51 protein-coding genes (1 of these 51 running past the window's edge) are annotated in these 55314 nt (G+C 66.1%); 25 read left to right on the top strand and 26 right to left on the bottom strand.

The features are described from left to right. The 11 genes in view from FBT96_RS07020 to FBT96_RS06970 are tightly spaced (at most 10 nt apart) and all read left to right on the top strand, a layout consistent with a single transcriptional unit that may run on beyond the window. Positions 1-141, top strand: partial view of a gene transfer agent family protein gene (locus FBT96_RS07020; RefSeq protein WP_136905594.1) — the 3' portion only. Its footprint begins 186 nt before the window's first position; only the last 141 of its 327 coding nucleotides appear in the window; its start codon lies beyond the left edge, outside the window; its stop codon occupies positions 139-141. Further along, positions 138-365 (top strand): rcc01693 family protein, encoded by a 228-nt coding sequence (locus FBT96_RS07015; protein ID WP_136905593.1) that lies wholly within the window; start codon positions 138-140, stop codon positions 363-365. The genes FBT96_RS07020 and FBT96_RS07015 overlap by 4 nt, the downstream gene beginning before the upstream one ends. Continuing rightward, positions 352-1011 carry a phage tail tape measure protein gene (locus tag FBT96_RS07010; protein WP_136905592.1) on the top strand — a complete coding sequence of 220 codons (660 nt, stop codon included), beginning with the start codon at positions 352-354 and terminating at the stop codon, positions 1009-1011. Before FBT96_RS07015 ends, FBT96_RS07010 begins: the two co-directional genes overlap by 14 nt. A gap of 10 nt (positions 1012-1021) precedes the next feature. Beyond that, the gene (locus FBT96_RS07005; protein ID WP_136905591.1) at positions 1022-1654 is read left to right on the top strand and encodes a DUF2460 domain-containing protein; all 633 of its coding nucleotides are present in this window, start codon (positions 1022-1024) and stop codon (positions 1652-1654) included. Continuing rightward, a complete protein-coding gene (locus FBT96_RS07000; RefSeq protein WP_136905590.1) occupies positions 1654-2544 on the top strand; it encodes a DUF2163 domain-containing protein in 891 nt (296 codons plus the stop codon). The genes FBT96_RS07005 and FBT96_RS07000 overlap by 1 nt, the downstream gene beginning before the upstream one ends. After that, positions 2541-2993 (top strand): C40 family peptidase, encoded by a 453-nt coding sequence (locus FBT96_RS06995; protein ID WP_136905589.1) that lies wholly within the window; start codon positions 2541-2543, stop codon positions 2991-2993. The genes FBT96_RS07000 and FBT96_RS06995 overlap by 4 nt, the downstream gene beginning before the upstream one ends. Further along, a complete protein-coding gene (locus FBT96_RS06990; protein WP_136905588.1) occupies positions 2994-6908 on the top strand; it encodes a baseplate multidomain protein megatron in 3915 nt (1304 codons plus the stop codon). Positions 6909-6911: 3 nt separating this feature from the next. Beyond that, on the top strand, positions 6912-7340 hold the full coding sequence (locus tag FBT96_RS06985; RefSeq protein WP_136905587.1) for a DUF7742 family protein: 429 nt from the start codon (positions 6912-6914) through the stop codon (positions 7338-7340). Continuing rightward, positions 7270-8088 carry a serine O-acetyltransferase gene (gene cysE / locus FBT96_RS06980; protein ID WP_136905586.1) on the top strand — a complete coding sequence of 273 codons (819 nt, stop codon included), beginning with the start codon at positions 7270-7272 and terminating at the stop codon, positions 8086-8088. Before FBT96_RS06985 ends, cysE begins: the two co-directional genes overlap by 71 nt. Positions 8089-8095: 7 nt before the next feature. Then, on the top strand, positions 8096-8755 hold the full coding sequence (locus FBT96_RS06975; RefSeq protein WP_169583273.1) for a lysophospholipid acyltransferase family protein: 660 nt from the start codon (positions 8096-8098) through the stop codon (positions 8753-8755). Continuing rightward, entirely contained in the window at positions 8752-9690 is a 939-nt protein-coding gene (locus tag FBT96_RS06970) for a phosphatidate cytidylyltransferase (protein WP_136905585.1), read from the top strand. The genes FBT96_RS06975 and FBT96_RS06970 overlap by 4 nt, the downstream gene beginning before the upstream one ends. A 53-nt stretch (positions 9691-9743) precedes the next feature. Here FBT96_RS06970 and FBT96_RS06965 read toward each other — a convergent pair whose 3' ends face one another. The 6 genes from FBT96_RS06965 to FBT96_RS06940 all read right to left on the bottom strand — a co-directional run bounded on the left by FBT96_RS06965 (position 9744) and on the right by FBT96_RS06940 (position 16195). After that, entirely contained in the window at positions 9744-11003 is a 1260-nt protein-coding gene (locus FBT96_RS06965; protein WP_136905584.1) for a 2-oxo acid dehydrogenase subunit E2, read from the bottom strand. Positions 11004-11010: 7 nt separating this feature from the next. Next, complete coding sequence (locus FBT96_RS06960; RefSeq protein ID WP_136905583.1) at positions 11011-12360, bottom strand: pyruvate dehydrogenase complex E1 component subunit beta; 1350 nt, start codon at positions 12358-12360, stop codon at positions 11011-11013. 12 nt (positions 12361-12372) lie between these two features. Then, positions 12373-13377, bottom strand: a complete 1005-nt coding sequence (gene pdhA, locus FBT96_RS06955; RefSeq protein WP_136905582.1) for a pyruvate dehydrogenase (acetyl-transferring) E1 component subunit alpha — start codon at positions 13375-13377, stop codon at positions 12373-12375. Positions 13378-13509: 132 nt separating this feature from the next. Next, complete coding sequence (locus FBT96_RS06950; RefSeq protein WP_136905581.1) at positions 13510-13809, bottom strand: FtsB family cell division protein; 300 nt, start codon at positions 13807-13809, stop codon at positions 13510-13512. 138 nt (positions 13810-13947) lie between these two features. Further along, complete coding sequence (locus FBT96_RS06945; protein WP_136905580.1) at positions 13948-14832, bottom strand: fructose bisphosphate aldolase; 885 nt, start codon at positions 14830-14832, stop codon at positions 13948-13950. A 172-nt stretch (positions 14833-15004) separates the two neighbouring features. Then, complete coding sequence (locus FBT96_RS06940; RefSeq protein ID WP_136905579.1) at positions 15005-16195, bottom strand: phosphoglycerate kinase; 1191 nt, start codon at positions 16193-16195, stop codon at positions 15005-15007. A 209-nt stretch (positions 16196-16404) separates the two neighbouring features. On the opposite strand from FBT96_RS06940, the gene FBT96_RS06935 reads away from it, so the two are divergent. Both FBT96_RS06935 and FBT96_RS06930 read left to right on the top strand, forming a co-directional pair. Continuing rightward, complete coding sequence (locus FBT96_RS06935) at positions 16405-16911, top strand: peptidylprolyl isomerase (RefSeq protein ID WP_136905578.1); 507 nt, start codon at positions 16405-16407, stop codon at positions 16909-16911. Further along, entirely contained in the window at positions 16904-17485 is a 582-nt protein-coding gene (locus FBT96_RS06930) for a peptidylprolyl isomerase (protein ID WP_136905577.1), read from the top strand. The genes FBT96_RS06935 and FBT96_RS06930 overlap by 8 nt, the downstream gene beginning before the upstream one ends. Positions 17486-17625: 140 nt before the next feature. On the opposite strand, the gene tyrS is transcribed toward FBT96_RS06930, so the two are convergent. After that, the gene (gene tyrS, locus FBT96_RS06925) at positions 17626-18876 is read right to left on the bottom strand and encodes a tyrosine--tRNA ligase (protein ID WP_136905576.1); all 1251 of its coding nucleotides are present in this window, start codon (positions 18874-18876) and stop codon (positions 17626-17628) included. Positions 18877-18935: 59 nt separating this feature from the next. Here tyrS and FBT96_RS06920 point away from each other — a divergent pair, with 59 nt between their 5' ends. Together FBT96_RS06920 and FBT96_RS06915 are read left to right on the top strand one after the other, a co-directional pair. Then, positions 18936-20078, top strand: coding sequence for an anhydro-N-acetylmuramic acid kinase (locus FBT96_RS06920; protein WP_136905575.1), 1143 nt, complete (start codon positions 18936-18938; stop codon positions 20076-20078). 169 nt (positions 20079-20247) lie between these two features. Further along, positions 20248-20502, top strand: a complete 255-nt coding sequence (locus tag FBT96_RS06915; protein WP_136905574.1) for a DUF2798 domain-containing protein — start codon at positions 20248-20250, stop codon at positions 20500-20502. On the opposite strand, the gene FBT96_RS06910 is transcribed toward FBT96_RS06915, so the two are convergent. The 6 genes from FBT96_RS06910 to FBT96_RS06885 all read right to left on the bottom strand — a co-directional run bounded on the left by FBT96_RS06910 (position 20503) and on the right by FBT96_RS06885 (position 27755). Then, positions 20503-20931: a cupin domain-containing protein gene (locus FBT96_RS06910; protein WP_136905573.1), complete on the bottom strand. Its 429-nt coding sequence runs from the start codon at positions 20929-20931 to the stop codon at positions 20503-20505. Positions 20932-21071: 140 nt separating this feature from the next. Next, entirely contained in the window at positions 21072-22346 is a 1275-nt protein-coding gene (eno, locus tag FBT96_RS06905; protein WP_013067439.1) for a phosphopyruvate hydratase, read from the bottom strand. 115 nt (positions 22347-22461) lie between these two features. Then, on the bottom strand, positions 22462-23352 hold the full coding sequence (locus FBT96_RS06900) for a DMT family transporter (protein ID WP_136905572.1): 891 nt from the start codon (positions 23350-23352) through the stop codon (positions 22462-22464). Between the two features lie 59 nt (positions 23353-23411). Next, positions 23412-24833, bottom strand: a complete 1422-nt coding sequence (locus FBT96_RS06895) for a protein adenylyltransferase SelO (RefSeq protein WP_136905571.1) — start codon at positions 24831-24833, stop codon at positions 23412-23414. Between the two features lie 99 nt (positions 24834-24932). Further along, entirely contained in the window at positions 24933-25868 is a 936-nt protein-coding gene (locus FBT96_RS06890) for a nucleoside hydrolase (RefSeq protein WP_136905570.1), read from the bottom strand. A gap of 30 nt (positions 25869-25898) precedes the next feature. Further along, complete coding sequence (locus FBT96_RS06885) at positions 25899-27755, bottom strand: ABC-F family ATP-binding cassette domain-containing protein (RefSeq protein WP_136905569.1); 1857 nt, start codon at positions 27753-27755, stop codon at positions 25899-25901. Between the two features lie 208 nt (positions 27756-27963). Between FBT96_RS06885 and ndk the strand changes: the two genes are divergently transcribed. Next, positions 27964-28386 carry a nucleoside-diphosphate kinase gene (gene ndk, locus FBT96_RS06880; RefSeq protein WP_136905568.1) on the top strand — a complete coding sequence of 141 codons (423 nt, stop codon included), beginning with the start codon at positions 27964-27966 and terminating at the stop codon, positions 28384-28386. A gap of 23 nt (positions 28387-28409) precedes the next feature. Here ndk and FBT96_RS06875 read toward each other — a convergent pair whose 3' ends face one another. From FBT96_RS06875 to FBT96_RS06865, 4 genes are all read right to left on the bottom strand, one after another. Further along, positions 28410-28757, bottom strand: coding sequence for a TfoX/Sxy family DNA transformation protein (locus FBT96_RS06875; protein ID WP_136905567.1), 348 nt, complete (start codon positions 28755-28757; stop codon positions 28410-28412). Positions 28758-28865: 108 nt separating this feature from the next. After that, positions 28866-28997, bottom strand: a complete 132-nt coding sequence (locus tag FBT96_RS21425) for a hypothetical protein (RefSeq protein WP_283234918.1) — start codon at positions 28995-28997, stop codon at positions 28866-28868. 242 nt (positions 28998-29239) lie between these two features. Beyond that, positions 29240-29746 carry an RrF2 family transcriptional regulator gene (locus FBT96_RS06870; RefSeq protein WP_136905566.1) on the bottom strand — a complete coding sequence of 169 codons (507 nt, stop codon included), beginning with the start codon at positions 29744-29746 and terminating at the stop codon, positions 29240-29242. 228 nt (positions 29747-29974) lie between these two features. Further along, positions 29975-31024: a cytochrome-c peroxidase gene (locus FBT96_RS06865; protein WP_136905565.1), complete on the bottom strand. Its 1050-nt coding sequence runs from the start codon at positions 31022-31024 to the stop codon at positions 29975-29977. Positions 31025-31192: 168 nt separating this feature from the next. Between FBT96_RS06865 and speB the strand changes: the two genes are divergently transcribed. Continuing rightward, the gene (speB, locus tag FBT96_RS06860) at positions 31193-32170 is read left to right on the top strand and encodes an agmatinase (protein WP_136905564.1); all 978 of its coding nucleotides are present in this window, start codon (positions 31193-31195) and stop codon (positions 32168-32170) included. Between the two features lie 87 nt (positions 32171-32257). Then, complete coding sequence (locus FBT96_RS06855) at positions 32258-33292, top strand: DUF475 domain-containing protein (protein ID WP_136905563.1); 1035 nt, start codon at positions 32258-32260, stop codon at positions 33290-33292. A gap of 62 nt (positions 33293-33354) precedes the next feature. Here the strand turns inward: FBT96_RS06855 and FBT96_RS06850 are convergent, their stop codons facing one another. The 7 genes from FBT96_RS06850 to ubiT all read right to left on the bottom strand — a co-directional run bounded on the left by FBT96_RS06850 (position 33355) and on the right by ubiT (position 44568). Then, positions 33355-35415, bottom strand: a complete 2061-nt coding sequence (locus FBT96_RS06850) for a methyl-accepting chemotaxis protein (protein ID WP_136905562.1) — start codon at positions 35413-35415, stop codon at positions 33355-33357. A 77-nt stretch (positions 35416-35492) separates the two neighbouring features. Beyond that, positions 35493-36500: a dihydroorotate dehydrogenase-like protein gene (locus FBT96_RS06845; RefSeq protein ID WP_136905561.1), complete on the bottom strand. Its 1008-nt coding sequence runs from the start codon at positions 36498-36500 to the stop codon at positions 35493-35495. A gap of 10 nt (positions 36501-36510) precedes the next feature. After that, positions 36511-40140 carry a pyruvate:ferredoxin (flavodoxin) oxidoreductase gene (gene nifJ, locus FBT96_RS06840; RefSeq protein WP_136905560.1) on the bottom strand — a complete coding sequence of 1210 codons (3630 nt, stop codon included), beginning with the start codon at positions 40138-40140 and terminating at the stop codon, positions 36511-36513. Beyond that, on the bottom strand, positions 40133-41776 hold the full coding sequence (locus FBT96_RS06835) for an NAD(P)-binding protein (protein WP_136905559.1): 1644 nt from the start codon (positions 41774-41776) through the stop codon (positions 40133-40135). The genes nifJ and FBT96_RS06835 overlap by 8 nt, the downstream gene beginning before the upstream one ends. A gap of 347 nt (positions 41777-42123) precedes the next feature. Further along, a complete protein-coding gene (ubiV, locus tag FBT96_RS06830; protein ID WP_136905614.1) occupies positions 42124-43026 on the bottom strand; it encodes a ubiquinone anaerobic biosynthesis protein UbiV in 903 nt (300 codons plus the stop codon). Positions 43027-43042: 16 nt separating this feature from the next. After that, positions 43043-44020 (bottom strand): ubiquinone anaerobic biosynthesis protein UbiU, encoded by a 978-nt coding sequence (ubiU, locus tag FBT96_RS06825; RefSeq protein ID WP_136905613.1) that lies wholly within the window; start codon positions 44018-44020, stop codon positions 43043-43045. Then, complete coding sequence (gene ubiT, locus FBT96_RS06820; protein ID WP_055209422.1) at positions 44020-44568, bottom strand: ubiquinone anaerobic biosynthesis accessory factor UbiT; 549 nt, start codon at positions 44566-44568, stop codon at positions 44020-44022. The genes ubiU and ubiT overlap by 1 nt, the downstream gene beginning before the upstream one ends. A 138-nt stretch (positions 44569-44706) precedes the next feature. Between ubiT and FBT96_RS06815 the strand changes: the two genes are divergently transcribed. Beyond that, a complete protein-coding gene (locus tag FBT96_RS06815; RefSeq protein WP_136905558.1) occupies positions 44707-46218 on the top strand; it encodes a UbiD family decarboxylase in 1512 nt (503 codons plus the stop codon). Continuing rightward, the gene (locus tag FBT96_RS06810) at positions 46215-46778 is read left to right on the top strand and encodes a UbiX family flavin prenyltransferase (protein ID WP_136905557.1); all 564 of its coding nucleotides are present in this window, start codon (positions 46215-46217) and stop codon (positions 46776-46778) included. The genes FBT96_RS06815 and FBT96_RS06810 overlap by 4 nt, the downstream gene beginning before the upstream one ends. Here the strand turns inward: FBT96_RS06810 and FBT96_RS06805 are convergent. Continuing rightward, positions 46760-47965, bottom strand: a complete 1206-nt coding sequence (locus FBT96_RS06805; RefSeq protein WP_136905556.1) for an NnrS family protein — start codon at positions 47963-47965, stop codon at positions 46760-46762. The two genes, FBT96_RS06810 and FBT96_RS06805, sit on opposite strands and share 19 nt — an antisense overlap. Positions 47966-48135: 170 nt before the next feature. Between FBT96_RS06805 and FBT96_RS06800 the strand changes: the two genes are divergently transcribed. Then, positions 48136-49089, top strand: coding sequence for an acyltransferase (locus FBT96_RS06800; RefSeq protein ID WP_136905555.1), 954 nt, complete (start codon positions 48136-48138; stop codon positions 49087-49089). A gap of 226 nt (positions 49090-49315) precedes the next feature. Here the strand turns inward: FBT96_RS06800 and FBT96_RS06795 are convergent, their stop codons facing one another. Further along, positions 49316-50230: a hydrogen peroxide-inducible genes activator gene (locus FBT96_RS06795; protein ID WP_136905554.1), complete on the bottom strand. Its 915-nt coding sequence runs from the start codon at positions 50228-50230 to the stop codon at positions 49316-49318. Between the two features lie 102 nt (positions 50231-50332). Here FBT96_RS06795 and katG point away from each other — a divergent pair, with 102 nt between their 5' ends. From katG to FBT96_RS06775, 4 genes are all read left to right on the top strand, one after another. Continuing rightward, positions 50333-52501 carry a catalase/peroxidase HPI gene (gene katG, locus FBT96_RS06790; protein WP_136905553.1) on the top strand — a complete coding sequence of 723 codons (2169 nt, stop codon included), beginning with the start codon at positions 50333-50335 and terminating at the stop codon, positions 52499-52501. Positions 52502-52676: 175 nt separating this feature from the next. Beyond that, complete coding sequence (locus tag FBT96_RS06785; RefSeq protein WP_136905552.1) at positions 52677-52883, top strand: DUF3329 domain-containing protein; 207 nt, start codon at positions 52677-52679, stop codon at positions 52881-52883. A gap of 285 nt (positions 52884-53168) precedes the next feature. Continuing rightward, positions 53169-54455, top strand: a complete 1287-nt coding sequence (locus FBT96_RS06780) for a tyrosine-type recombinase/integrase (protein ID WP_136905551.1) — start codon at positions 53169-53171, stop codon at positions 54453-54455. A 376-nt stretch (positions 54456-54831) separates the two neighbouring features. Next, entirely contained in the window at positions 54832-55197 is a 366-nt protein-coding gene (locus tag FBT96_RS06775; RefSeq protein WP_136905550.1) for a hypothetical protein, read from the top strand. The last annotated feature ends 117 nt before the right edge of the window (positions 55198-55314 follow it).

Raw genomic sequence — 55314 nt, 5'->3', positions numbered from 1 at the left:
GGGCTGCGCGGCGGCGGCTGGGAGGGGCGGGCAGAGGATCTGCGCACGGTCGAGATCGGCGGCGGGCCGGTGGCGGCGGCGCGGATCGCGGCGGAGTTGCTGGCCCGCGCCTTCACCGTGCCGGGGCAGGGCGGATCGTGAGGGGCGGTCTGGATTGGCCGGGGCTTTTGCGGGTCGGGCTGAAGGGACTGGGGCTGACGCCCCGCGAGTTCTGGCGGCTGACACCTGCGGAGCTGGCGGTGATGCTGGGCGAGGCGGCGGGGGCGCCGCCCCTCACGCGCACGCGGTTGGCGGAACTGGCGGCGCGGTTTCCCGATACGCCCCGCGCGGGCGATCTGAAAGGAGGAGGCGATGGTCGAAGTTGACGGGCTGGATGCGCTGAGCCGGCAGGCGGCGGAGCTGGAGCAGGCGCTGGGCGGCGCCGAGGGGGTGGCGGCAAGTTTCAACGACGAGCTGGGGCGGATGCGGGAGAGCCTGACCTACACGGGCCGCGAGGTGGGGAGCCTGTCGCAAAGCTTCGGGCGCTCGGTCCGGCGGGCCTTCGATGGCGTGATCTTTGACGGCATGAAGCTGTCGGACGCGCTGAGTTCGGTGGCCGAGGGGATGACGCAGGCGGCCTATTCGGTGGCGATGCGACCGGTGCAGGATGCGATCGGCGGGGCGATTGCAAGCTCGATCAGCGGGATGCTGGGCGGGGTCTTCGGCTTCGCGCAGGGCGGCGCGTTTTCGCAAGGCCGGGTGATGCCCTTTGCCAAGGGGGGCGTCGTGTCTTCGCCCACGACCTTCCCGATGCGGGGGGCGACGGGGCTGATGGGCGAGGCCGGGCCCGAGGCGATCTTGCCCTTGGCGCGGGGCGCGGACGGGCGGCTGGGCGTGCAGGCCGGGGGCGGGCGGGTGATCAATGTGGTGATGAACGTGACGACGCCCGATGCGGCGGGCTTTGCCCGCAGTCAGAGCCAGATCGCGGCGCAGGTGAACCGGGCGCTGGCGCGCGGATCGCGCAACGCCTGAGGAGGAAAGCATGGCATTTCATGAAGTTCGGTTTCCGGCCAATCTGAGTTTCGGCTCGGTCGGCGGGCCGGAGCGGCGCACCGAGATCGTCACGCTGTCGAGCGGGCACGAGGAGCGCAACAGCCCCTGGGCGCATTCGCGGCGGCATTACGATGCCGGGGTGGGGCTGCGCAGTCTGGACGATGTCGAGCGGCTGATCGCGTTTTTCGAGGCGCGCGGCGGGCAGTTGCACGGGTTTCGCTGGAAGGATTGGGCGGATTACAAGAGCTGCCCGGCCTCGAAGACGGTGGCGCATGAGGATCAGCTGATCGGCATCGGCGATGGCGTCACGCAGGCGTTTCAGCTGCTCAAGACCTATGCTTCGGGCGGGCAAAGCTATGTGCGGCCGATCACCAAGCCGGTCGAGGGCACGGTCAGGGTCGGGATCGCAGGGGATCATCGCGCCGAGGCGGTGAATTTCGACGTCGATCCGACGACCGGGATCGTCACCTTTCATGAGCCGCCGCCGCAGGGGGCGCGGATCACGGCGGGGTTCGAGTTCGACGTGCCGGTGCGGTTCGACACCGACCGGATCGCGGTGTCGGTGCAATCGTTTCAGGCGGGGGATCTGCCGCAGGTCCCGGTGCTGGAGGTGCGGGTCTGATGGCGTATCCGGAGGGTTTGAAGGCGCATCTGCGGGGGGCCGTGACGACGCTGGCGCGGGCCTGGGCCTTGGCGCGCGCGGACGGGCGGGTGCTTGGGTTCACCGATCACGACGCGGCATTGGCGTTCGAGGGCATCGCCTTCGAGCCGGGCAGCGGCATGACGGCGCAGGCGCTGATGCAGGGCACCGGGCTGTCGGTCGACAATACCGAAAGCTATGGCGCGCTGAGGTCCGAGGCGATCACCGAGGCCGATATTCTGGCCGGGCGGTATGACGGGGCCGAGGTCACGGTCTGGCTGGTGAACTGGGCCGAGCCGGGGATGCGGGCGGTGATCTTTCGCGGCAATCTGGGCGAGCTGTCGCGCGGCGCGGGGGGCTTTCGGGCCGAGCTGCGCGGCCTGACCGAGGCTTTGGGGCTGGAGCAGGGGCGGATCTATCACCCGCGCTGCGCCGCCGTTCTGGGCGATGGCAGGTGCCGGTTCGATCTGACGAAGGACGGCTATGCGCTGGAGGCGGCGCTGGGCGCGGTCGAGGAGGCGGTGGTGCTGCGCCTGGCCGAGGGCGCGGGGTTCGAGGATCGCTGGTTCGAGAAGGGGCGGCTGGTGGTGCTGGCGGGCGCGGCGGCGGGGCTGGTGGGGGTGGTGAAGAACGACCGGCTGCAGGCGGATGGATCGCGGCTGATCGAGCTGTGGCAGCGGTTGGGCGCCGATCCGGTCGCGGGCGATCTTGTGCGGATCGAGCCCGGTTGTGACAAGCGCGCCGGGACCTGTCGGCTCAAGTTCGACAACTTCCTGAACTTTCGGGGCTTTCCGCATATTCCGGGGGAAGACTGGATGGTGTCCTATCCGGTGCAGAGCAGCACCAATGACGGCGGGAGCCTGTTCAAATGAGCGCGGTCGGGTTGCGGGCGGTGGCGATCGCGCGGGACTGGATCGGCACGCCCTATCGGCATCAGGTCTCGGTGCAGGGGGCGGGGACGGATTGTCTGGGCCTGCTGCGCGGGGTCTGGCGGGCGCTTTATGGCGCCGAGCCGGAGCTGGTGCCGCCCTATACCGCCGATTGGTCCGAACCCGCGCGCGAGGAAGTGCTGTGGCGGGCGGCGGCGCGGCATCTGGTGGCGCTGCCCACCGCGCCGGGGCCCGAGCGCCCGGGCGAGGTGCTCTTGTTTCGGATGCGTCAGGGCGCGGTGGCCAAGCATCTGGGCATCGCCGCCGAGATCGGCGCCGGGGCGAGTTTCGTGCATGCCTACACGGGGCATGGCGTGGTCGAGAGCCCGCTCTCGGAGCCCTGGGCGCGGCGGATCGTGGCGCGGTTTCAATTTCCTGAGGGGGGCCGGTGAATGGCGACGATACTGCTTTCGGCGGCGGGGGCCGCGATTGGTGGCGGCTTTGGCGGCACGATTCTGGGCCTGTCGGGGGCGGTGATCGGCCGGGCCGTGGGGGCGACCCTGGGCCGGGTGATCGATCAGCGGCTTCTGGGATCGGGGTCGCAAAGTGTCGAGACCGGGCGCGTCGACCGGCTGCGGTTGTCGAGCGCCTCGGAGGGCGAGGCGGTCGGGCGGCTTTGGGGGCGGATGCGGGTCGCCGGACAAGTGATCTGGGCGACGCGGTTTTTTGAAACCGCGCAGGCGGAAAAAAGCGGCAAGGGCGCGCCGCGGGCGACGGTGACGCGCTACAGCTATTCGTTGAGCCTGGCGCTGGCCTTGTGCGAGGGGGAGATCCTGCGTGTCGGCCGGGTCTGGGCGGATGGCAGCGAGATCGAGGTCTCGGGTCTGAACATGCGGGTTTATCGGGGGGGCGAGGATCAGCTGCCCGACCCGAAGATTGCCGCGGTGGAGGGGGCGGAGGAGGCGCCGGCCTATCGCGGCATCGCCTATGTGGTGCTGGAGGATCTGCAGCTGAGCCCCTATGGCAACCGGGTGCCGCAGTTCACCTTTGAGGTGGTGCGCGCGGCGCAAGGGGCGCTGGCGGAGGCCGAGCCCGATCTGACGCGGGGCGTGCGGGCGGTGGCGCTGATCCCCGGCACGGGGGAATATGCGCTGGCGACGACGCCGGTCTATGTCGGCACCGGCAGCGGGGTCACCGCGACGCAAGGGGTGGCGAACCAGAATGCGCCGGGGGGGCAGACCGATCTGGTCGCGGCGCTGGAGCGGCTGGACGAGGAGCTGCCGAATTGCGGGGCGGTGTCGCTGGTGGTGAGCTGGTTCGGAGATGATCTGCGCTGCGGGGCTTGCGATGTGAAGCCCAAGGTCGCCTCGGTCGAGGAGGAGGGCGCGAACATGCCCTGGCGGGTGGCGGGGCTGGAGCGGGCGACGGCGGAGGAGGTGCCGCGGCTCTCGGGCAGTTCGGTCTATGGCGGCACGCCTGCCGATGCGGCGGTGATCGAGGCGATCGGCGCGCTGCGGGCGGCGGGCAAGGCGGTTACCTTTTATCCCTTCATCCTGATGGAGCAACTGGCGGGCAACGGCCTGCCCGATCCCTGGAGCGATGCGACCGGGCAGCCCGCATTGCCCTGGCGGGGGCGGATCACGCTTTCGGTCGCGCCGGGGCGGGCGGGCAGCCCGGACGGGACGGCGGCGGCGGTGGCGCAGGTGGCGGGCTTTTTCGGGACCGCGCAGCCGGGTGATTTCGCGATTGCGGACGGGCAGGTGATCTATTCCGGGCCCGAGGAATGGTCGATGCGCCGCTTCATCCTGCATTACGCGCATCTGTGCCGGCTGGCGGGCGGCGTGGACGCGTTCTGCATCGGCACCGAGATGGTGGCGCTGACCCAGATCCGCGGCCCGGGCAACAGCTTTCCGGCGGTGGCGGCGTTCCGGCAATTGGCGGGTGAGGTCAAGGCGATCCTGGGGCCCGGTTGCAAGATCGGTTATGCCGCCGACTGGTCGGAATACTGGGGGTACGCGCCGGGCAATGGCGATCGGTTCTTTCATCTGGACCCGCTTTGGGCGGATGAAAACATCGACTTCATCGGCATCGACAATTACCTGCCGCTGTCGGATTGGCGCGATGGCGAGGATCACGCCGATGCGGACTGGGGCTCGATCTATGCGCTGGATTACCTGCGCGCCAATATCGAGGGCGGCGAGTATTATGACTGGTATTACGCCGCGCCCGAGCATCGCGATGCGCAGATCCGCACGCCGATCACCGATGGCGATCAGGGCGAGCCCTGGATCTGGCGGGCAAAGGACATTCGCAACTGGTGGTTGAGCGATCATCATGAGCGTATCGGGGGGGCGCGCTCGGAGGTGGCGACGGCCTGGGTGCCGCAATCGAAGCCGGTCTGGTTCACCGAGATGGGCTGTGCGGCGATCGACAAGGGCACGAACCAGCCCAACAAGTTCCTTGACCCGAAAAGCTCGGAATCGAGCCTGCCGCAGTATTCCGACGGGCGGCGCGACGAGCTGATCCAGATGCAATATCTGCGCGCGATGACGGGCTATTGGGCGGAGGCGGCGCGGAACCCGGTGTCCGCAGTCTATGGCGGGCCGATGCTCGACATGAGCCGGGCGCATGTCTGGGCCTGGGATGCGCGGCCCTGGCCGCAGTTTCCGCTCAATACGACGCTGTGGTCGGATGGCGACAATTACGCGCGCGGGCACTGGATTTCGGGCCGTGCGGTGGCGCAGCCGCTGGCGAGCGTGGTGGCCGAGATCTGCGGCGCGGCCGGAATTGCCGATATCGACGTGAGCGGGCTTTATGGGGTGGTGCGCGGATATACGATGACCGGCGATCAGACCGGGCGTGCGGGTCTGCAGCCGCTGATGCTGGCCTACGGGTTCGAGGCGCTGGAACGCGACGGCAAGCTGGTGTTCCGGATGCGCGACGGGCGGGTCGATGCCGATCTGGCCGCGGCGGATCTGGCGTTGGGCGAGGGCGAGGCGGGGATCGAGACGGTCCGCGCGGCCGAGGCCGAGATCGCGGGACGCGTTCGACTGGCCTATGTCGAGGCGGAGGGCGATTTCGAGGTGAAGGCGGTCGAGGCGGTCTTTCCGGATGCGGCGGCGGGGGCGGCGGCGGGATCGGCGCTGTCTCTGGCGCTGACGCGGGCGCAGGCGCAGGGGATCGTCGGACGCTGGCTGGCCGAGGCGCGGGTGGCGCGGGACACGGCGCGGTTTGCGCTGCCGCCGTCTCTGGGGCATCTGGGGACGGGCGATGTTGTGCGGCTTGATCTGCCTGAGGGCCGACGGCGCTACCGGATCGACCGGGTCGAGCAGGCGGGACTTTCGCAGGTCGAGGCGGTGCGGGTCGAGCCCGGGATCTATGCGCCCGCCGACGAGGTCGAGGATCCGGCCAGCCTGCGTCCCTTTGCGGCGCCGGTGCCGGTGACGCCGGTCTTTCTGGATCTGCCGTTGCTGACGGGCACCGAGGATCCGATCGCGCCGCATCTGGCGGTGACGGCGACGCCCTGGCCGGGGACGGTGGCGGTCTGGTCCTCGGACGAGGAGGCGGGCTATGCGCTGAATGCGAGCTTGGGCACGCGGGCGGTGATCGGGCAGACGCTGACGCCGATGTTTCGGGCGGGGCCCGGGGTTTGGGATCGGGGCGCGGCCCTGCGGGTGATGCTGGCGAGCGGCGCGCTGGAAGCTGCGACGGCGGCTCGGGTGCTGAACGGGGCGAATGCGATGGCGATCGGCGATGGCAGCGCGGACCGTTGGGAGGTGTTCCAGTTCGTCGAGGCGGCGCTGGTCAGCGGCAAGGTCTGGGATATTTCGCTGCGGCTGCGCGGGCAGCTGGGCACCGATGCGCTGATGCCCGAGGTCTGGCCCGAGGGCAGCGTGGTGGTGGCGCTGAATGGCGCGCCCGAGCAGATCTTGCTGCCAAGCGCCGCGCGCGGGCTGGCGCGGCATTACCGGATCGGCTCGGCGGCGCGGTCTTATGACGATCCCTCCTTCGTGCATCGGATCGAGGCGTTTTCGGGGGCCGGGCTGCGGCCGTTCAGCCCGTGTCACCTGCGCGCCGAACCGGGGGCGACCGGCTGGGACTTTCGCTGGGTTCGCCGGACGCGGATCGATGGCGACAGCTGGCAGGGCTACGAGGTGCCTTTGGGCGAGACGACCGAGCTGTATCTGGTCCGGGTGCTGGAGGGGACGGCGGTGAAGCGCGAAGTGACGGTTGGCGCGGCAAGCTGGAGCTATCCGGCGGCGCTGCAGGCGGCGGATGGCATTGCCGGGGCCTTCACGCTGGAGGTGGCGCAGATGTCGGACGTTTATGGTCCGGGGCTTGCGGCGCGGATTGTCGTGGGGGCGTGAGGTGTGCGGCCGATCCTGATCGACGATCTGCTGATCGCGGCGCGGGCTTTGACGGTGGTGGCCGCGCCCGAGCGACCGGCGCGGCTGGCACAATGGTTGCGCGAGGCGCATTGGGCCGATCTTTATCGCAAGCGGTTGGCGCGGGCGCATCCGCGCTGGGGCAACGGCTCGCTGATGGCGCGGGCCTTGCGCGAACCGGCGCGGCGCGGCCTGCGCCCGGACCGGGCCGAGATCGACGATCTTGCGGAGGTGATCGCGGCGGTGCGGCTCTGGCGCGCGCGGGGGCTTTCCAGCGCGGGTCAACGGCTCTATCTGAGGGAGGAAGCCTGTGTTAGGCTGACCCTAAGTCAAGGAGCATGCCATGTCCAAGATCCGTGCGAAGGTCGCTGCCATCGATCCGGTGTGGATGCGGATCTGCGAGGAGGCGCATGACGCCGTCAGTCAGGAACCGCTTCTGGGCGCCTTGATTCACGCGGGGCTGTTGCATCATGCGACGATGGAAAAGGCGCTGGCCTATCGGTTTTCGCTCAAGCTCGCCTCGGGGGAGATGAGCGAGCAATTGCTGCGCGAGATCGCGGATGACGCCTATGGGTCGGACCCCGATCTGGGGCAGGCGGCGCGGGCGGATCTGGTGGCGGTGCATGACCGCGACCCGGCCTGCCATCGGTTTTTGCAGCCGATCCTGTTCTTCAAGGGCTATCAGGCGCTGCAAAGCTATCGCGTCGCGCATTGGCTGTGGCGGCAGGGGCGCAAGGACATGGCCTATTTCGTGCAGATGCGGACCTCGGAGGCCTTTGGCGTCGATATCCACCCGGCCGCGCGGATCGGGCGCGGCGTGATGATCGATCACGCCCATTCGATCGTGATCGGCGAGACCGCGGTGGTGGGCGACAATGTCTCGATGCTGCATTCGGTGACGCTGGGCGGCACCGGCAAGGAAGAGCAGGACCGCCATCCGAAGATCGGCAATGGCGTCTTGATCGGCGCGGGGGCGAAGGTGCTGGGCAATATCCATGTCGGCGACAATTCGCGGATTGCGGCGGGGTCCGTGGTGCTGGCCGATGTGCCGCGCTGCAAGACCGTGGCCGGGGTGCCCGCGAAGATCGTCGGCGAGGCGGGCTGTGCGCAGCCCTCGGTCAACATGGATCAGCAATTGCGCGGCTGCGACTGCCAGGGCTGAACCGGGCATGGCGGGGCTGACGCGGATCAAGGCGCTACCCTACCGGATCGTCACCAAGCTGGCGGGTGACGCGATCTCGCTCGTCGCCCGCCTCCTGACCGCGCCGCGCGCGATCTGGGCGGGGTCGGAGCCGCGGACCGGGCCGCGGGTCTATTATTCCAACCACAGCTCGAATGCGGATTTCGTGCTGATCTGGACCGTGCTGCCGCCGGTTTTGCGCAGCCGCACCCGGCCGGTGGCGGCGCTGGATTACTGGCTGGCCTCGCCGCTGCGCGCCTTTGCCGGGCGCGACGTGTTTCGCGCCGTGCTGATCGACCGCCGCCCCGAGGCGCGGACGGAAGATCCCGTGACGCAGATGACCACGGCGCTGGATGCGGGATCGGCGCTGATCCTGTTTCCCGAGGGGCGGCGGAATACTTCGGACGTGCCGCTTTTGCCGTTCAAATCCGGGCTTTTTCATCTGGCGCGGCAGCGTCCCGGGGTTGATCTGATCCCGGTCTGGATCTCGAACCTGAACCACGTCATGCCGCGGGGCCGGGTGATTCCGGTGCCGCTGATCTGCACCGTCACCTTTGGCGCGCCGCTTCGCATCGCACCTGACGAGGCGAAGGAGCGCTTTCTGGCCCGGGCGGCGGCGGCCTTGGCCGAGCTGGGGGCGGCGCGATGACCGGCCTTGCGCCTGCGCTGGTCGGCCTTGGCGCCATCCTGCTGCTGGCGGCGATCGTCGGTCAGCTGCTGCGCGAGGCGATCGCGCCCGACGGATCGCATCCGGTGATCGAGACGATGAACGCCCGGATCGCGGCCTGGTGGGCCTTTGCCGTGCTGATGGCCTTGGCGCTTCTGGCGGGCAAGGCGGGGGTGATCGGGCTGTTTCTGCTGGTATCGTTTTCGGCGCTTCGGGAATTTCTGACATTGACGACAAAGAGCATCGCCGACCATTGGACTTTGGCGGCAAGCTTCTTCCTTGTCCTGCCGCTGCAGTATCTGTGCGTCGCTGCCGAGTGGCAAAGCCTGATGGCGCTGTTCGTTCCGGTGCATGTCTTCCTGCTCTTGCCGGTGATTTCCGCGCTGCAGGGGCGGCCCGAGCAGTTCCTGGCCCGGGTGGCCGAAACGCAATGGGCGGTGATGATCTGCATCTATTGCGTCAGCCATGTTCCGGCGCTGCTCTGGCTGCCGATCCCGGGGTTCGAGGGGCGCAATCTGCTTTTGATCGCCTTCCTGATCCTGGTGGTGCAGACCTCGGACATCGCGCAGTTTGCCATCAGCCGCGGGATCGGACGGCGGCTCATTGCCCCGGCTCTGTCGGCTTCGAAGACCTGGGAGGGGACGGCGGGCGGCATTCTGATGGCGGTTCTGGTCGGGGGGGCACTGTCCTGGCTGACCCCCTTTTCCCCGCTGCAGGCGATGGGGATGAGCCTTGCCCTCGCGCTGATGGGGTTCTTTGGTGATCTGGTGATGACGGCGATCAAGCGCGACAAGGGCGTGCGCGACTGGGGCCATCTGATCGCACCGCATGGCGGGTTTCTGGACCGGCTCGACAGCGTGATCTTTGCCGCGCCGATCTTTTATCACCTGACCCGGGTCTTCTGGGCCAACCCCTGAAACGGAAAAGCGGCAGGGTTGCCCCCGCCGCCATGTCGCAGATTTCGGAAACTTCAGGCCAGCATCGCCATCGGGTTTTCCAGATTGGAGACGATCGCCGCCAGCAGGTCCGCCCCCAGCGCGCCATCGATCACCCGGTGATCGACCGAAAGCGTCAGCGACATCATCGTCGCCACCTCGATCGCGCCGGAAGCGCCGACCACGGGTTTCTTCACCCCCGCGCCCACGGCCAGAATCGCGCCATGCGGCGGGTTGATCACCGCGTCGAAGCTTTCGATCCCCATCATCCCCAGGTTCGAGATCGCGAAGGATCCGCCCTGATATTCTTGCGGCGCCAGTTTCCGGTCCCGCGCGCGTTTCGCCAGATCCTTCATCTGCGCCGACAGCTGGCTCAGCGATTTCGTGTCGGCATCCTGCAGCACGGGGGTAAACAGCCCGCCCTCGATCGCCACGGCCACGGCGACATCCGAGGCTTGCATCTGCAGCACCCGATCCCCCGCCCAGACCGCATTCGTCGCCGGAACCGCCTGCAGCGCCAGAGCGCAGGCCTTGATGATGAAATCATTGACCGAAAGCTTGACCCCACGAGCGGACAGCTGACGGTTCAGCTCCTCGCGGAAGCTCAGCAGCGCATCAAGGCGCACCTCGCGGCGCAGGTAGAAATGCGGGATCGTCTGCTTCGCCTCGGTCAGCCGCGCCGCAATCACCCGGCGCATGCCATCAAGCGGCACTTCGGTATAGGCGCGGCCCTCGTAAAGCTTCGCGACCGTTGCGGCCGAGACCGGCGCGGGGGCAGGGGGCGCAGCTGCGACCGGGGCCGCAATCGGCGCCGCGGGCCTCGCCTCTGCGCCTTCGACATCGGCCTTGACGATCCGCCCATGCGGGCCCGAGCCCGCAACCGCCGCCAGATCCAGCCCCTTCTCCGCCGCGATCCGCCGCGCGAGCGGCGAGGCGAAGATCCGCACGCCCGCCGCTTTCGGCGCGACCAGCGCCGCAGGCGCGGCCACCACGGGCGCTGCAACCGGGGCAGGGACCGCGGCTTTCGCCACCGGCACAACCTCGGCGCTGCCGCCCTCTTCGATCAGCACGGCGATGGCGGCATTCACCTTCACCCCCGAAGTGCCTTCGGCGACCAGAAGCTTGCCGATCACGCCTTCATCGACCGCCTCGAATTCCATCGTCGCCTTGTCGGTCTCGATCTCGGCGATGATCTGGCCCGATTTGACCGCATCGCCTTCCTTGACCAGCCATTTCGCCAGCGTGCCCTCCTCCATCGTGGGGGACAAAGCGGGCATCAGGATTTCCACAGCCATCTTTCCCTCACCGATAGCAGACGCGTTTGACCGCCGCGACGACCTCGTCCGAGGTCACCAGCGCCAGTTTCTCAAGGTTCGCCGCATAGGGCATCGGCACATCCTTGCCCGTGCAGTTGATCACCGGCGCATCGAGATAATCGAAGGCGCGCTCCATGATCGTGGCCGACAGATGGTTGCCGATCGAGCCCACCGGCCAGCCTTCCTCGACCGTGACGCAGCGGTTCGTCTTCATCACCGAGGCCAGAACCGTGTCGTAATCGAGCGGGCGCAGCGTGCGCAGGTCGATCACCTCGGCACTGATGCCCTCGGCCGCAAGCTTGTCGGCGGCCTCAAGCGCATGCGCCATCCCGATCCCGAAACTGACGAGCGTCACATCCGTGCCCTCGCGCCAGATCCGGGCCTTGCCGAAGGGCACGGTGAAATCATCGAGCACCGGCACCTCGAAGGAGCGCCCGTAAAGGATCTCGTTTTCGAGGAAAATCACCGGGTTCGGGTCGCGGATCGCGGATTTCAAAAGGCCTTTCGCATCGGCCGCCGAATAGGGCATCACCACTTTCAACCCCGGGATCTGCGCATACCAGGCGGCGTAATCCTGGCTATGCTGCGCCGCAACGCGCGCAGCCGCCCCGTTCGCGCCGCGGAAAACGATCGGACAGCCGAGCTGACCGCCCGACATGTACAAGGTCTTCGCCGCCGAGTTGATGATCTGGTCGATCGCCTGCATGGCGAAGTTGAAGGTCATGAATTCGACGATCGGTTTCAGCCCGCCAAAGGCGGCGCCGACCGCGATGCCGGTGAAGCCATGTTCGGTGATCGGCGTGTCGATCACGCGCTGCGCGCCGAATTCATCCAGCAGCCCTTGGGAAACCTTGTAGGCGCCCTGATATTCGCCGACTTCCTCGCCCATCAGGAAGACGCTCTGATCGGCGCGCATCTCTTCGGCCATCGCCTCGCGCAAAGCCTCGCGCACCGACATCGTCTTCATCACCGTGCCTTCCGGCCAATCGGCCGAGGCTTTCGAAACGACCGGCGCCGCCGCAATGGGGGCCGCCACGACCGGGGCAGGGGTCGGCGCAACCGGCGCGGGCTTCGGCGCAGGCGCCGTCTCGACACCCTCGCCCGCCAGCCGCAGGATCGGCGCGTTCACCTTCACCCCCGAAGTGCCCTCGGCCACCAGCAGCTCAACCACCGTGCCCTCATCGACCGCCTCGAATTCCATCGTCGCCTTGTCGGTCTCGATCTCGGCGAGGATCTGGCCCGATTTGACCACATCCCCCGCCTGCACCAGCCATTTCGCCAGCCGACCCTCTTCCATCGTCGGAGACAGCGCGGGCATCAACACGTCAATTGCCATCGTTCTCTCTCCTCAGGCGTAAATGTCGGTCCAAAGCTCGGTCAACGCGGGCTCCGGGCTTTCCTTGGCAAACTCCGCCGCCTCGTTCACGATCGCCTTGATCTCGCGGTCGATGGCCTTCAGGTCATCATCCGTCGCCTGACCCGAGGAAATCAGCAATTCCCGCACGTTTTCAATCGCATCGCGTTCGTCGCGCATCTTCTGCACTTCCTCGCGGGTGCGGTATTTCGCCGGATCCGACATCGAGTGACCACGATAGCGATAGGTCTTCACTTCCAGAATGAACGGCCCCGCGCCAGACCGGCAATGCGCGACGGCCTTTTCCGAGGCCGCCTTCACCGCCAGCACATCCATGCCATCGACGATCTCGCCCGGAATGCCGAAAGCCTCGCCGCGCATGTAGATGTCAGGCGTCGAGGTCGAGCGTTTCTGCGCCGTCCCCATCGCATATTGGTTGTTTTCGATCACGAAAATCACCGGCAGCTTCCACAAAGCCGCCATGTTGAAGGTCTCGTAGACCTGGCCCTGGTTCGCCGCGCCATCGCCGAAATAGGCGAAGGTCACATTGTCATTGCCCAGATATTTGTCGGCGAAGGCCAGCCCCGCCCCCAGCGGCACCTGCGCGCCGACGATGCCATGCCCGCCGTAGAAGTGCTTTTCCTTGGAAAACATGTGCATCGAGCCGCCCTTGCCCTTCGACAAGCCGCCCTCGCGCCCGGTCAGTTCCGCCATCACGCCTTTCGGGTCCATGCCGCAAGCCAGCATGTGGCCGTGATCGCGATACGAGGTGATGCGCTTGTCGCCCGGCTTCGTCGCGGCTTCCAGCCCCACGACGACCGCTTCCTGCCCGATATACAGATGGCAGAAACCGCCGATCAGGCCCATGCCGTAAAGCTGGCCCGCCTTTTCCTCGAACCGGCGGATCATCAGCATGTCACGGTAATATGTGAGCAATTCTTCCTTCGAGACATTGGATCGCGCTTGCGCCGCGGTCTCGGGGGTCTTGCGTGTCGCCATCGGACAGCCTCCCAGGTCGTGATAGTTCAACGTTAAACCATTCTCTACAGCATGCGACGAAAAGATGCAATCGCGCGAACGCAAAACGCCCGCACGAAGCCGTGCGGGCGCGAAAACAGGCTTTGCGAAAGCTTAACGGATCACGATTTCATCGCCGCGCAGCGTGCCCAGCACCTCGCGCGCGCGTTCATCCAGCAGATCGAGGTCCAGATAATCATCCGAGAGCCGCCGCGTCAGATTGGCCATCCGCGCCTTTTCGGCCTCCAGCGTGTCGCGCTCGATCGTCAGTTTCTCGATTTCGGCATCGACCTGCACGCGGTGAAAGATGCCGTTCGGCCCCTGCATCGCGGCAAAGGCGAAGTTCAGCCCCAGCACGGTGGCGGCGGAATAGAAAACGAAGGGAACGACCCGCGGGCCTTTCGGAAAATTCATGCTCTGCCTTTCCTGCCGCCTCTGCCGGACGTTTCGGCAACCATGCCACAAAGGCCGCGGCCTGAAAAGGGGCGCAAACAAACGGGCCCCCGATGGGGGCCCGCAAGATCCTGTCAGGAAAGATCAGCCCGCGCCCAATCAGCCCGCGATCGAGGCGCGGTAGATGCTGTCGATCGCTTCGCCCAGCGCCGCGTCGAATTCGGCGTCGGTCATCTGCGCGGTCAGCCCCTCGGTCAGCGCGCGGCTGAACGACGCGATCATGCCCTTGTTGCGGGCGAGGATCGCATTCGCGTCAGCGCGGGCATAGCCGCCCGACAGCGCCACGACCTTGATCACATTCGGATGCTCGACCAGCGGCAGGTAGAAATTGTCCACCGTCGGCAGGCTCAGCTTCAGCATCACCGGCGAGGACACGGTTTCCAGCCCGGCCAGCAGCGCATCGCGCAGCATCGCCTCGGCCTCGATCTTGTCGGCGATCGAGATCGTCACCTCGGGTTCCAGAATCGGCACCATGCCCGCGCCCAGAACCTGCTCGCCCACTTCGAACTGCTGCGCCACGACCGCGGCAATCCCCATCGGATCGGCGGCCGAAATCACCGAACGTTCCTTGGTGCCGAAAATCCCGGCCTCGGCGGCGCGTTCAAGCAGCGCATCCAGCGTCGGCATGGCTTTCAGCAGCTGGCAGCCGTTCTTTTCCTCTTCCAGACCCTTGTCGATCTTCAGGAAGGGCACGACACCGCGTTTTTCCCACAGATAGGTGGCGGTCGGAATGCCGTCGATGTCGCGGTCCATCGTCTGTTCGAACAGGATCGCGCCCACCACCTTGTCGCCGGTGAAGGCGCTCGACTTGATGATCCGCGCCCGCATCGCATGGATCAGGTCGTACATCTCGGTTTCGTTCGAATAGGCGTCCTCGGTGATGCCATAGAGCCGCAGCGCCTTCGGCGTCGAGCCGCCCGACTGGTCAAGCGCGGCAATGAAGCCCTCGCCCTTGCGCATGTGTTCCATCATCGTCTTCGCCATCTTCGACCCCCGATCCTGGGCCCGGACCATTCCGGGCAGCGACTTCTGCAATTGCAGCCCCCGGTTAAACCCTTGTGACACGCGATGCAATTCCGGTTTCGCTAACAGCCGTGGCAGACATGAAAAAACGGGGCGCTTCGCAGCGCCCCGCCGGTTCGGCCCGGGGGCCGGATTACTTCGTCAGCGCCGCGACGCCGGGCAGTTCCTTGCCTTCCATCCATTCCAGGAAAGCGCCGCCCGCGGTCGAGATGTAGCTGAAATCCTCCGCCGCGCCCGCCTTGTTCAGCGCCGCCACGGTGTCGCCACCGCCCGCGACGGACACAAGCTTGCCCGCCTTGGTCAGATCGGCCGCCTTTTGCGCCGCCGCATTCGTCGCCGCGTCAAAGGGCGCGATTTCAAAGGCGCCCAGCGGCCCGTTCCAGATCAGCGTCTTCGATGCCTCGAACACCTTGGCGATCTCCTCGACCGATTTCGGCCCGGCATCGAGGATCATCGCATCGGCCGGGCAATCGGCATTGCCGACGACCTCGTTCTCGGCACCGGCCTTGAACTCGCGCGCCACCACCACATCGGCGGGCAGGTGGATGGCACAGCCCGCGGCCTTGGCCTTTTCCAGGATCTCGCGCGCGGTCTCGGCCATCTCGCGTTCCGCCAGCGACTTGCCGACATCGATGCCCTGCGCGACCAGGAAGGTGTTCGCCATGCCGCCGCCGATCACCAGATGATCGACCTTGGTGACAAGGTTGCCCAAAAGGTCAAGCTTGGTCGAGACCTTGGCCCCGCCCACCACCGCCGTCACCGGCCGCACCGGATTGCCCAGCGCCGCTTCCAGCGCCTTCAGCTCCGCCGCCATCAGCCGCCCGGCGGCCGCAGGAAGGATATGCGCCACACCCTCGGTCGAGGAATGCGCCCGGTGCGCCGCCGAGAAGGCGTCGTTCACATAGACCTCGCCCAGCGCGGCCATCGCGGCGCTCAGTTCCGGGTCGTTCTTTTCCTCACCGGCATGGAAGCGGGTGTTTTCAAGCAGCAGCACCTCGCCCGCGGCCAGCGCCGCGACGGCGGTCTTCGCCGGGGCGCCGATGCAATCCTCGGCGAATTTCACCGGCACGCCCAGCACCTTGGCCAGTTCCGGCACGAGCGGACGCAGGCTCATTTCCGGCACGGGCTTGCCTTTCGGGCGGCCGAAATGCGCCAGCAGCACCGGCTTGCCCCCCTTGGCAAGGATGTCCTTGACCGTGGGCGCGATCTTCTCGATCCGCGTCGCGTCGGTCACCACCCCGTTTTCCACCGGCACGTTGATATCGACGCGCACGAGCACCACCTTGCCCGCAAGATCCATCTCGTCGAGCGTTTTCCAAGCCATATCCGTTCTCCAGTTGTGGGTCGCAAGGCGGGGGCCGTCCACCTGCGGCTCGCGCAAAATTGCCCGGATGTGACGGGGTCGTCAACGCCTTGCGGTCCCGCAGGGGGCCAAAACCCGCCCGGCTGCGACGAAATTCCCGCGTCGCTTTGCCCTTTTCACCGCCGCCCGCAGCCCCTAAGTTGCGCCCAGACCAAATTCAGGAGAGCCCCATGGCCGAGATCAAGGATCCCGAAAACACCATCATCATCACGCTCAAGGACGGGCCGGTGGTGATCGAGCTGCTCACCGATGTGGCGCCGCTGCACTGCGAACGGATGAAACAGCTGGCCCGCGACGGCGCCTATGACAACGTCGCCTTCCACCGCGTCATCGACGGCTTCATGGCGCAGACGGGCGATGTCGAAAACGCCAATATGGAAAAGGATTACAACCCCCGTCGCGCCGGCACGGGCGGGTCGCAATATCCTGATCTGAAAGCGGAATTTTCCAAGGTGCCGCATGCCCGCGGTTCGCTTGGCGCGGCGCGGTCGCAAAATCCGAACTCGGCCAACAGCCAGTTCTTCATCAACTTCGCCGACAACAGCTTCCTCAATGGCCAATACACCGTGTACGGCCAGGTGATCTCGGGGATGGAATTCGTCGACAAGATCGCCCGTGGCGAGCCGCCGGCTTCCCCGGATCGGATGATCACCGTGCGGGTGGCGGCCGATGCGTAAGCTGCTCCTCGCCACGGCACTGGCCTTTGCGGCCACCGGCGCGCTGGCGCAGGATGGCACCACCGCGCCCGATGGCCCGGGCCCGAACCTCGTGCTCGAAATCGGCGGCTCGGTCTCGGGCAAGGTGGTGATCGACCTGACGCCCGATGTCGCCCCCGGCCATGTCGAGCGCATCACCCAGCTTGCCAATGAACATGCCTATGATGACGTGGTGTTTCACCGCGTGATCGAGGGCTTCATGGCGCAGACGGGCGACGTGCAATTCGGCAAGCGCGGCGGCGATCTGTCGATGGCGGGGATGGGCGGGTCGAAATACGGCGACCTTCCGGCGGAGTTTTCGAACCGCTCCTTCAGCCGCGGCATGGTCGGCATGGCGCGTTCGGCCAGCCCCGACTCGGCCAACAGCCAGTTCTTCATCATGTTCGACGCCGCGCCGCATCTGGATGGCCAATACACCATCGTCGGCCATGTGGTCGAAGGCATGGATCTGATCGACACGCTGAAAAAGGGCGCGCCCGAGATGAACGGGCTTGTCGAAACCCCGGATTACATCGTCAAGGCCACGATCGAGTGACACGGGCGCAGGGGGGCGGCTCGCCCCCCTGACCCCCCGGGATATTTGAAGCAAGATAAAAGGGCGCCCGTGCAGGAGCGCCCTTTTGCATTTATCTTGCCCGAAATATCCCGGGGTCCGGGGCGGAGCCCCGGCCTTCCTCAGCCCAGGCAAACCAGCGCATGGCGCTTCTTGCCCGCGCTCAGCTTCACCGGCGCGGCCAGATCGGCGGCCGAAAACATCCGCCCGGCGTCAAGGCAGATCTCGTCATCGACCTTCAGGCCGCCCTCGGAAATCAGCCGCTTGCCGTCCTTGCCGGTCTTCGCCAGCCCCGAACGCACGACGAGCTGCGCCAGGCTGATGCCCTCGGCCAGTTCCTCGGCGCTCAGGCTCAGGCGCGGCAGATCCTCGCCGACGCCGCCCCGCTCGAAAACCTCGCGCGCGGTGGCCTCGGCCGCCGCCGCCGCTTCGGCGCCGTGCAGCAGCGTCGTCACCGCATTCGCCAGAATGATCTTCGCGCCGTTGATCTCGGACCCTTCCAGCTTGCCCAGCCGGTCGCATTCATCGACCGGCAGATCGGTGTAAAGCTTCAGGAACCGGCCCACATCGGCATCGGTCGTATTGCGCCAGAACTGCCAGAATTCGTAAGGGCTCAGCATCTCGCCGTTCAGCCAGACCGCGCCGCCCTGCGACTTGCCCATCTTGCGCCCGTCCGAGGTGGTCAGAAGCGGCGTCGTCAACCCGAAAATCTCGCGATCGAGCACCCGGCGCGTCAGATCGATGCCGTTGACGATATTGCCCCATTGATCCGAGCCGCCCATCTGCAGCAGACAGCCATAGCGGCGGTTCAGCTCCAGGAAATCATAGGCCTGCAGGATCATGTAGTTGAATTCAAGGAAGCTCAGCGACTGTTCGCGGTCCAACCGCGATTTCACCGATTCGAAGCTCAGCATCCGGTTGACCGAGAAATGCCGCCCGATGTCGCGCAGGAACTCAAGGTAATTCAGATCGTCAAGCCACTCGGCATTGTTGCGCATCAGCGCGCCATTGCCGTCGTCCTTGTAATCGAGATAGCGCGCAAAGACCCGCTGCATCCCGGCGATATTCTCGTCGATCCTCTCGGGCGTCAGCAGCGGACGCTCCTCGGAGCGGAAGCTGGGATCGCCCACCTTCGTCGTGCCCCCGCCCATCAGCGTGATCGGCTTGTGCCCGGTCTTCTGGAACCAGCGCAGAAGCATGATGTTCAGCAGATGCCCGACATGCAGCGAGGCCGCCGTGGCATCATAGCCGATATAGCAGGTCACCATCCCCCCCGCCAAAGCGGCGTCAAGTTCTTGAAGATCGGTGCAATCGGCCAGAAATCCGCGCTCGATGATGACGCGCAGGAATTCCGATTTCGGATGATAAGTCATCGTGCTTGTCCCTTGGCTGGCCCCATGCGTATATCGGCGCAAGCGCAAAAGGGGAAGAGATGTTGAAAACGGGCGCAAAAACGGGGCCGGTCTGGGCCGTCGGCACGATGTCGGGAACCTCGCTTGACGGTGTCGACGCGGCGGCGCTGCTGACCGACGGCCATGCGATCCTCGATTTCGGCCCCACGGCCTATCGCCCCTACACCCCCGCCGAGCGCGGCGCGATCCATCGTGCGCTTGGCCGCTGGCCGGGCCAGGACGGCGTGGCCGAGGCCGCCGAGGTGGTCGAGACCGCCCATGCCGAGGTGCTCTCGGCGCTGCTCGCCGATCTGCCCGAGGAGGCGGGCGAGGTGCTGATCGGCTTTCACGGCCAGACGCTGGCGCATGATCCGAACGGGCAGCACGGGGCGCGGCGCACGCATCAGGCGGGCGATGGCGCGGTGCTGGCCGAGGTGCTGGGCCATCCGGTGGTCTGGGATTTCCGCTCCATGGATGTGGAAATGGGCGGGCAGGGGGCGCCTCTGGTGCCGTTCTTCCATTTCGCCTGCGCGCGATGGGCGGGGCTTTCGGCGCCTTGCGCCTTTCTCAATCTGGGCGGGGTGGGCAATGTCACCTGGCTTGATCCGCGCCTGCCCGCCCCCGAAGCCGAGGGCGCCGTGCTGGCCTTCGACACCGGCCCGGCGAATGCGCCGATCGACGATCTGATGCGCCGCCGCCTGGGCGCCACGGCCGATATCGGCGGCGCGCTTGCGCTTTCGGGTCGGGTGGAGGAGGCCGCGGTGACCGCCTTCCTCGGCCATCGGCATTTCTTCCGCATGCCGCCGAAGTCGCTGGATCGCAACGAATTTTCGGCCGCTCTGGCGTTCATAGACCAACTCGACGATGCCGATGCGGTGGCGACGCTCACCGCCTGTGCCGCCGCCGCCGTCGCGCGCGGCTTCGAGCATTTCCCCAGCCCGCCCGAGCTGATCCTCGTTTCGGGGGGCGGTCGGCTCAATGCCGCGATGATGGCGGAGCTGGCCGCGCGGCTGCCCTGTGCGGTGGCGCCGATCGAAGAGATCGGCCTCGATGGCGACATGCTCGAGGCGCAGGCCTTCGCCTATCTGGCGGTCCGGGTCGCGCGCGGCCTGCCGACCTCGGGCCCGACCACGACCGGCGTCGCCGCGCTGGTCGGCGGCGGCAAGGTCAGCTGGCCGCAGTAACCGCGATGCAGTAACCGCAATCCGGTCAGCCCCCTTGACCCAAAGCGGCTTTGTTCCTATTTGAGGCTCAGCCGAAAAACGTAAGACCGGTCAGGTTATCCCGGTCACCGCCCCTTGGGGCGGGAGCTAGTCGATCTCGAACCCGCGGCGCATCCTATCGAGAGAGACCATGCAAACCCCCGATCCAAAACGCGAAAAGCTGACCATCCTTCTGGCGCAGGTGTTCATCTCCTGCCTGATGGCGCTGATGATGACCTTTCTGTTCTCGATCCTGCTGCAGGGCTTCCCCGAGGGCTGGGCGCTGATCTGGCTGCGCAACTGGCTCACCGCCTGGCCGGTGGCGTTCCTGCTGTCGCTCGGCGTCGGCCCCTTGTCGTTCAAGCTGGCCTTCCGCGTGATGCACCGCCCCGTGCGCGAGGGCTGATCAGCCGGGAATGTCAAAGCCCGGCGCGGCCATCTCGAAACCCTCGAAGCGGAACCCCGGGCTGACGGTGCAGCCGACCAGCGTCCAGTCGCCCAAGGTCCGTGCCGCCTGCCAATGGCCGGTCGGCACGATGCCCTGCACCACCTCGGCGCCGAGCACATCGGGGCCAAGGCGAAGCCGCGTCACCGGCCCGCTGTCCTGCGCGGCAACCCGCAATTCAAGCGGGCTTCCGGCGTGAAAATGCCAGATCTCGGCGGCGTCCACCCGGTGCCAATGGCTGGCCTCGCCCGCTTTCAGCAAAAACAGGATCGCCGTTCCCGCAGCGCGCCCCCCCGGCGCCGCCTCGGCCACCCAGGTCTGGCGATACCAGCCCCCCTCGGGATGCGGCTCCAGCCCCAGTTGCGCGATGATCCGATCTGCCTCGCCCATGATCCCTCCGGGTTTCTTCTTGGCGCAAATACGCCCGCCGGAGGCTTCAAAGTCAAAGAAAAACCGCCGGGGGCAGGGTGCCTCCGGCGGAATTTGCGTATTTGGACCAAGAAGAAGCCGAGGCTTATTTCAGGCCCGAATTACTTCAGAATGGCGCGGCCCATGTATTCGGCGGTCTCGCCCAGCATTTCCTCGATGCGGATCAGCTGGTTGTATTTCGCCAGCCGGTCCGAGCGCGCGAGCGAGCCGGTCTTGATCTGACCGCAGTTCGTCGCCACCGCCAGATCGGCGATCGTCGCGTCCTCGGTCTCGCCCGAACGGTGCGACATGACGTTGGTGTAGCGCGCGCGATGCGCCATCTCGACCGCCTTCAGCGTCTCCGAGAGCGAGCCGATCTGGTTCACCTTCACCAGCATCGCATTGGCGACGCCTTTCTTGATCCCCTCGGCCAGACGCGCCGGGTTGGTGACGAAAAGATCGTCGCCCACCAGCTGCACCTTGTCGCCCAAAGCATCGGTCAGCAGCTTCCAGCCTTCCCAGTCATCCTCGGCGCAGCCGTCCTCGATCGAGATGATCGGATATTCGGTGCAAAGCTTGGCCAGGTAATCGACATTCTCGGCCGAGGTCAGCGACAAGCCCTCGCCCTTCATCTCGTATTTGCCGCCCTTGAAATATTCGGTCGAGGCGCAGTCAAGCGCCAGATAGATGTCCTCGCCCGGCTTGTAGCCCGCCTTTTCGATCGCCTTCAGGATGAAGTCGAGCGCGTCGCGGGTCGAGGCGAGCATCGGCGCAAAGCCGCCCTCGTCGCCAAGGCCGGTCGACAGCCCCTTGGCCGACAGTTCCTTCTTCAGCGTGTGGAACACTTCCGAGCCCATGCGGACGGCGTCGCGGATATTGCCCGCGCTGACCGGCATGATCATGAATTCCTGAATGTCGATCGGGTTGTCGGCGTGCTCGCCACCGTTGATGATGTTCATCATCGGCACCGGCAGGACGCGGGCCGAGGTGCCGCCGACATAGCGGTAAAGCGGCTGCGCGGTGAAATCGGCGGCGGCTTTCGCGCAGGCGAGCGAGACGCCAAGGATCGCGTTCGCGCCCAGACGGCCCTTGTTGTGGGTGCCATCCAGCTCGATCATCAGCTTGTCGATGCCTTCCTGATCGGTGACGTCCTCGCCCACCAGATTCTCGGCGATCTCGCCATTCACCGCCATCACGGCTTCCAGCACGCCCTTGCCCATGTAGCGCGACTTGTCGCCGTCGCGGCGTTCCACCGCCTCATGCGCGCCGGTCGAGGCGCCCGAGGGCACGGCGGCGCGGCCCATCGTGCCGTCTTCGAGGGTGACGTCCACCTCGACGGTCGGATTGCCGCGGCTGTCGAGAATTTCGCGCGCGTGGATGTCGATGATCGTGCTCATGAGAGTGCTCCGATTGGAAAATCGCCTTCTGCATAGCCTAATGCAGCCGCAGCGAAAAGGCCTCCGATAGCGGTAACGGCGCTGTTAGCGTCCGACTTTTCGTGAATTTTTCGCGTCAGGCGGCGGGGGTCCCGGCCTTGGCCATACGGCCTTGGCGGGCCAGCGTGTAAAGCCCCGAGGCGACGATGATCGCGCCGCCGATCAGCGTCCAGCGGTCCGGCGTTTCGGCAAAGACCGCCCAGCCGATGATCAGCGCAAAGATCAGCCGCGTGTAACGAAACGGGGTGATGACCGAGACCTCGCCCAGCCGCATCGCCGCGATCAGCGCATAATAGCCCGCCGTGCCGAAGATCAGCGCCCCGGTGATCCCCGCCAGATCGAAGGCGGTGGGCGGGATCATCGGGCCCTGAAACGGCACCAGCAGCGCGCCTGCGGGAATCACCGAAGCGAATCCGTAGGTTGCAAGCTGCATCGAGGTGATGGATTTCGGCACGCGGCGCGTCACCACATCGCGCGCGGCCAGGCCCAGCACGCCGACGACGGCGAAAAGCGACAGCACCGAAAAGCCCTCGGTGCCGGGGCGGATCACGATCAGCACGCCCAGAAAACCGACGCCGATCGCCGACCAGCGCCGCCAGCCGACCTGCTCGCCAAGGAACAGCGCGGCGCCAAGGGTCACCGCAAGCGGCGTCGCCTGCAAGATCGCCGAGGCTTCGGCCAAGGGCGTGAAGGCCACGGCGCAGACGAAGGCCAGCGTGCCGATCAGCTCGCCGAAATTGCGCCCGATCACCGCCGGGGCCAGCAGATCGCGCGAGAACAGCCGGTCGCCGTTGCGCAGGGCCAGCGTCGCAAAGATCGCCGTGCCGCCGATGCCCAGAAGCATCAGGATCTCGCCCACCGGCAGATGCCCGGCCAGGAATTTGACGCACATGTCCTCGATGGCGAAGCCCGCCATCGCAAGCACCATCAACAGACTTCCGCGGAGATTTTCAGCACCATGTCCCATGGCGGTCCCCTGCCAGCGCGCCGCTGAAAGGTCCAGAGCGCGATTGTATCCGCCACAAGTCAGGTGCCGCAGAAGGTGCGGGCGACGCGTTCCTCTGCCGTCGGGGCGGCCTCATAGGCGGTAAATTCGGGTGCGGGATCAAAGGGATGGGCCAAAGCCGCCTGGAGCTGCCGGAACGGCGCGAAATCGCCCGCGACGGCGGCGGTGATCGCCTCTTCAAGGCGGTGGTTGCGCGGGATCCGCACCGGATTGGCGGCAGAAAGGACGGCCTGCGGCACCACCTCGCGCGTCAGCCGCGCCTGCCAGCCGGGCGCCCAGCTGTCGAAGGCGGCGGGATCGGTGAATTCGTCGCGCGCCCGCCCGGTGGCCAGACCGCGGAAGGTGCGGGTGAAATCGGCGCCCTCGGTGGCCATGCGCGCAAGCAGGCTTTCGATCAGCCCGCGGTCCTCGGGCGTGGCACGGGCGATGCCGATCTTGCGTCCCATCCGGAAGAGCCATTCCGCCTGATACGCGGGGGCAAAACCGTCGAGCACCGCCTGCGCCTGTTCCACCGCCTCGGCCTCGGGGCCGATCAGCGGCAGCAGACAGGAGGCCAGCTGCGTCAGGTTCCACAGCGCGATCTGCGGCTGGTTCGCATAGGCGTAACGCCCCTGACGGTCGATCGCGGAAAACACCTTTTGCGGGTGATAGGCATCCAGAAAGGCGCAGGGGCCGTAATCGATCGTCTCGCCCGAGAGCGCGCAATTGTCGGTGTTCATCACGCCATGGATGAAGCCGAAAGACAGCCACTGCGCCACCAGTTTCGCCTGGGCGGCCACCGCGGCGGCCAGCAGGCCAAGCGGGCCTTCCGCCTCGGGGTAGTGGCGGGAAAGCGTGTAATCGCAAAGTGTTGCAAGCGCTTCTTCATCCTGCCGCGCGGCGAAATATTCAAAGGTGCCAACCCGGATATGGCTGGCGGCGATGCGCGCGATCACCGCACCCGGCCGGTGAAACCCGTCGCGATAGACGCCTTGCCCGGTCAGCACCGCGCCAAGTGCCCGCGTCGTCGGCACGCCAAAGGCCGCCATGGTTTCCGACACCAGATATTCGCGCAACACCGGCCCGATCCAGGCCCGCCCGTCGCCACCGCGCGACCAGGGCGTGCGGCCCGCGCCTTTCAGCACCCAGTCAAAGCGCGCGCCATCGGGGGCGATGACCTCGCCCAGCAGGATCGCCCGCCCATCGCCCAGCTGCGGCACGAAACCGCCGAACTGATGGCCCGCATAGGCCTGCGCGATCGGCGCGGCGCCCTCGGGAACCAGATTTCCGGCCAGAACCGCCGTGCCCTCGGCGCTTTCCAGCCAATCCGCGTCGATCCCCAGCCGCGCCGCCAGCGCCCGGTTCACCACAACCGGAGCGGGTGCCGCCCCCGGGGTCGGATCCTGCCGGGCAAAGAACCGCTCGGGCAGGCGGGCATAGGACGGGTCAAAATCCGGGGTCATGCCTTAACATCTGGCTCAGACGCATATTTGGTCAAGTGAAACTGCGTCTTTGCCCCAGGAAAAGCCGCTGATTTTTCCTGGTTCAAATACGCTTCTGTCTCAGAGCCGGGACAGGCGCTCGGTCAGCAGGCTGTAGAAGCCCTCGGCGTCGATCTCGCGCAGGAAAAGCGCATTCGGGTCGCGCGGGGTGACGCGCCACCAATCGGCGACGGTCATGCCCATGGTCAACTCCGAATGGGTCTCGATCTCGACATTGATGAAACGGCCCTCGAAGAGATCGGGGCGCAACAGCCAGGCGATGACGCAGGGGTCATGCAGCGGCGCCCCTTCCGAGCCATATTTCGTCCTGTCGAAGCGTTCGAAGAAATCGGTCCAGCTTGCCACCGCGGCGCCGACCGGGGTGTTCAGCGCCCGGAACGCCTCGATCCGCGGCCGTGTGGTCAGCGCCTTGTGCGTCGCGTCAAGTGGCATGACGACCAGCGGGACCCCGGATTTGAACACGATTTCCGCGGCTTGCGGGTCGACGTAAATGTTGAACTCGGCCGCCGGGGTGGTGTTGCCGACCTCGAAATAGGCGCCGCCCATCAAGACGATCTGTTCGACCTTCGAGACGATCTCGGGGGCGCGGCGAAAGGCCGTGGCGATATTCGTCAGCGGCCCGAGCGGGCAAAGCGTCACCGTTCCCGGGGCCTCGCGGCGCAGCGTCTCGATGAGGAAATCGACCGCATGCTGGTCTTGCAGCGGCATCGTGGGGTCAGGCAGCGGGATGCCGTCGAGCCCGGTTTTCCCGTGCACATATTCCGCCGTCACCAGCGGGCGCAGCAGCGGCCGGTCACAGCCCGCGAAGATTTTCACGTCGCGCCGCCCGGCCAGTTCGCAGACGATCCGCGCGTTCTTCGTGGTCAGCGCCAAGGGCACGTTGCCCGCAACGCAGGTGATGCCCAGCACGTCAAGTTCCGGGCTGCCAAGCGCCAGAAGGATCGCCACGGCGTCATCCTGTCCCGGGTCGGTGTCGATGATGATCTTGCGCGTCATGCTTGTTCCCGTGCCGTTGCCGGGCAGGCCTCAGCCCGCCATCGCGGTTTCCAGCGCTTCCAGCGCCGCCATCCAGAGTTCCTCGGCCCGGCCCATCGCCGCGCGGGCTTCGGCGTGTTTGAGCATCCATTTCTCGCGCTCGGCGGCGCGGGCGGCTTCGTAAAGGGTAGGATCGGCGAGTTTCTCGTCAAGCTTGCCAAGCATCTCCGCCAGTTTTTCGACCCGTTCCTCGCATTTGCGCGCCTCGGCGCGCAGCGCCAGAATCCGCTCGCGCGAGGGCGGCGGGGCCTTCTTTTCCACCGCTTTCGGCGCGGGCTTGTCGTCGGGATCGCCCGCGAGCAATTCGGCCCGGTAGGCTTCCAGATCGGCGGGGTAGGGCGCCACCGCGCCGCCTTTCACCAGCCAGAGCCGGTCGGCGACGAGCGACAAAAGGTGCATGTCGTGGCTGACCAGGATCACCGCGCCGGAATAGGCGGTCAGCGCCTCGACCAGCGCCTCGCGGCTTTCGATATCAAGGTGGTTTGTCGGCTCATCGAGGATCAGCAGATGCGGCGCGTCCAAAGTGGCCAGAAGCAGCGACAGCCGCGCCTTCTGCCCGCCCGAAAGCTTGCCCACAGCGGTTTCCGCCTGATCCGCCAGAAGCCCGAAGCCCGCAAGGCGTGCGCGCAGCTTCGCCTGATGCTCCTCGGGGCGCAGGCGTTGCAGATGCAAGAGCGGGCTTGCGCCAAGGTCCAGCTCATCCACCTGATGCTGGGCGAAATAGCCGATCCGCAGCTTTGACGACCGGGCAATCCGCCCCTCGCAAGTGTCAAGCTTGGCCGCCAAAAGCTTCGACAGCGTCGATTTCCCCTCGCCGTTGCGGCCCAGAAGCGCGATCCGGTCATCCTGATCGATGCGCAAATTCAGTCGCCGCAGAATCGGCTTGTCGCCATAGCCCACCGCCGCGCCATCCAGCGTGATGATCGGCGGCGAAAGCTGTTCCGGCACGGGGAAGCTGAAGACCTGTTTCGCCGCCTCCTCGGGGGCGGTGATCGGCTCCATCTTTTCCAGCATCTTGACGCGCGCCTGCGCCTGCGCGGCCTTCGTCGCCTTGGCCTTGAAGCGATCGACGAAGCTTTGCAGATGCGCGCGCCGCGCCTCCTGTTTCTTCGCCGCCGCCGCCAGGTTCGCGCGTGCCGCAGCCCGTTGGCGGGCGAACTGGTCGTAAGGCCCGTTCCACAAGGTCAGCTTGCGGTTTTCCAGATGCAGGATCGAGCCCACGGCGCGGTTCAGCAAATCGCGGTCGTGGCTGATGATGATGACCGTATGCGGGTAGCGGGCCAGATATTGTTCGAGCCAAAGCGCCCCTTCGAGGTCGAGATAGTTCGTCGGCTCGTCCAGCAGCAACAGATCGGGCTGGGCGAAGAGCACGCCGGCCAGTGCCACGCGCATCCGCCAGCCGCCCGAGAAATCCGAACAGGGGCGGCGCTGCGCCTCGGCGTCAAAGCCGAGCCCGCGCAGGATCGCGCTGGCGCGGCCCTCGGCCGACCAGGCGTCGATATCGGCAAGGCGGGTCTGGATCTCGGCAATCCGGCCGGGGTCGGTCGCGGTCTGCGATTCCGCCAACAGATCCGCGCGTTCGGTATCGGCGGCCAGAACCGTATCCAGAAGGCTCGTTTCAGAGGAGGGCACCTCCTGCGCGACGCCGCCGATACGGGCGCGCACGGGCAGGCAGATCTCGCCCGATTCGAGCGCAAGCTCGCCCCGGATCAGTCGGAACAGCGTGGTTTTCCCCGCGCCATTGGCGCCGACAAGGCCGACCTTGTGGCCGGTGGGGATCCGGGCCGAGGCTGCGTCAAACAGCGGGCGGCCCTCGATGGCATAGGTGATGGCGTCAAGCGTGAGCATGTCTTGGCTCTGCCTCAGCCGGGGCCGCGCGTCAATGGCGCGGGTGCCGACCGGCGCAATCCTTCCGGGCCCGGCTTTGCGCATTTGTCGCATTTCCTGCCCAAAACGGCAGTTGCCCGGGGGTTTTCAACATCCCTGCCGCATGATAGCAGGCGCCAGACGCTTTTCTGACCGGCTGCCCGGTCCCCAACCAAAGAGGCTTCCCCTCATGGCCATCGAACGCACGCTTTCGATCATCAAACCCGACGCGACGCGCCGCAACCTCACCGGCAAGATCAATGCCAAATTCGAGGAAGCGGGCCTGCGCATCGTCGCGCAAAAACGCCTCAAGCTGAGCCTGGAACAGGCCGGCAAATTCTACGAAGTGCACAAGGAACGCCCCTTCTACGGCGAGCTGTGCGAGTTCATGGCGTCCGAGCCGGTCGTCGTGCAAGTGCTGGAAGGCGAAGGCGCGATCGCCAAGAACCGTGAAGTGATGGGCGCCACCAACCCGGCCAATGCCGCCGACGGCACCATCCGCAAGGAATTCGCCCTCTCGGTCGGCGAAAACTCGGTCCACGGGTCGGACGCGCCGGAAACCGCCGCGGCGGAAATCGCCTTCTTCTTCTCGGGTCTCGAACTGGTCGGCTGAGTGCCCGACCTTCGGGTCTGCGGCTAGCGCCGCAGGCCGACACCAATCGCATCAAGGGCCGCCTCGATCCCGGGGTGGCCCTTTTGCTTGCCCCGGGTCCGGGCCTTCATCGCATCGAAGCTGACGCGCAGCGCCTCCTTTTCGGCGCCGCGGCAATCGTTCCACGGGCGGCCCTGCAGCGCCATCACCAGGGCATAAAAGCCGATGAAATGCGGTGGATTGCCCGCCCGAAGCCAGGCTTCATAGGCGGCCTCGGCGCCCATGGCGCGCAGCGCTTCGGCACTGTCGATGCCCGCGCGGACAAAGCCTTCGGCAGTGGCGGGGCCGATGCCGGGAATGTCGGTCAGAGGGGAGAGAGGGGGGGATTGCATGGGACGCTCCGGATCAGAAGAACTCTCTCCGATCAGGAGCCGTCCCGCAAGTCTCGCACGCCCGCGGGCGGCGCGGCGGGGCCGGTCAACGGCCCCGGTCCGAGGGCCTCAGATCGAGGCCCAGTCGGTGATCGTCTTGCCGGCCTGAACGGGTTTTTCCGCATGGCCCTGCTGTTGCACCGAAGCTTTCGCCTCGGCCTGTTGACGGTGCACGCCGTCCTGCTGATCGGAAGACACCATTCCCATTTGTTGCGTCTGTTGCATGTCGGGCCTCGCTTTGTCACCTTGCTCCGGCATGGAGCGTCTGAATTGCGGCGACACTATGACGCAGCTAAACGGAGCCGCCCGAAACTTCAACTCACGATGAAAGGAGCGTTAGCGTTACCCGAACAGGCCGGGCGGAAAATGGCCGACCCCGCGGGCCGAAACCACACGGGGGCGACAGAACGTCGTTGATTTTGAAACATTTCCGTGAGGGGCGGTCAGACTTCCAGATCCGCCGTCAGCGTCGTGCGGGCCCGCGGACCTGCGCCGCAGATGCCGATCCGCGGCGCCCCGGGCAGGCGCAGCAGATGCTCCAATGCGGCGTTGTCGCGCACCAGATCGCCGACGGAATGGCTGTCCATCGCGGTGTAGAAGGCCTCGAGCGCCGCCTCGATCGCCTCGCGGAAGCGGCAGGCATCGCAGAGCGGGCAGGTGTTGTTCTCGCCGTCCAGACATTCGACGAAGGGCAGCACCGCCTCGAAGGTGCGCAACACCTCGCCGACGCCGATCTGATCCATCGGACGCGCCAGCCGCAACCCCCCCGACCGGCCGCGCTGCGTCTCGATGAAGCCGCGCTGCGCCAGCGTGTTCACCACCTGCGCCAGGTGGTTTTCCGAGGCGTTGCAGGCCTCGGCGATTTCGTGCTTGCGCACGATCCTGTCGCCGTTCACGGCACAGAACATCAGGGTGCGCATTGCCAGGTTGGTCCGAGTCGTCAGTCGCATGCTGGCTCCAGGGGTTGCCGAAAACGGGATAAGGCATGTCACAGATATTGTTTTGACATATGTCAGGATTTCGCGGCGATTGACAGTGCAACGGTGTCCTTGCGGCAATATGTCTGCAAGGTATTCCTTTTGCAGCAAGTTCTTGCGCGGTCCGCGTCGGCGCGGCGCCAAAAGAACAGGCGCGAGGAAGATCCCCGCGCCCTTTGTGCCGCAAATTTGCGCAAGACCTCAGTTCATGTGTTCGGGCCGGGGCGTCTGGGCACTGCGCACGGGCAGGATCGGATGCACCACTTCGGGCTGCTCGCCGGTCAGCGCGCCAAGGAAGGCGGTGATCTGATCGATCTGGGCATCGTCGAGCGTCGCGCCGAGCTGCGAATTCGCCATCACCGCCACCGCCTCGCGCAGATCCCAGACTTTGCCGGAATGGAAATAGGGCGCCGTCAGCGCGATGTTGCGCAGGGGCCCGGCGCGGAAGACATATTCGTCATCCGCCGTCGCAGTGACCGCAAAGCGGCCCTTGTCGCCCGCGGGCAGCACCTCGGCGCCGGGTTTTTCCACCACGCCGAAGGGGTAATAGCCGTTGTCGCCGATGTTGATGCCATTGTGGCAAGCGGCGCAGCCGGTGTCGATGAACAGCTTCAGCCCGGCCTTTTCCTCGGCGCTCATCGCGCCGTCAGCCCCCATCAGCCATTGGTCGAATTTCGAATTCGGCGTGATCAGCGTGGCCTCGAAAGCCTCGATCGCCAGCGCGAAATTGTCGAAGCTGATCGGGGCCTTCTGCCCCGGGAAGGCCTTGGCGAAGGCCTCGACATAGCCCGGCATCGATTGCACCGTCGCCACCAGATTTTCGGGGGTGTTGTTCATCTCGACGCCCGCCTGCACCGGGCCCTTGGCCTGCGCCGCCAGATCGGGGGCGCGGCCGTCCCAGAATTGCGCCACGTTGAAGACGGCGTTCAGCGCGGTGGGCGCATTGCGCGGGCCTTTCTGCCAGCCATGCCCGATCGAGGTTTCCAGCCCGTCCACCCCGCCCAGGCCCACATTGTGGCAGGACTGACACGAGAACACGCCCGATTTCGACATCCGCGGATCAAAGAACAGCATCGCGCCCAGATCGATCTTGTCGCGGGTGACGGTGTTGTTGTCGGCCAGTTGCGGCGCCTGCATCGGGATCACTTCAAAGAGGCCCCTGGCCTCTTCGCGCAGTGCCGCATCCTCGGCAAGGGCGGGGGCGGCAAGCAGCGTGGCCACGGCCAACAGGCTGATCTGAGTGCGTTTCATCGGGTCCCTCCGGGTCTTTTTGAATATGGAATACTTCTAAACAGGCGGGCGGGCGGGGGTCTTGATCTGCGTCAAGTTGGAATAAGTCCAGATGTGGCGGGGTGACGCAGGTTTTGGTTGACACCCCAAGTCTATCAAGGCGCTATGGGATGAAAAGGGGGCATGTCCATGGCACTGGAAGACGCGAAAAATCAGATAGATATGGCCTTCACGCGGGAAGATCCGCGCGGTCTGGCCTTCGAGAATGCCTTTGCGGGCGCGACCTCGTTCCTGCGGCGGCGCTACACCAAGGATCTGACCGGCATCGATCTGGCGGTGACGGGGGTGCCCTTCGATCAGGCGGTCACACATCGGCCGGGCACCCGTTTCGGGCCGCGGGCTTTGCGCGAGGCCTCGACGCTGCAGGCCTTCGACGCGCCCTATGGCTGGGGCTTCGATCCGTTCAGCGAGCTGGCGATCGCCGATTACGGCGATCTGGCCTTCGATTATGCCCATACGGCCAGCTTCCCCGACCGGGTGACCGATCACATCGCAGGCATTCTGGCGCAGGGCGCGGGGGTGATCACGCTGGGGGGGGATCACTTCATCACCCTGCCGATCCTGCGCGCCTTTGCCGCCCATCACGGCCCCGTCGCGCTGCTGCATTTCGACGCCCATTCCGACAGCTGGGCCGATGACGACATGAGCCGGATCGACCATGGCACCTTCCTTTACAAGGCGCTGAAACTGAGCTTCGTCGCCCCCGAAACCACCGTTTCCGTCGGCATCCGCACCGACAACCCCGACACCTGCGGCGTGACTATTCTGGACGCGCCCTTCGTGCATCAGGCGGGCGTCGCCGAAACCGTGGCGCGGATCCGCGCGGTGCTGGGCGACCGGCCGACCTATATCAGCTTCGACATCGATTGCCTCGATCCGGCCTTTGCGCCGGGCACCGGCACGCCGGTCTGGGGCGGTCTGGCAAGCTGGCAGGCGGCGGCGATCCTGCGCGGGCTGGCCGGGATCAACCTGATCGGCGGCGATGTCGTCGAGGTCTCGCCGCCTTATGACCCCACCGGCGCCACCGCGATTGCGGGCGCGCATGTCGCCACAGAGTTGATCGCGCTTTACGGTTCCACCCGTCGCAGGGCCCTCAACGCATCGTGACGCAGCCCGAGGGGCTTGCACAGTCTCGTCCCTCTGCCTACATCGCGCTCACCACCTCGCGCCCCACGGCCGCAACACGGAGACATCATGCGCAGCACCTTGCAATATTTCAGCTGGGCATTCGGGTTCACCGCGGTCGGCCTTGCCCTGGCGATGTGGCTTGGCTTCACCTATGAACACACGACCCACGGGGCGCTGTCGTTCTTCTTCGTCGCCTGCGTGCTGGCGGTGCTGGAAATCTCGCTGTCCTTCGACAATGCGATCATCAACGCCAACAAGCTCGGGCAGATGACGCCGGAATGGCAGCGCCGCTTCCTGACCTGGGGGATCCTGATCGCCGTCTTCGGCATGCGGATCCTGTTTCCGCTGCTGATCGTCGTCATCGCCGCGGGCATCGGCCCGATCGAGGCTTTGCGCATCGCCGCGACGCAACCGGCGGAATATTCGCGCATCATCGGCGAGGCGCATCTGTCGATCGCGGCCTTTGGCGGCGCCTTTCTGATGATGGTGGCGCTGAGCTATTTCGTCGATGAAAGCAAGGAAGTGCACTGGTTCGTCGCGCTGGAACGGCGGCTCAGCTCCTGGGCCTCGATCCGCGGCATCGAGGTCGGTTTCCTGCTGGCGATCGTGCTGGCCTTCGCCTGGTGGCTGCCGACGAAGACCGAGGGCACCTTTCTGGTCGCCGCCTGCACCGGGCTTCTGACCTTCCTTGCCGTCGAGGGGCTGGGGCAGGTGCTCGACAAGGCCTCGCTCTCGGGCGATGTCGCCAAGGGCGGGCTGGGCGCTTTCCTTTATCTCGAAGTGCTCGATGCGTCCTTCAGCTTCGACGGTGTGATCGGCGCCTTCGCGCTGACGCAAAACCTGTTCCTGATCGCCATCGGCCTTGGGATCGGCGCCTTTTACGTGCGCTCGATGACGGTGATGCTGGTCGAACGTCAGGCGCTGAGCGAGTTCCGCTATCTGGAACACGGGGCCTTCTGGTCGATCCTCGTGCTGTCGATGGCGATGTTCGCGCAGACGCTGATGCATGTGCCGGAATGGGCGACCGGGCTTCTGGGCGTCGTCTTCATCGGGCTGAGCCTGATGTCCTCGCTGCGCTGGCGCCGGTCGAACCCGGCCTGACGCCCGGGCCTGCGGCACAGATCCGACAAAAGGGCCGGTGCAGACCGGCCCTTTCGCATTGCTCAGGAGGCGCGGCGGAAGCCCGCGGACCGGGCGCCCTCGCCGCCGGTGCGGAACACCGCGCCCTGCGTCGACAGATGCCCAGCCTGATCGCGCAGCACCGCCACCGCGGCCGAGCTTTCCTCGAACATCGCGGCGTTTTGCTGCGTCACCTGATCAAGCTGGTTCACCGCCGAGGAAATCTCGCCCAGACCCATCGACTGTTCCGCCGCCGAATTGGCGATCGCCTGCACCAGCGTGTCCACCTCGGCGACAAGATGATCGATCTCGCCCAGCGCCTGACCCGAGGAATTCACCAGATCGACGCCCTGCCGCACCTGCCGGCCCGAGGTTTCGATCAGCTCCGCGATCTCGCGCGCGGCTTCCGAAGACCGCTGCGCCAGCGCCCGCACCTCCGAGGCGACAACGGCAAAGCCGCGCCCGGTTTCCCCCGCCCGCGCCGCTTCCACGCCCGCATTCAGCGCCAGAAGGTTGGTCTGGAAGGCGATGTCGTCGATGACGCTGGTGATGCGCGAAATCTGTTCCGAACTGCGGGCGATGTCGTTCATCGCGGAAATCGTCTCCTGCACGACGCGCCGCCCCTCGGTCGAGCGCTGCCGCGCCTTGCCGACCGCGCCCGCCGCATTGCGCGCGCCCGAGGACGAGCTTTCCACCGAGGAGGCGAGCTGGTTGATCGCCGCCGCGGTCTCCTCGAGCGAGGCGGCCTGGGTTTCGGTGCGCCGCCCCAGTTCCGCCGAGGCCCCGGACAGGCTCTCGGTCTCGCTCTGGATCGATTGCGCGCTGTCGAGGATCGAGCCGACAAGCTCGGCCATCCGGCCGATCGCCTCATTGTAATGCTGCCGCAGCGCCTCGAATTCCGCCGTCATCGGCCGGTCGAGGCGGTGGTCGAGTTCGCCCGCGCTCAGCGCCGCGATGGCGCTCTGGAAGTCCAGGATCGCCGCCTTGCGCGCGGTGACGTCGGTGGCGAATTTCACCACCTTGTAGGGTTTGCCCTCGGCGTCGAGAATCGGGTTGTAACTGGCCTGGATCCAGACATCGGTGCCGGTCTTGGAAATGCGGCGGAACTCGCCCACCTGCGACTGGCCGGCGCGCAGATCGGCCCAGAAGCTGCGATAGGCGGGGCTGTCGCGGTCTTCGGCGGTGAGGAAGCTGGAATGGTGCTTGCCGACCACTTCCGGCAGGGTGTAGCCCAGAGCCCGCAGGAAAATATCGTTCGCGGTCAGGGTGTTGCCGTTCATGTCGAATTCGATCGTCGCCTGCGAGCGGTTCAGCGCCGCGATCTGCCCGGCCTGATCCAGCGCCGCGGTCTTTGCCTCGGTGACGTCATAGGCGAATTTCACGATCCCGGTCAGCTTGCCTTCAAGCCCGAACAGCGGGTTGTAGGTGGCGCGCAACCAGATGTCCTTGCCGCCCTTGGCCTTGCGCAGGAATTCGCCCGCGACCAGCTCGCCCGCGCGCAGCCGGGTCCAGAACTGCGCGTAATCCGGCTGATCGGCCTTGCCCGCGGGCATGAAAAGGCTGTGATGCTGGTCGATCACCTCGGCGCGCGTGTAGCCGGTGACGTCGAGGAAATTGTCGTTCACCTCGGTCACGCGGCCGTCAAGATCGAACTCGATCACCGCGGCAGAGCGGCAGATGGCTTGCATCATCGCTTCCAGCCGCTTCGTTTTCTTTGTCTTTTCCGTGACATCTGCGGCGAAGTTCACGACATGGGCGGCCTTGCCCGCAGCGTCCTGGACCGGCACATAGGTCGCCTCGATCCAGATCGTCTCGCCGGTCTTGCGTTTGCGCGCGGCGGTGATGCGCTGCACCTTGCCCGCCCGCAGCCCGTCCCAGAACGGGCCTTTCCCGACCCGTCCCGCCTCTTCGGGCGGCATCAGCACCGCGACCGGCTTGCCCACAAGTTCGTTTGACGCATAGCCGAGCAGGTCCGAATAGACCTTGTTCACATGCCGGATCGTGCCGTCGATGTCGATGATGATGACGGCAAGCGCCGTTTCGACGGCACTCCGTTCGGCTTTTTCGAGAATCGACTCGGTGGCGGGCTTCTGGCGGAAGAACATGGCGACTCCGGTGGCACATTGCGGCGCACCCACCTTAGGCTCCGGGTCTTGCCGTCACGTTAATCCGCGCCGCAATTTCACGCCTTGTCCGCGCCTTTCGCCCAGCTTTGCATCACCTTGATGTAATTCGCCCGCTCGTAGCCTTCGGGATCCTCGATCGCGCCATGCGCCAGCATGCCCCGCACCGCGCCCAGATGGTTCACCCCCCGCGCCGCCAGCCAGTCCTCAAGCCCGCGCACCAGCACCTCCATATGCCCCGGCCCGTGCCGCAACAGCGCCGAGGTGCTCATCACCACATCCGCCCCGGCCAGCAGATAGCGCACCACATCCTCGGCGCTCTCGACCCCGGTCGAGGCCGCCAGCGACCCGCCCAGCCGCCCCGAAAGCACGCCGATCCACAAAAGCGGCAGCCGCATCTCGTAGCGGCTCGACAGCTGCAGCGCCGGGGTGACGCTCAGCCCGACCGGGTCGATCTCGGGCTGATAGAAGCGGTTGAACAGCACCACCCCCTTCGCCCCCGCCGCAACGATGCGCTTGGACATGTGCGCGGGCGCGGAAAAATACGGGCCGATCTTCACCGCCACCGGGATCTTCACCGTGTCGCAGACCGCCCGCACCACATCGAGCGTGCGCCGCTCCACATCCGAGCCCGAGACATTCGGATCGGTGGGCAGGAAATAGACGTTCAGCTCGATCGCGGCTGCACCCGCTTCCTCCATGTCATGCGCGGTGTCGGTCCAGCCGGTGTCGGTGGTGCCGTTGATCGAGGCGATGACCGGCACGCTCAGCGCGGTCGCCGCCCGTTCCACCAGCCCGATGGTGTTCGAGCTTTCGAAGGCAAAGGCCGCCTGGGTCGGAAAATAGCTCAGCGCCTCGCCATAGCTTTCGGTGCCATGTTCGACCAGTTGATCCAGGATGCGCTGCTCGTGCCAGATCTGTTCTTCGAAGACCGAGGGCAGCACCACCGCCCCGGCCCCGCAATCGGCCAGCTGCTTGAGCACATCGAGCCGGGCGTTCATCGGGCTGGCCGAGGCGACGACGGGGCTTTGCAGCTCCAGACCCAGATAGCGGGTTTTCAAGTCCATTCCGGGATCCTCACATCTTTCCGGCCGCGCCAAGGGCCCGGGCCGGGTCCGGTCCTGCATCCATACGTGCAAAGTCCTCGTAACTGCGATATTTTTCAAGCACCGCCTGCTGCGCGTCGTTAAGCAAGGCCGCCGCCTCCTCGGGCCGGGTGGCGGCCAGCGCCGAATAGCGCAGCTCGTTGTAGGCATAGTCCTTGAAGGGCAGCGTCGGGCGCGGACTGTCGAGCCGGAACGGCGCCTCTCCGGTGCCGCGCAGCTGCGGGTCATAGCGCAGAAGCGGCCAGTAGCCCGAGGCGACGGCGCGGTCCTGCTGGTCAAGCCCGCGGCGCAGGTCGAAGCCATGCGCGATGCAATGGCTGTAAGCCAGGATGAGGGACGGGCCGTCATAGGCCTCGGCCTCGCGGAAGGCCTGCAGCGTCTGTTGCGGATTGGCCCCCATCGCCACCTGCGCCACATAGACATTGCCGTAAGCCACGGCCTGCAACGCCAGATCCTTCCTGGCCGTGCGCTTGCCCGCGGCGGCGAATTTCGCAATCGCGCCAAGGGGGGTGGCCTTGCTGGCCTGACCGCCGGTGTTCGAATAGACCTCGGTGTCCATGACCAGCACGTTCACGTTGCGCCCCGAGGCCAGAACGTGATCGAGCCCGCCATAGCCGATGTCATAGGCCCAGCCATCGCCGCCGACGATCCAGATCGAACGCCGCACCAGATGGTCGATCACGCTCATCAGATGTTGCGCGCGGCTGTCGTCGCGATGCGCCAGAAGCCGGGTCTTCAGCGTCGCCACCCGCTCGCGCTGCGCCCGGATCTCGCTTTCGCGGATCTGTGGCGCGCTCAGGATCGCCGCCACCAGATCCTCGCCGACCTCGGGCGCCATGTCCTGTGCCAGACTGCGCGCAAGGTCCAGATGCTTGTCGGCGGCGAGCCGGAAGCCCAGACCGAATTCGGCGTTATCCTCGAAGAGCGAATTCGCCCAGGCGGGCCCGCGGCCCTCGGCGTTCTTCGTCCAGGGGGTGACCGGCAGGTTGCCCGAATAGATCGAGGAACAGCCGGTGGCATTCGCGATCATCAGCCGGTCGCCGAAAAGCTGCGACAAGAGCTTGACGTAGGGCGTTTCCCCGCAGCCCGCACAGGCACCCGAAAACTCGAACAGGGGCTCCAGGAATTGCACGCCGCGGACATTGGCGAAATCGACGCGGGCGCGGTCATTCACCGGCAGATGCGCGAAGAAGCTCATCGCCTGGCGGGCCTCCTCCAGCAGCGGCGCCTTGTCGGTCAGGTTGATCGCCCTGACGCCCGGCTCGACCGGGCTTTGCGCCGGGCAGGCCTCGATGCACAGCCCGCAGCCGGTGCAATCCTCGACATGGAATTGCAGGCTGAACCGTGCGCCCGGATAGCCGCGGGCATTGACCGGCGCGGATTTGAACCCCTCGGGCGCGCCTTCAAGCAGGTCTTCGTCGAAATATTTCGCGCGGATCACCGAATGCGGGCACACGAAGCTGCATTGGCCGCATTGAATGCACAGGTCGCTGCGCCAGGCCGGAACCTCGTCGGCGACGTTGCGTTTCTCCCAGGCGGCGGTGCCGGTCGGGAAGGTGCCGTCCGCAGGCAAAAGGCTGACCGGGATCTCGTCGCCGCGGTCCTCCATCATCAAGGCGGTGACGCGGCGGACGAACTCGGGCGCGGTCGGCGGCACGGCGGGCGGGCGCTCGAAGCCTGAGGTGACGGCGGCGGGGATCTTCACCGCATGCAGCCGTTCCAGCGCGCCATCGACGGCGGCGCAGTTCTGTTCGATCACCCGTTTGCCCTTGCGGCCATAGGTTTTCTTGATCGCGGCCTTGATCCGGGCGATCGCGTCCTCGCGCGGCAAGACCCCCGAAAGCGCAAAGAAACAGGTCTGCAGGATGGTGTTGGTGCGCCGCCCCAGCCCCACCTCGCGCGCGGCCGTGTTGGCATCGATGACGTAAAGCTTCAGCCCCTTCGTCAGGATCGTCTGCTGCGCCGACCTTGGCAGGTGGTCCCAGATCTTCTCGGGCCCGAAGGGCGCGTTCAAAAGAACCGTCGCCCCCGGCGCCGCGACGCGCAGCACGTCGATTTTCGACAGGAAGGGGAATTGATGGCAGGCGACGAAATTCGCCTGATGGATCAGATAGGGCGCCTTGATCGGCCGCGGGCCAAAGCGCAGATGCGACACCGTCTGCGCCCCCGACTTGTGGCTGTCATAGACGAAATAGCCCTGCGCGAACAGCCCGGCCTCCTCGGCCAGGATCTTGACCGAGTTCTTGTTGGCGCCCACCGTGCCATCGGCGCCAAGTCCGAAAAAGACCGCGCGAACAACATCTTCCGGCTCGGTGTTGAAATCCGGATCGACGGGCAGGCTGGTGAAGCTGACATCATCGGTGATGCCGACGGTGAAGCCCTGTTTCGGCGCGTCCTTCGCCAGATCGTCGTAAACCGCCTTCACCTGCGCCGGGTCGAAATCCTTGGACGACAGCCCGTAGCGCCCCCCCGTCACCCGCGGCATCAAAGCCCGCTGGCCGGTCGCCACCGCCTCGCACAGCGTCGCCACGACATCGAGGAAAAGCGGCTCTCCGGGGGCGCCGGGTTCCTTGCAGCGATCGAGCACCGCAAGCTTCGTGCAACTGGCGGGCAGGGCGGCCAGAAACGCCGCGGCCGGGAAGGGGCGGTAAAGCCGCACCACCAGCGCGCCAAGCTTCTCGCCCGTGGCGTTCAGCGCGGTCAAAGCCTCCTCGACCACCTCGGCGCCCGAGCCCATGATCACGATCACCCGTTCCGCCGCGGGATCGCCCAGATACTCGACAAGGGAATAGCGCCGCCCGGTCAGGCCGCCCAGCCGCGCCATTTCCGCGGCGACGATCCCCGGAACGGCGGCTTGAAACGGATTGCCCGCCTCGCGGCCCTGAAAGAACACATCGGGGTTTTGCGCCGTGCCGCGCACGACGGGCGTGTCGGGCGAGAGCGCCCGGGCCCGATGGGCGCGCACCAGATCATCATCGATCATCGCGCGGATGGTATCATCGGGGATCAGCCGCAGCGTGTTGACCTCGTGGCTGGTGCGGAAGCCGTCGAAGAAATGCACAAACGGCACGCGGGCGCGCAACGTGGCCGCCTGCGCGATCAGCGCCATGTCATGCGCCTCCTGCACCGAGTTCGACGCCAGCATCGCAAAGCCCGTCGAGCGCACCGCCATCACGTCGGAATGATCGCCAAAGATCGAGAGCGCATGCGTGGCCAGCGCGCGCGCCGCGACATGAAAGACCGTCGGCGTCAGTTCGCCCGCGATCTTGAACATGTTCGGGATCATCAGCATCAGCCCCTGCGAGGCGGTGAAGGTCGTTGTCATCGCCCCGGCCTGCAACGCGCCATGCACGGCCCCCGCCGCCCCGGCCTCGGACTGCATTTCCTGAACCACGGGGACATTGCCCCAGATGTTCTTCAGATCGCGCGCCGCCCATTCGTCGGCCAGCTCCGCCATGGTGGACGAGGGCGTGATCGGATAGATGCCGCAGACCTCGTTCACCCGATAGGCGATATGGGCTGCGGCGGTATTGCCGTCCATCACCGCCTGCAGGCCCGGATCGGCCGGGGTCTTGTGGTCTTGCGCCAGGCTGTCACGCATCGGAGGTCTCCTCGGGGATCATGTCCAGCGCGCCGCAGGGGCATTGTTCGGCGCAGCTGGCGCAGCCGGTGCATTTCGTCAGATCGATGCGGTAGCCGCGGCCGGGGCCGTGCTTGACGATCGCCTGTTCCGGGCAGGCGGCAAAGCAGTTGTCGCATTCGTAGCACTGGCCGCAGGAATAGCAGCGTTGCGCCTCGTAGCGGGCTGCCTTGGTGGTCAGCCCCTTGAGGATTTCCTGAAATCCGCCCATCCGCGCGGTGTCGGCCAGCCGCCGCTGCGCGCTTTGCAGCGCGTCGGCATAAACCGGCAGGTTCAGGCAGGAAAACCCGGCCAAGGGGGCAGGGGTCTTCGGCACATGCAAGCCGCCTGCCAGCCAGGCGTCGATATGGCGCGCGGCCAGTTTGCCATGCCCGGTCGAGATCGTCACCGATTGTTGCGCGGGCACCATGTCGCCGCCCGCGAAAATCCCTGCCGCGCCGGTCTGCATGTCGGGGCCGACGACGACCGCGCCATCGGGGGTGAAGGCAAGCCCCGGCACCGCCTGCAGAAATCCGCTGTCCGATTGCTGACCAAGCGCCAGCACCAGCGCATCGGCGGAAAGCGTTTCAATCTCGCCGGTCGGCTGCGGACGGCCCTCGGCATCCAGTTCCATCCGCTCGATCTGCAGATCGGAACCCGAGATTTCCTTGATCGTCGTCAGCCAGCGGATCTTCACGCCTTCTTCCAGCGCCTCGTCGGCCTCGAACCCATGCGCGGGCATGTGATCGCGGTCGCGCCGGTAGACGATGATGGTTTCGGTGGCGCCCAGCCGTTTGGCCGTACGTGCCGCATCCATCGCGGTGTTGCCACCGCCATAAACGACGACACGACGGCCAAGCAGCGGCGGCGCGGCCGAGGAGGTGTCATGCAGCAGCGTCACCGCATCGAGCACCCGCGCCGCATCGCGCGCCGGGATCTCGACGCGCTTGCCCATTCCGGCGCCGATGGCCAGAAAGACCGCGTCAAAGCCCCCCGCCGCCTTTTCCGCCATCAGATCGGTGACCTTGTGGTTGAGGGTGATCCTGACGCCGAGCGCTTCGATCCGCGCCACATCGGCGGCCAGTTCCGCGCGCGGCATCCGGTAGGCGGGAATGCCGAAATGCATCATCCCCCCCGCCACCGGCCCGGCGTCACGGATCTCGACATCATGCCCCAGACGCGCCAGATGATAGGCGGCAGACAACCCCGCGGGGCCCGCGCCGACGATCAGGACGCGCTTGCCCGTCGCGTCGCGCAGGCGGTGGAACGCCCAGCCCTCGCGCGTTGCCATGTCGCCCAGAAACCGCTCGACCGCATGGATGGAAACGGCGCTGTCCACCTCGGCCCGGTTGCAGCCGCTCTCGCAGGGGTGATAGCAGACGCGCCCATGCACGGCGGGCATCGGGTTGTCTTCGGTCAGCTTTTCCCAGGCCTGGCGGTAGCGCCCCTCCTGTGCCAGCGACAGCCACGCCCGGATGTTTTCCCCCGCCGGGCAGGCGGCCTGACAGGGCGGGGTCAGCGTGACATAGACCGGATGCTGGCTGCGCACCGGCCCCGTGCTGCCCCGCGATCCGCTTGGAACGATCGAGGGCGTCAAATCCCGCAGCCGCGTGCTCATGGTCTTCTCCGGTGGTGGTGTCCCGACCGGGAAAGCCTAGCCCGCCTGTGCAAAGCTGTGCATGATTTGGATCATTTCGAAAAAGATGTGCGCGTCTGAGGGGGGGAAGAAAACGGTCGGTTCGGGCGGATCAGGAAAAGCACCGCTTTTCCCCGCCCGTCGCGACCACGGTCCCGCAAAACCGTTTCCCCAAGCGCGCAAGAGGCCAGCGCCCAGCCCCGGCGGCGCGAAAGCGCCCGCCAGTGGCGCGGGGCGCGGGCGCTGGCCGGGGACTTTGGTCCCCGGCCGTCAGGAGGAGATGTTGCGCATGGCCGCGTCAGCGCCGCGGCCAAGACAAGCCCGCAAGATCAGGCCGAAATCGGGTGCTGCCAGTCCGAGCCCGACGGCCCGTCGAAGAAGCCATCGGCAAAGCGGCCGCCGGGCGCCTCGGGCAGAAGTTTCGCCACCAGATCGGCGGGCGCGATCTTGCCCGCCAGCCGGTCGGCATAGCCCTGACACAGCCCGTTGAAATCGCCCGTCTGCGGCGAGAGCCGCAGCGCCGAAACGCCCGCCTCGGCCAGGGCCTCGGTGTAATAGGCGGCGCAGCCCGTCGCGGCGGACAGCGTCTGCACCCCGTTCACCGACAGGAAGGCCTGACCGTCCAGCGTGTCGACCTCGCGCCCGTCCAGATCGGCGCCGCAGATGAACTGGCAATTGTCCTTGGCCCGGTCATGCAGCCGCGCATGATAGCAGCGCGCCGACATGGCAAGCGGCAGCCGCCCGTGGCCCCAGACCTCGACCGCCACGCCCGCCTCGTTGCCCGCCTTGCACAGGGCGGCGATCGACTTCAGCGGCAGCTCGGGCGGCAGACAGATCCGCGTCGCACCGCGCCGCGCCAGATAGGCCAGCGTGCCCTCGTTATAGACGTTGACCAGCGGGCCCACCCAAAAGGGCGTCCCCTCGGGGATGTGCTTCAAGGCGGTGATGTCGTTGATTTCGACCGGCAAACCCATGTCGAACAGGTCTTTCGTCTTCGACCGTTCGCGGTTGAGCGTGATCAGCCCGAGCGTGGAGAGCGCCACCTCCTTGCCCGCGTCCTTCAGCGTCGCGACGATCAGCGGGATGTCATGTTCCCAAAACGGCAGCCGTTTCGAGCAGACCACCTCGCCCACCACGACCCGGGTCACCGGGGCCGCGCGCAGACGTTCATAGAATCCCCGCGTCGCATCGGTGGTCCAGAAAAACAGGTTGGCGCCTACGGTGAGGTCCATCGTCATCTTCAAATCCTCAACGCCAGGTCTTCGCATAGGCCCCGGCCGTGGCCTGCTGGCCCTCGGTCAGGCGGGCAAGTTCGGCCAGCGGCAGATCGCGGCCCTCGGCCAGCGCATCGGTCGCGGCGCGGAAGGCGCGCACCACCTCGGCCACATAGGCGCGCGAGCGTTGCCGTCCCTCGATCTTCAGCGCGGTCACCCCCGCCTTGGCCAGCGCCGGGATCAGGTGGCGGGCGTCAAGGCTCACCGGATCTTCGAACACATGGCCGGTCTGTTCGCCCGAGGTGAAGCAGCCCTTGCACAGCGTCGGATAGGGCGCGGGCTCGTTCTTGGGCGTGCGGTGGATGGTGAAGCCGCCCAGCTTCGCCGCCAGATCCGGGCCTTCCTCGGCATAGACGACGTGAGAGGCGGGCGAGCAGACGCCGTTCATGTTCGGCGACAGGCCGGTGGCATAGGAGGAGAGCGCGCAGCGCCCCTCGGCCATCACGCAAAGCCCGCCGAAAACAAAGGCTTCCGTCTCGACGTTGATTTCCTTGCTGATCGCGGCGATTTCCTGCACCGTCAGCACGCGCGGCAGGACAACCCGTTTCACGTCAAAGGTTTCGGCGTAGAAGTTGATCGCATCGGGGTTCGAGGCCGCCGCCTGCACCGACAGATGCCGGCGCAGCTTCGGATGATGCGTCGCGGCGTAATCCAGCAGCCCGATATCGGCGAGGATCACCGCATCGACGCCCGCGGATTCGGCATCGGCCAGCCGTTGATGCCACAGCTTCTCGGCCCCCGCGCGCGGAAAGGTGTTCAGCGCCACCAGAACCTTGGCACCGCGCTTGTGCGCCCCCGACACCGCCGACGTCAGCTCCTCGGTCGAGAAGTTCAGCCCCGGAAAGTTGCGCGCGTTCGTCTCGTCCGAGAACCCGCAATAGACGGCATGCGCCCCCGCCTCGACCGCCGCGCGCAGCGCAGCAGGCGTTCCCGCGGGGCAAACAAGTTCCATCATGTCCAGTCTCCTGCCAGCGTATCGACGCGGTGCAGCACCACGCCCGAGCCCTTTTCGGCGAGGCTCACCGCCTGTTGAACGAAGGGTTTCAGCGGACCCGCCATCTCGGCCAGTTCGGCGGCAAGGTCAAGTTCCGCATCGTCGATCGCATTGCGCAGCGCGACCACGGCCGAGGTGTCGCCCTCGACCACCAGATCGCGCGAGAAAAAGAGCGCGTCGCCGTCATAGGCGCCGTGCATCATGCCAAGGAACGCCGCGATCGGCCCGGCAATCCGCGCCTCGGCCATCGGCGGCTTGCGATGCGCGCTGACCTTCACGCCGCCCGCGCGCAGGTCAAGCAGCAGCAGGAACGGCAGATCGGTGGGGTCGAGCAGGAAGCGGCTTTCGCGATATTGGCCAAGCCGGGCAAACAGCCCGGGGTGGCGTGTGGCAATCCGTCGCGCCAGCATCGACAGCGTCACCGAGAGCGGTGCAAGCGGCAGGGGCCGCATCGCCCGGCCCATCAGGCTTGGCAGGCGGGGAATCGTCTGGTCATGATCGGACATGGCGCTCCTTTCGTCGGGCGGATGGCCCCCCCGCTAGATGGGCTGCTTTAACGCGGCTCACAATGCGGCAACTTGATCAATATCAAACCTCTCTTTAACCGGGGATGCTAGCGGACCCAAGACCTTCCGGAGGACCCCATGCGCAGCCTGCCCGTTTTCACCGATCTGCGGTCCTTCCTTGACTGGACGAAGTCGAAGGGCGACCTGCGGGCGATTCCCGACCCCGTGGCGACCGATCTGCAGATGTCGGCCGTGCATCGCGCGGTGTTGGAACAGGGCGGGCCGGTGCTGCGCTTCGATGCGCCGGTGCTGCCCTCGGGGGCGCGGTCTGCGATTCCCGTGGTGACGAACCTTTTCGGCACCACCGACCGGGTGGCGGCGGGGCTGGGGCTGCGGCTCGATCAGGTGCCCGAGCTTGGGCAGTTTCTGGCGGACCTCAAATCCCCGGCGCCGGTCGAGGGCATGCGCGATGCGTTTTCCCGTCTGCCGATGCTCAAGGCGGCGCTTTCGACGCGGGTGAATGTCTCGAAGAAGGGCCCGGTGCAGGATGTGGTGCTGGAGCCGGGCCGGGGTCTGAACCTTGAGGATCTGCCGGTGCAGAAGCTTTGGCCCGGCGATGGCGGGCGGCTCTTCACCTGGCTCGTGGTGATCACGCGGCCGCATGGCACGGCGGCCGATGCGGTGATGAGCTACAATCTGGGCATCTACCGCGCGCAGCTGCATGGGCCCGAAAGCATCATCATGCGCTGGCTCGCGCATCGCGGCGGGGCGGCGCATCACCGCAGCTGGCTGGCCGCGGGGCAGCCGATGCCGGTGGCGATGGTGCTTGGTGCCGATCCGGCGACGCTTTTGTCGGCGGCGCTGCCCTTGCCCGAACAGGTTTCCGAACTCACCTTCTCGGGCGTGCTGCGCGGCGCGCGCAGCCATCTGGTGCCTGCGAAAACCGTGCCGCTGATGGTCCCGGCTGACGCCGAAATGGTGATCGAGGGCTGGATTCACCCGAATGACACCGCGCCCGAGGGCCCCTTTGGCGATCACACCGGCTATTATAACTCGGTCGAGCCTTTCCCGGTGCTGCGCGTCTCGGCGCTGACCCATCGGAAGGACCCGATTTACCTGTCCACCTACACCGGCCGCCCGCCGGACGAGCCCGCGATCATCGGCGAGGTGTTCAACCATCTGGCGATGCCGGTCTTCCGCCAGCAGATCCCGGAGATCCGCGATCTCTTCCTGCCGCCTGCCGCCTGTTCCTATCGCATTGCCGTGGTGCAGATCGCCAAGCGCTACCCCGGTCAGGCGAAGCGGGTGATGATGGCGCTCTGGGGGATGTTGGCGCAGTTCAGCTACACGAAGATGATCATCGTGGTGGACGAAGACATCGACCCGCGCAACTGGGATGACATCGCCTGGGCGATGGCGACGCGGATGGACCCGGCGCGCGATACCGTCGTGCTTGACCGCACGCCGATGGATTACCTTGATTTCGCCTCGCCGATCGAGGGCTTGGCGGGCAAGATCGGCATTGATGCGACGAACAAGATCGGCACGGAAACCACGCGCGAATGGGGCACGGTGATGAAGATGCGCCCCGAGGATACGGCTTTCGCCGAGACGCTTCTGAAGCGCCACTTCCCCGGCGGTGTGAAATGAGTGCCCGCGTGGTTCTGGGCGTTTCCGGCGCCTCGGGGGCGCTTCTGGCGCTCGCCGTGGCCGAGGCGCTGGCCAAGGTCGGGGCGGAAATCGATCTGGTGGTCTCCTCGGCTGCGAAGCTGACCTTTGCGACCGAGATCGACCTTGGCGCGCTCGAGCGGCTGCAGGGCATGGCGGCGCAGGTGCATGCGATCGGCAATGTCGGTGCGGCGATTGCCTCGGGCTCGTGCCCCGTCGCGGGGATGATCGTGGCGCCCTGTTCGATGCGCTCGCTCGCCGCCGTCGCGCAGGGGCTTGATGACAACCTGCTGACGCGGGCGGCGTCCGTGCAGCTGAAAGAGCGTCGTCCGCTGATCCTTCTGGCGCGGGAAGCACCGCTGACCTTGGCGCATCTGCGCAACATGACGGCGGTGACGGAAATGGGCGGCATCATCCTGCCGCCCGTGCCCGCGTTTTATCTGAAACCCCAGACCGCCGAGGAGATCGCGGCGCAGATCGGCGCAAGGGCCGTCGATCTGCTGCGGCTGGGTCCGGCGCAGGCTCAGGCCTGGTCGCCCTGAGACGTTCCCTGAACCGGGATCTTCGGGCCGTGGCCCAAGGGCCGCGCCCCCGGCGTGCCGGGTTGCAGTTTCTCGCCGGTCAGCGACGGCCAAAGCCCGACCAGCATCGCCCCATAGGCGGCGACGAACAGAGCCGCCGAGGCGATCAGCGCCATCTGCTCCGAGGTTGACGCGCGCAGCAGCGTGGCCGCGATCAAAAGCCCGCCCGCGGCCTTGAGCGGCCCGGTCGCCACCGACCGGCGGCCCGATTGCCCAAGGCTCATCTTGATCATCACCGCACTGGACAGCCCCGCGACGGCGCCGATGGCCAGCAGGTGCACGGCCCCCGGATAGATTTCCATCGACATCACCCCGGCCATGCCCATCGCATAAAGCCCGGTGCCAAGGCACAAAAAGCCGATGTGGAAGCCCGAGAGCAGCGCATCATGCTTGAAGGCCCAGCCATTGCGAAAGCCCATCGCGCGGAAAAGGTTCGTCGCCCCCGCCAGCACCAGCACCGCGCCAAAGGCGCGCGGCGGCAAAAACGCCGCGGGCACGCAAAAGGCGGTGAAGATCGGCCCCCAGGTGTCCAGCCCGCTCGGCCGCGGCAGCGCGGTCTCGCCCTTGTGCACCATCGCATTGCGGGTCAGCCCCGCGGTCAGCTTGCCGCCAAAGGCCGCGTTCATCGTCGCACAGGCCATCAGCCCCGCCATCGCGCCCTTGGGGGCGAGCCCCGGCGCAACCCCCATCCAGTCGAGATGCATGATCAGGTCGGACACCCAATGCAGCAGGAAGATGCCCAGATAGGAGAGCGTTTCGAGCTTCTTCAGCCGCGCGACGGGCCAGGCCATCTTCGCCATCACCAGAACGCCAAAGCCCAGATCGATCAGCGCGACGACGGGGGCGGGGATAAAGGCCGAGAAGGCGATCGCCAGCCGTCCGGCCAGCCACAGCCCGGCCAGCGCCGGAAAGTAGATCCCCTGCAGCGCTTTCGGCGCCGAGGCGAGGAAAATCCCCGCCAGCACCGCGCCGCCATAGCCGAAGATCATCTCGTGGGCGTGCCAGTCGATCGGCATCGCGCGGGTGGGCAGCAGATCCCCGGTCAGCCCGGCGGCGATCCAATGCCCCCAAAGCGCCATCGCCACGACGGCAAAGAGGATCGCGGCAAGGTAGAAGGTGCGGTGACCCTCGCGGAAGATGCGGGACATGGGGGGCTCCTTGGTCTTTGGCCTTTCCTGCCTGCACCGTGGCGGTTTCGCAAGCCCCCGGGCAGGCGGCACGTTGGCTCACCCGGGTCTTGAGGGCGGGTCTTGAGGGCGGGCCTTGATCCGCGGCCACGGCGGCGCTAGGGCAGGGGGATCACAGCTTCGAGAGCCGCATGACCGTTTCCGCCCCGCAACCGCAACGCCTGATCGGGCTTGATCTGCTGAAACTGTTTCTGGCGCTGCTTGTCGTGACGATCCATGCGAACCCGTTTCGCGGTGTCAGCGACGAGGCGATGTGGGCGCTTGGCAATGGCCTGGCGCGGATCGCGGTTCCGGCGTTTTTCGTCGTCGCGGGCTACACCTTCCGCCCCGAGGTGCCGGGGCGCTCGATCCGGCTGGTGGGGCGCTATCTGAAGCTGCATTTCCTCTGGCTGGCGCTTTATCTGCCCGCCTGGTGGCAGACGGTCTGGGACCACGGGCTGATCGAATATGCGAAATTCTGGGTCTTCGGCTATTGGCATCTGTGGTTTCTGGTCGGCCTTGCGATCGCGGTGGGGCTGTCGCAGCTGGTCTGGCGGCTCTCTGACCGGGCGATCTGGACGATTGCGATTGCGGTCTTGCTTGCAGGGTTCGCGCTGCAATGGGCGATCGGGTTCTACATCCTGCCGCGCGGCTTCTGGCCCGATGCGAAGAACGGCGTGCTGATGGGCTTTCCGTTCTATCTGATCGGCTACATGAGCAAGCGCAGCGGGTTGGTGGAACGCATCCCCTTGCGGGTCGCGGTCTGGGGCTCGTTGATCGGGCTTGTGTCGGTCGTGGGCGAATCCGAGCTGATGAAGGCCTTGGGCGGCGACCATCCGCTGGCGCCCGAGACGCTTTTGACCGCCGCCGTCACCGGGCCCTTGCTTGTCGCGCTTGGCGTCAAGGCGCGGGGCTTTCCCGACTGGCTCACGCGGTGGCCCGTGGGCACGCTCTCGGCCGGGATCTATTTCCTGCATGTCGGCATCGTGATCTGGCTCAACCATTTCACCCTGCCGCGGGTCGAGGTGTATCTCATCGCCGTCACCGGGGCGACGCTGATCACGCTGGGTCTGATCCGGACCGGGCTGGACAAGAAGCTGTTCTGAAGGGGGGCTCGGGCGGATCAGGAAAGGCACCGCCTTTCCCCGCCCGTTTCGATCCCTTTGGTGCAGTGACCGCATCCCCAAGCGCAACAGAGGGCGGCGCCTGACCCGGCGGGCGAGAAGCGCCCGCCATGGGCGGGGCGGGCGCTGCCCGAGTGCTTTGGGCCCTCGGGGGTCATGGGGCTGATGTGCCGCGAGACCTCGGCGATGGCCTCGGTCAGATTTGGCCTCAGGCCTCCCGCGCCCGATCCCGCAGCGCCGTGCCAACCTCCGCGATCACCGCCGCGACTTCGGCCAGCTGCGCGGCCAGGGGCGAGGAGCGGCGCCACACCATCCCCACCCGCCGCGACGGCGCAGGCGCGCCCAGCCGCGCCACCGACACCGGGGCCGAGCGGGTCTCGACCGGCAGCGCGATCTCCGGCAACAGCGTCACCCCGATCCCCGCACCGACCATCTGCGTCAGCGTCGCCAGCGACGACCCCTCCATCACCGTGCGCGGGGTCACGCCGCCGACCTTGCAAAACGCCAGCGCCTGATCGCGGAAGCAGTGCCCCTCTTCCAGCAGCAACAGCCGCATCTTCGGCAGCGCCTCGGCCGAGGGGACGGGCCTGCCCGCCTCGGCCGCGGGCCGCACCAGCACGAAATCCTCGGTGAAGAGGGGCGCCTCGGCCAGCGCGGGCTCCGACACCGGCAGGGCCAGGATCGCCGCATCCAGCTGCGCCTCGGTCAGCGCCGAGATCAGCTTGCCCGTCACCGCCTCGCGCGGGGCGACCTCAAGCCCCGGATGGCTCTGCGCCAGCCCGCCGACCAGCGCGGGCAGAAGATAGGGCGCAATCGTCGGAATGACGCCCAGCCGCAGCCGCCCCGAGAGTCGCCCCTGCGCCGCGCGCGAGAGATCGCCGAGCTCGTCCACCGCGCGCAGGATCGACCGCACCCGCGGCACCATCGCCGCGCCCAGCGCCGTCAGATGCACCTGACGCGGCCCGCGCTCGAACAGCGCCGCCCCCATCGTCTCCTCCATCTCGCGGATCTGCACCGACAGCGCAGGTTGCGAGATCGCGCATTCCTCGGCCGCACGGCCGAAATGGGCACTGCGCGCGACCGCGTCAAAATAGCGAAGCTGTTTCATCGAAAGATTTTTCATAGGATTTGATTATCGCTCAGTTCAGATAATGCAATTGGAATTTATCGAATTCGCCTTATAGTTTTGTCCCAAGACGACAGAAACAATGACGCGGAGGAAGCGATGGACGGCAAGGATCAAAGGACCGGCAAATGTCCGGTGATGCATGGCGCGGTGACGGCGGCGGGGGTGTCGAACACCAGCTGGTGGCCGAATGCGCTCAACCTCGATATCCTGCATCAGCATGACACCAAGGGCAACCCGTTGAACGGGTTCGATTATCGCGCCGCGGTCAAGGGGCTCGACGTGGCGGCGCTGCGCGCCGATCTGGCGCGGCTGATGACCGACAGCCAGCCCTGGTGGCCGGCCGACTGGGGCCATTACGGCGGGCTGATGATCCGCATGGCCTGGCATGCGGCGGGCAGCTATCGCGCCGCGGACGGGCGCGGCGGCGGCAACACCGGCAACCAGCGCTTCGCGCCGCTGAATTCCTGGCCCGACAACGTCAGCCTGGACAAGGCGCGGCGCCTGCTGTGGCCGATCAAGAAGAAATACGGCAATGCCGTCAGCTGGGCCGATCTGATCCTGTTCGCGGGCACGGTGGCCTATGAATCGATGGGGCTGAAAACCTTCGGCTTCGGCTTTGGCCGCGAGGATATCTGGGCGCCGGAAAAGGACGTCTACTGGGGCGCGGAAAAGGACTGGCTGGCGCCGTCCGAGGGCCGCTATGGCGATCTGACGAAGCCCGAGACGATGGAAAACCCCTTGGCCGCGGTGCAGATGGGGCTGATCTACGTGAATCCCGAGGGGGTGAACGGCCAGCCCGATCCCGCCCGCACCGCGCTTCATGTCCGCGAGACCTTCGCGCGGATGGGGATGGATGACGAGGAAACCGTGGCGCTGACCGCGGGCGGGCATACCGTCGGCAAGGCGCATGGCAATGGCGATGCCAAGGCGCTGGGGCCGGACCCGGAGACGGCCGATGTCACCGATCAGGGCCTCGGCTGGTCGAACCCGCATCAGGGCGGGCGCGCGGCGCAGGCCGTCACCTCGGGGATCGAGGGCGCCTGGACGACGCATCCGACCCGCTGGGACATGGGCTATTTCGAGATGCTCTTCGGCCATGACTGGGAGCTGACGAAATCCCCCGCGGGCGCCTGGCAGTGGAAGCCGGTGACGATCGCGGAAGGGGACAAGCCGCTTGATGCGACCGACCTGACCACCCGCCACGATCCCTTGATGACCGATGCCGACATGGCGATGAAGGTCGATCCGGTCTATAACGCGATCTGTCAGAAATTCATCAGTGATCCCAAGGCCTTCGACGACGCTTTTGCGCGGGCCTGGTTCAAGCTTCTGCACCGCGACATGGGGCCGAAGGCGCGTTACATCGGCCCCGATGTTCCGGCCGAGGATCTGATCTGGCAAGATCCGGTGCCGCAGGGCCCGACCGGCTGGGACGTCGCCGCGGTGAAGGCGCAGATTGCCGCCGCGGGTCTGTCCATCGCCGATCTGGTGGCGACGGCCTGGGATTCGGCGCGCACCTTCCGGCAGTCGGATTATCGCGGCGGCGCGAATGGCGCCCGGATCCGGCTGGCGCCGCAAAAGGACTGGGCGGGCAACGAGCCCGAGCGTCTGGCGCGGGTGCTTGCGGTGCTGGAACCGATCGCGGCGGCGGCGGGGGCTTCGGTGGCCGATGTGATCGTGCTGGCCGGCAATCTTGGCGTCGAACAGGCTGCTGCTGCGGCGGGTTTCGCGCTGGAAGTCCCCTTCACCCCGGGCCGCGGCGACGCGACCGAGGCGATGACCGATGCGCCAAGCTTCGACGTGCTGGAGCCGGTGCATGACGGCTTCCGCAACTGGCTGAAGGCGGATTACGCCGTCTCGCCCGAGGAGCTGCTTCTGGACCGGGCGCAGCTGATGGGGCTGACCGCGCCCGAGATGACCGCGCTTGTGGGCGGTCTGCGGGTGATCGGCGCCAATCATGGGGGCAATCCGCAGGGGGTCTTCACCGACCGTGTGGGCGTGCTGTCGACCGATTTCTTCGTGACGCTGACCGACATGGGGCTGAGCTGGCACAACGGCGAGGGCGGCTATGAGCTTCGCGACCGGGCGACCGGGGCGGTGAAGCACCAGGCAAGCCGCGTCGATCTGGTCTTCGGTTCGAATGCGATCCTGCGCGCCTATGCCGAGCTTTACGCGCAAGACGACAACGCCGGTCTTTTCGTGACCGATTTCGTCGCCGCCTGGGTCAAGGTGATGCAGGCCGACCGCTTCGATCTGGCGGCCTGACCCCCCGAAGGTCGGCCCCAGGTCCGAAAGGCCCCGCCGCGTGCGGGGCCTTTTGCCCATCCGGGGGCGGCATCGCGTGCCATTGACTTTGGCCCTTGCTTGGCAAAGGGTCTGCGCGCAGGGTGCAAAGGGTGCCTTGCGCAAGCCTCATACCGACCCGAGGGAGGGACCATCCTTGGCCATTATCGATCATCCCATGCTGCGCCCGCTGCCGATGCGGCTTTTGCCCGTGATCTTCCTTGTCGGCTGGGCCGTGTTCGAGGCGGTGTTCCTGGGCGGCATCCTCTGGCCGATCCTGTTCCTCGGCGCGGCGGCCTATTGCTATTATGTGCTGATCCACACCTACACGCCGCCGGGCGAGAAACCGTCGAAGGACGCCTGACGCCCGCTTGCCGGGCGCTTCGGACGCCGCACCCGGTTCCGCCGCCGCGGGACCGGGTTTTCTTTTGGAAAACAGCGGGAAAGACGATCCGCCTTGCCGCGGTCGGCAAGCGGATGCGGCGCAGATCATCTGCGCCCTGTCACGTTGTGATGTTCAGGAAAACGACGGAACCACTTGCGAAAGTGGCGGAGAGGGATGGATGCGACGCCTGGCGGATGCAACCCATTGAAGGCATTGATAATGCTTGTTATTTAGGCGCCGCATGTGTGGAAATCCTGTGTGGAAATGCCGAAATACCTGCAACAGCGATACCGCGTCTGGTACGCGGTCCTAGACATCCCCAAGGACGTCCGCCCGAAGCTCGGTGGCAAGCCCCGTTTCGTTCAGAGCCTGAAGACCGAGAGCCTGTCAGAGGCAGAGATCCTTGTTCTCCCCCTCATTGCCGAGTGGAAGGCGCTGATCCAAGAGGCGAGGGGCCAGACAACCCCGTCCAGTGCCGACCTGGTTGCCAAGGCGCTGCACTGGCGTGACGAGTTGCGGAGGGCCCAAGATGATCAACATGAGCACTCCGTCCTGGCGTCGATTGTTGACGGCGAACTCTGGAAGCTCAACGAGACCGACCCCAAGGCCGCAAAGATTGCCGCCAAGATCAGCGACGGGCAATCCTATCCTCTTGATCGCGACATCGACGCTTGGCTGGCTCCACAAGCGGTCGAGCAGAAGACCAAGGACATGAAGCGAGCGGACGCACGACGTTTCGTGGCCCGGTTCAAGCTCTCGCATGAGGTGACTCGGCAGGCGCTGCAGAACTGGGTGCATCACTTGCAAGTCTCGGATGAGCTCAGCACGGCCACAGTGTCTCGGATCATCTCGGCTTGCCGGGGCTATTGGGAATACTTGCACGTCATGGGCCACATCGAAGGGCAGGAAACCTTGTTTGATCGGGTCACTCCCAAGAAGGCCACCAAGACGAAAGCGGCGATGCACAGCACTCGACTGCCCTTTGCCCCCTCGGACCTGCCGAAGCTGTTGCTGGGCGCCTTGGATAACGACGATCTGCCTTTGGCGCAGCTGATCTGGATGGGTATGTGGACCGGCTGCCGGATCGAGGAACTGTGCAGCCTCAAGGTTGAGCACGTCGCGAAGGATCACTTCACCGTGGTCGATTCCAAGACCTCAGCTGGGCTGCGGAAAGTGCCGATCCATCCACGGCTGGCTCCGGTCATGCGTCACCTGTGCACGGCCAGCACGGATGGCTATGTGCTCTCATGCTTGACCTTCAACAAATACGCCGACCGATCCAATGCCATCGGGAAGCGCTTTGGGAGGCTCAAGGCGAAGCTGGGCTTCAGTGAGCGACACGTGTTCCACAGCTTGCGGCGTAGCCTTGCCACCGAGCTCGAAAACATGGGTGTTCCAGAGAATGTCAGTGCCGATATCGTCGGGCATGACAAGCCTACGATGACCTATGGCCTGTACTCCGGGGGCAATAGGCTCGAAGTTCTTCGGGAAGCGCTGAGCAGGGTCAACTACAAAATCCCGCTTGAAATCGAGCGTCGCTTGGTCGGCTAAACCGAAGATTTTGCTGTTTCGCGTCGTGACATATCGTCTGGCGCGAGCAGCCTTTTGCCATCCATATTGGTCGGTAATAATTACCTTTCTGCACCCGTTGCTGCAAACGGACGACATAGAAGGACGGCATCCGTCTCTCTTCCCGGTCGGTCTCACGCAGCATGATGGGCCATATCTACTATGGATTGATCCATAGAAGACTGTGCGCTCTCCAAGAGGGGAGCCAATGGGTCATCACGACTTTTGAAACGGTCAAATATTCCGGCATCGAAAGCGTTTGCCGTCAGCGTTGCTGCAAACGGACGACATAGAAGGAGAGGCACCGCCCCCCCTTCCAGCGTAACCGCTGAGTTTTAATCTGAAGAAGGAGGAGCCTATGCTAGATATCTCCAATCAAACCGCGCTCGAAGCCATTGAGGCTGCGATCAAAATAAAATCTTATAAGAGGGACAAAGGACCCGAAATCGAGAATGTCCTCAAAATTGGGAAACTGATGAGCGACCTTGCAAAAGTGACGCCATCGAAAAAGGTGTTAGGGCTCGGGCTCAAGAAAAAATATCCTGAGATCGCGGAAATATCTTCCTGCTCTCGAAGCAATTGTCGGTGGCTCTATGAATCCCTTTCAGGCGAGCGAGATACTGACATCTTGGACGTCCTGGGGGTCTCTCAGATCGAAGATTTTAAGTCGCGAAACGCTACGGTGATCCGGAGAGAATATAACAAGCGTCGCAAGGAAGTCTAAAAATCGAAGCTACTGGTGTTCCGACCATCGAAAGGTGGTCGGGCCCGCCACCGAAAAAAGACCTATGATGAAACACGAAACTATAGACAGCCTCTGGGTTTGCGAGGACTGCCGAAC

It is taken from the genome of Rhodobacter capsulatus (assembly GCF_005144475.1).
Lineage (GTDB): Bacteria > Pseudomonadota > Alphaproteobacteria > Rhodobacterales > Rhodobacteraceae > Rhodobacter > Rhodobacter capsulatus_C.
This window is presented reverse-complemented; position numbering and strand designations above follow the sequence as displayed.

Excerpts from the sequence above, each read along its gene's own strand:
- FBT96_RS07010 (WP_136905592.1), top strand. The coding sequence starts at position 352 with ATGGTCGAAGTTGACGGGCTGGATGCGCTGAGCCGGCAGGCGGCGGAG.
- FBT96_RS07005 (WP_136905591.1), top strand. The coding sequence starts at position 1,022 with ATGGCATTTCATGAAGTTCGGTTTCCGGCCAATCTGAGTTTCGGCTCG.
- FBT96_RS07000 (WP_136905590.1), top strand. The coding sequence starts at position 1,654 with ATGGCGTATCCGGAGGGTTTGAAGGCGCATCTGCGGGGGGCCGTGACG.
- FBT96_RS06995 (WP_136905589.1), top strand. The coding sequence starts at position 2,541 with ATGAGCGCGGTCGGGTTGCGGGCGGTGGCGATCGCGCGGGACTGGATC.
- FBT96_RS06990 (WP_136905588.1), top strand. The coding sequence starts at position 2,994 with ATGGCGACGATACTGCTTTCGGCGGCGGGGGCCGCGATTGGTGGCGGC.
- cysE (WP_136905586.1), top strand. The coding sequence starts at position 7,270 with ATGTCCAAGATCCGTGCGAAGGTCGCTGCCATCGATCCGGTGTGGATG.
- FBT96_RS06975 (WP_169583273.1), top strand. The coding sequence starts at position 8,096 with ATGGCGGGGCTGACGCGGATCAAGGCGCTACCCTACCGGATCGTCACC.
- FBT96_RS06970 (WP_136905585.1), top strand. The coding sequence starts at position 8,752 with ATGACCGGCCTTGCGCCTGCGCTGGTCGGCCTTGGCGCCATCCTGCTG.
- FBT96_RS06965 (WP_136905584.1), bottom strand. The coding sequence starts at position 11,003 with ATGGCTGTGGAAATCCTGATGCCCGCTTTGTCCCCCACGATGGAGGAG.
- FBT96_RS06960 (WP_136905583.1), bottom strand. The coding sequence starts at position 12,360 with ATGGCAATTGACGTGTTGATGCCCGCGCTGTCTCCGACGATGGAAGAG.
- pdhA (WP_136905582.1), bottom strand. The coding sequence starts at position 13,377 with ATGGCGACACGCAAGACCCCCGAGACCGCGGCGCAAGCGCGATCCAAT.
- FBT96_RS06950 (WP_136905581.1), bottom strand. The coding sequence starts at position 13,809 with ATGAATTTTCCGAAAGGCCCGCGGGTCGTTCCCTTCGTTTTCTATTCC.
- FBT96_RS06945 (WP_136905580.1), bottom strand. The coding sequence starts at position 14,832 with ATGGCGAAGACGATGATGGAACACATGCGCAAGGGCGAGGGCTTCATT.
- FBT96_RS06940 (WP_136905579.1), bottom strand. The coding sequence starts at position 16,195 with ATGGCTTGGAAAACGCTCGACGAGATGGATCTTGCGGGCAAGGTGGTG.
- FBT96_RS06935 (WP_136905578.1), top strand. The coding sequence starts at position 16,405 with ATGGCCGAGATCAAGGATCCCGAAAACACCATCATCATCACGCTCAAG.
- FBT96_RS06930 (WP_136905577.1), top strand. The coding sequence starts at position 16,904 with ATGCGTAAGCTGCTCCTCGCCACGGCACTGGCCTTTGCGGCCACCGGC.
- tyrS (WP_136905576.1), bottom strand. The coding sequence starts at position 18,876 with ATGACTTATCATCCGAAATCGGAATTCCTGCGCGTCATCATCGAGCGC.
- FBT96_RS06920 (WP_136905575.1), top strand. The coding sequence starts at position 18,936 with ATGTTGAAAACGGGCGCAAAAACGGGGCCGGTCTGGGCCGTCGGCACG.
- FBT96_RS06915 (WP_136905574.1), top strand. The coding sequence starts at position 20,248 with ATGCAAACCCCCGATCCAAAACGCGAAAAGCTGACCATCCTTCTGGCG.
- FBT96_RS06910 (WP_136905573.1), bottom strand. The coding sequence starts at position 20,931 with ATGGGCGAGGCAGATCGGATCATCGCGCAACTGGGGCTGGAGCCGCAT.
- eno (WP_013067439.1), bottom strand. The coding sequence starts at position 22,346 with ATGAGCACGATCATCGACATCCACGCGCGCGAAATTCTCGACAGCCGC.
- FBT96_RS06900 (WP_136905572.1), bottom strand. The coding sequence starts at position 23,352 with ATGGGACATGGTGCTGAAAATCTCCGCGGAAGTCTGTTGATGGTGCTT.
- FBT96_RS06895 (WP_136905571.1), bottom strand. The coding sequence starts at position 24,833 with ATGACCCCGGATTTTGACCCGTCCTATGCCCGCCTGCCCGAGCGGTTC.
- FBT96_RS06890 (WP_136905570.1), bottom strand. The coding sequence starts at position 25,868 with ATGACGCGCAAGATCATCATCGACACCGACCCGGGACAGGATGACGCC.
- FBT96_RS06885 (WP_136905569.1), bottom strand. The coding sequence starts at position 27,755 with ATGCTCACGCTTGACGCCATCACCTATGCCATCGAGGGCCGCCCGCTG.
- ndk (WP_136905568.1), top strand. The coding sequence starts at position 27,964 with ATGGCCATCGAACGCACGCTTTCGATCATCAAACCCGACGCGACGCGC.
- FBT96_RS06875 (WP_136905567.1), bottom strand. The coding sequence starts at position 28,757 with ATGCAATCCCCCCCTCTCTCCCCTCTGACCGACATTCCCGGCATCGGC.
- FBT96_RS21425 (WP_283234918.1), bottom strand. The coding sequence starts at position 28,997 with ATGGTGTCTTCCGATCAGCAGGACGGCGTGCACCGTCAACAGGCCGAG.
- FBT96_RS06870 (WP_136905566.1), bottom strand. The coding sequence starts at position 29,746 with ATGCGACTGACGACTCGGACCAACCTGGCAATGCGCACCCTGATGTTC.
- FBT96_RS06865 (WP_136905565.1), bottom strand. The coding sequence starts at position 31,024 with ATGAAACGCACTCAGATCAGCCTGTTGGCCGTGGCCACGCTGCTTGCC.
- speB (WP_136905564.1), top strand. The coding sequence starts at position 31,193 with ATGGCACTGGAAGACGCGAAAAATCAGATAGATATGGCCTTCACGCGG.
- FBT96_RS06855 (WP_136905563.1), top strand. The coding sequence starts at position 32,258 with ATGCGCAGCACCTTGCAATATTTCAGCTGGGCATTCGGGTTCACCGCG.
- FBT96_RS06850 (WP_136905562.1), bottom strand. The coding sequence starts at position 35,415 with ATGTTCTTCCGCCAGAAGCCCGCCACCGAGTCGATTCTCGAAAAAGCC.
- FBT96_RS06845 (WP_136905561.1), bottom strand. The coding sequence starts at position 36,500 with ATGGACTTGAAAACCCGCTATCTGGGTCTGGAGCTGCAAAGCCCCGTC.
- nifJ (WP_136905560.1), bottom strand. The coding sequence starts at position 40,140 with ATGCGTGACAGCCTGGCGCAAGACCACAAGACCCCGGCCGATCCGGGC.
- FBT96_RS06835 (WP_136905559.1), bottom strand. The coding sequence starts at position 41,776 with ATGAGCACGCGGCTGCGGGATTTGACGCCCTCGATCGTTCCAAGCGGA.
- ubiV (WP_136905614.1), bottom strand. The coding sequence starts at position 43,026 with ATGGACCTCACCGTAGGCGCCAACCTGTTTTTCTGGACCACCGATGCG.
- ubiU (WP_136905613.1), bottom strand. The coding sequence starts at position 44,020 with ATGGAACTTGTTTGCCCCGCGGGAACGCCTGCTGCGCTGCGCGCGGCG.
- ubiT (WP_055209422.1), bottom strand. The coding sequence starts at position 44,568 with ATGTCCGATCATGACCAGACGATTCCCCGCCTGCCAAGCCTGATGGGC.
- FBT96_RS06815 (WP_136905558.1), top strand. The coding sequence starts at position 44,707 with ATGCGCAGCCTGCCCGTTTTCACCGATCTGCGGTCCTTCCTTGACTGG.
- FBT96_RS06810 (WP_136905557.1), top strand. The coding sequence starts at position 46,215 with ATGAGTGCCCGCGTGGTTCTGGGCGTTTCCGGCGCCTCGGGGGCGCTT.
- FBT96_RS06805 (WP_136905556.1), bottom strand. The coding sequence starts at position 47,965 with ATGTCCCGCATCTTCCGCGAGGGTCACCGCACCTTCTACCTTGCCGCG.
- FBT96_RS06800 (WP_136905555.1), top strand. The coding sequence starts at position 48,136 with ATGACCGTTTCCGCCCCGCAACCGCAACGCCTGATCGGGCTTGATCTG.
- FBT96_RS06795 (WP_136905554.1), bottom strand. The coding sequence starts at position 50,230 with ATGAAAAATCTTTCGATGAAACAGCTTCGCTATTTTGACGCGGTCGCG.
- katG (WP_136905553.1), top strand. The coding sequence starts at position 50,333 with ATGGACGGCAAGGATCAAAGGACCGGCAAATGTCCGGTGATGCATGGC.
- FBT96_RS06780 (WP_136905551.1), top strand. The coding sequence starts at position 53,169 with ATGCCGAAATACCTGCAACAGCGATACCGCGTCTGGTACGCGGTCCTA.
- FBT96_RS06775 (WP_136905550.1), top strand. The coding sequence starts at position 54,832 with ATGCTAGATATCTCCAATCAAACCGCGCTCGAAGCCATTGAGGCTGCG.